This is a genomic window from Ruegeria sp. O11, from assembly GCF_056535285.1.
Map to the genome: position 1 here is coordinate 1 of NZ_JBQERS010000019.1, position 55336 is coordinate 55336.

Here is a 55336-nt window from a genome sequence, read left to right on the forward strand (position 1 = left end):
TCGGTGCACTCGCAAGCGAAACTCAGTGCCATCGCAAGACAGCTCAATGAGCGGCCTCGCAAAACCTTGCAATATCAAACACCAGCTGAGAAGTTCACAGAATGTGTTGCGTCCACCTGTTGAGGGCACCGCTCAAAGCAGCCCTTTCGCCCGCAGCAACTCAAGCATATTCGCCTCCGGCCTTGGCCCGATATGGCTAATCACCTCGCGGGCGCAGACATTGCCAATGCGTGCGCAGGTCTCGTAATCGCGGCCCGTTGCCATGCCGAACAGGAAGCCGGCGGCGAATTGATCACCTGCACCGGTCGCGTCCACCGGGACGACCTTTTCAACTGGCACATCGATGCGTGCATCGCCGTTCAGAACGGTGACCCCATCGCCCGACCGGGTGCAGACGACCAGAGGGCAAATCTCGGCCGTTTTGGCCAGCGCTTCTTCCAGATCGTCGGTTTCGAACAGCGATTTGATCTCGGCCTCGTTGCCGATCACAAAATCCAGTTCGTTTTCGATCAGCAGCAGGAAGTCGACCCGGTGTCGTTCAACACAGAACGGATCGGAAATGGCGATGCCTGCCTTACCGCCGCCTTTGTGGCAGTTGCGCGCAGCCTCCAAAAACGCCGCCTTGCCCTTTTCCTTGTCGAACAAATAGCCTTCGAGGAACATGATTTGGCTATTGCCCGCGACGCCTTCAGAGACATCCTCGGAAGACAGTTCAGACGAGATACCCAGATAAGTATTCATCGACCTTTCGCCATCGGGGGAGACAAAGATCATCGACCGCGAGGTTGGCAGCTCTCCACCCGGCACCGGCGGGTTCACGAAATCAACCCCATCCTCGTTCATCGCATCCGCATAGAACCTGCCCAGTGCGTCATCATGTACGCGTCCGATGAAAGCGGAATCCAGGCCCAATGCACCCGCTCCGGCGATGGTATTTGCAACCGAACCGCCCGGTGTCTGCACCCGACCTTCCATCGAGGCATACAGCACTTCGCCGCGTTCCTGCTCGATCAGCTGCATGATGCCCTTTTCGATACCCATCAGCTCAAGGAAACTGTCATCGGCCTGGGAAATCACGTCCACAACGGCGTTTCCGATGCCCGTCAGTTGGTAGGTCTTCATAGAGTCTTGTCCTCAAATTCGCAGAGATCGCGGATGATACAGGTCGGGCACTGCGGTTTGCGTGCCTTGCAGTGATAGCGGCCATGCAGGATCAGCCAGTGATGCGCATGCAACTGGAAATCGGTCGGGATGTTATCTTCGATAGCGCGCTCAACCGCGTCCACATTCTTGCCCGGACAGATGCCGGTGCGGTTGCCAACGCGGAAGATGTGCGTGTCTACTGCCTGCGCCGGATACCGCCACCACATGTTCAGTACGACATTAGCGGTCTTGCGCCCCACACCCGGCAGCGATTGCAGCGCGGCGCGGGAGTTCGGCACCTCGCCTCCATAGTCCTCGACCAGAATGCGGCTCAGCTTGATCACATTCTTGGCTTTCTGACGGAACAGGCCGATGGTCTTGATATGTTCGATCAGACCCTCCTCGCCCAGATCCAGCATCTTTTGCGGGGTATCGGCGATCTTGAACAAGTCACGGGTGGCCTTGTTGACGCCCGCATCGGTCGCCTGCGCCGACAGCGCAACGGCCACGACCAGCGTATAGACGTTCACATGCTCCAACTCGCCCTTGGGTTCAGGGTCGGCGTCGTGAAAACGCGTAAAGATCTCGCGGATCTTGTGGTATCCAAGTTGCTTGGCCATCCGAGCCTTAATGCCCTGCCAGACAAGCGGTCGCAATTGAAAAGGTGCGTTTTGGTTTTGCTCAAGGGCGGGTCTTGGTCGATTTGTCCCTGTGCCTTACGTCTGCGGTCGGAAATCTACGCCCGCCGTTGCAAGTTGATTCCTGATCCCGTGCCATCGGCTCGGGTCAGCCACCAGAACGGCTGCCGGATCGATCTGAACCCGGTATCCTCGATTGAGCGCGCCCTGCGCGGTCTTGTTCACGCAATGACATCCGTCCAACCCTGTCAGAACCAGCGTTCCGATCTGTTTTTCTTCCAGGAACTGCTCAAAAACCGACGAAGAAAAGGCGTCACCCACAGACTTTACAAACTCGGCATCCGGATTCAGCGCGAGACGCGGATCCAATCCGATCCCGTCTGATTCCGCATTGCCACGCCCCTGATTGAACCAACCATTCAGCATGTTCGCCAGCCTCCCTTCGAATTCATGCCGAATGACGATCACGGGCCTACGAGACTGATGGGCGCTATCCGTCATCGACCGGATCGCCGATAAGGCGCCCTCGATCTGCACGTCATCCCATGCGGACATCGAGGTAAAATCTGTTTGCATATCGATCACCAGCAGCGCCGTTTCAGGCCGCGATGCAAGGTTTATTTTGGGCCCGGTGGTCGGAGTTCCAATCTTACGGATTTCCAGGAGTATATATAAAACGGCGATCGCTATCCCGGTTGCTATGATCCAAAGGACGGACATGTCAGGTATCCTTGGCGAGGTCTGCAAAGTACCGGGTCAGGGCAAGTTGAACCTTGTGGTAAGCGGCAAGCTCTGACGCAGAAAAATCCTGTGCAAAGCGTGACAGCTTTGTCATCTCATCCGCTCTGATTGCCGTGATCGTCGCATCGCCCGAAGGGCTCAGTCGGTAGCAATGGGTGCCTGCACGTCTGGAATTGGGTTGGCTTTCGATCAGCTGTTCGCTCATCAGCTCTTTTAAGATGCGCGAGACATATTGCCGTTTCAGCTGCAGCTTGGCGCACAGCACCGGGGCGGTCGCGCCTGGAAATAGCGATAGACCTTCCAGAAGGGCACGTTGTCCGACGGTCACGCCTTTGCGCTGGCTGCCCTGCTCAACGGCTGCCGTGATGTTCCGAAGCAATGGCCGGGCGGCCTGCACTGCCTGATAAAGCTGATCCAACCTGTGTTCCATACCTGAATAGTAGGGGCACACAGATTGATTCGTCAACTCAGTTGACAAGATAAAGCGCAGGTTCCGGGTCGCAAGATCGCCGGGGGCAAGTTACTGTTCCTGTAACTGATGAGGTGACCGATGAACATCCAGACAGCAGAAAGCGGATATCATTACAACGTCATGCGGCGCGCGATCGAATTGATCGATCAGGGTGGAGAGAATCTCAGCCTTGATGAGCTGGCCCGCCAAATGGATATGAGCCCAGCCCATTTCCAGCGCCTGTTCTCGCGCTGGACTGGGGTGTCACCCAAGCGATACCAGCAGTACCTGACTTTGGGCCATGCCAAGGCACTGCTGCGCGAACGTTTTACCACGCTGGAGACCGCGCATAACGTCGGATTATCCGGTAGCGGGCGGTTACACGATCTGTTCCTGAAATGGGAATCCATGAGCCCCGGCGAATACGCGCGTAAAGGCGCGGGTCTGACGATCTATTGGGGTTGGTTTGAAAGCCCATTTGGCCCGGCTCTGGTCATGGGGACCGACAAGGGGATCTGCGGCATCGCCTTTGGCGCTGAAACAGGTGAAGAAGAGGCGATGGAAGACATGCTGTCGCGCTGGCCTCAGGCCGAGTTCGTCGAAGACCCGATGCGCCTGCGCCCATGGGTTCTTAGTGCCTTTGGCGCCGAAAGTGACCGCTTACAGCCGACCCCGCTCTATCTGATTGGCTCGCCGTTGCAGATCAAAGTGTGGGAGGCGTTGATGCATATCCCATCTGGACAGGTCACTACCTATTCAGAAATCGCGCAGCGGGTTGGCTCGCCACAAGCGGTGCGTGCGGTGGGCACGGCGGTGGGCCGGAACCCGGTCAGCTGGCTGATCCCGTGTCACCGTGCTTTGCGCAAATCGGGCGGTCTGGGTGGTTACCACTGGGGACTGCCGGTCAAACGCGCCATGCTGGCCTTTGAGGCGGCGCGGGCAGACGCCTGATTGACAGGTCGATCCGAGGCTGCCAAAAGGCGCGGCAGGTTCGGGTCCCCTGCCGTTCGCAGCCTTTGGCTTTGGTGAAACCCGGTTGAATAGCATCTGTTGCCCTTTCCTGGCGCGCGGATGGCAATGCGAGCCCCGTCCAGATTTCGCGCCCGTTCAAGGAAACGAGGCAGATCATGACACATACTCAATACATCGCTCCGATTGCGGAGCTGAAAGAGCAGGCTAAGCGCCTGCGCAAACGTTTGCAGGATAGCGGGGTAAAACTATCGCATAGCGAGGCCTTGGAACTGCTGGCGAATCAGCATGGTGCCCGCGACTGGAATACATTGCATTCGATGGCCGGTAATCGAATGCAACTACGCGTTGGTGACCGGGTTGAAGGCCGATATTTGGGTCAGCCCTTTACTGCGGAAATCCGTGGCCTGACAATCTTGGGTGATGGATCACATCGGCGGGTGACCCTGCAGTTCGACGCGCCTGTAGATGTGGTACAGTTCGATAGTTTTTCGGCTTATCGGCAGCGTGTCACCGGCGAGATTGGCTGGGATGGTCGATCCACCCGGCACACGTCGAATGGAGAGCCTCAACTGACTATTCGACCGGTTTGATAGCGAGCTCCTGCCCGGCGATTGCAGGGCAGGAGCATTTCTATTCTATCCGCAGCACCCGCTCCCGGTTGATTTTGCGGGCGCGCTGGGTGCTTCATTCAGGTTTGCGCCTCGCCCAAGCCATGTGCGTTCGGCCAAATAAAAATGCGAGAACTTCTGATCGAAATCCGCGGGTACGGATTTCGCCGGAATTCCCGTCTGCAGCACAGCCTGCTGCCATGCCTTCACCTTGGGATAACCCGCAAGCATATCATAACCGCTGTGTTTTTCGGCAATAGCGGCGCGATGCAGCAGCGGCAGCCACGCGATATCAACATTGCCGAGTTCTTCGCCGGCAAAAAATGAGCCCTCGCCCAGTTGTTTCTCAATCCTGGCGAATGACGCATCCAGTTTGAGGATGCGATCATCCAGCGTCGCCTTGTCGGCGCTCTGCATCGTACTGCATTGGACCAGATAGTGTTTCGTCGCCTGATAGCTCCAAGCGCGATTAACTGCGCGTTGCTCGGGCGAAATGTTTGCCTGCAATGGCGCGGTGACATCGTCGATATATTCTACGATCGCGTCGGATTCGAACAGCGCGGTACCGTTCTCGGTTACCAGGACAGGCACTTGGCCCGTCGGTGAAATTTCCAAAAACCAGTCCGGTTTGTCGCTTAGGCTGATGTATTCCACGTCATAGGCTACGTTTTTTGCTTCCAGCATCGCGGTGACACGCTGCACGAACGGGCAGATTTTGAAGCTGATAATTTTGATCATCGTTTTATCCTTTTGATACGTTCACCTGTAAGACGGCGCCCGCATCAAAAAGACGAAGATCGGCTCAACATTTTTTGCAGTTATCAGATTTTAAATGATATTCCGCGATATTTCCGCGTGTATCGATGGTCCAGTTACAGCAATCGTCAAATGCTTTACGCAGGTCGTCGCGACCCTTCTGAACTCTGGATTTCAATGTCGAATAAGAAAGTCCGTGAGCCTTGGCATATTCTTTTTGGGACATGCCATAGATGTCGATATCTATAAGTAGCTTTGCCGTCTCGGCGGGCAAGCCGCGGATAAATGGCTCGACGCAATTTTCCAGCTCCTGACGGATGCCCGGATCGTCACTGGAATACCAAAGATCTTCAGGATCAACGGTTTTTGCCCGCGCGTTTTTTCTGTAGAAATCGATGATTGTGCGGTCAGCAGTCTGGAACAGCCAGGATTGCAACTTGGAAGGGTCGCCGAGCGTCGGCAGCCCTGTGAAAACCTTGATCGAGATTTCCTGCAAAAGGTCGTCTACATCCGCTGGGTTTGCCACCTTGGAATGCAGGAACGCCTTGATACGTGCGCGGTAGTTTGGCCAGATTTCTTCTATTTGCATAACTGGCAGGTATGGTCACTAAGAAAGATTTTTTCAAGTTTGGCCAGTTCCGAGACGCAGGGATGCGTATCCAAATGTAAGCGGAGCGCGCCTGAGAAGCGCACTCCCCCAAAGTCAAATGTTATGGACGCTTACTCCGCAGCCCAGCCGCCTACGGCCTTCACTTCCAGGAAGTCTTCCAACCCCCACACGCCGCCTTCACGTCCGTTCCCGGATTGCTTCATACCCCCAAACGGTGACCCTGCACTGCGAGACTGGCCATTCATCTCAACCATGCCGGATCGCAACACGCGGGCCATTCGATTGGCGCGGTCGCCATCTTGGGTCTGCACATAATTGGTTAGCCCATAAGGCGTGTCATTGGCGATCTCGATGGCCTCATCCTCGGTATCAAACGGGATCATGGTCAGGACGGGGCCAAAGATTTCTTCGCGGGCGATAGTCATCTGATTGTTTGCATCAGCAAATACTGTGGGGCGCACATAATAGCCCTTGTTCAATCCCTCGGGCCGACCGGTGCCACCAGCAACCAGGCGCGCCCCTTCGTCGATACCCTTCTGGATCAGGTCCTGAATCTTGGTCCACTGAACCTCATTCACCACCGGCCCGATATGGCGACCTTCTTCAGCGGCGCTGCCCACGGTAATCTTGTTGGCCACCTCGGCGGCGGTCTCAACCGCCTGGTCATAGACCGGACGCTGCACCAGCATCCGGCTGGGCGCGTTGCAGCTTTGGCCGGTGTTGTTCATCATGTGCAGCACGCCGCGTTTGACTGCTTTCTCATCGGCATCCGCAAAGACCACATTTGCGCCTTTGCCACCCAGTTCCAGATGCACCTTTTTCAGGGTATCGGCAGCGTTTTTGGAAATCGCAGTACCTGCGCGGGTCGAGCCGGTGAAGCTGACCATATCCACATCCGGATGCCCCGATAGCTGCGAGCCGACGCCGACACCATCGCCGTTCACCAGATTGAAGACGCCTGCTGGGAAACCAGCTTCATCCATCATCTCGGCAAAAATCATCGCGTTCAGCGGGCTCTGTTCCGAGGGTTTTATCACCATCGTGCAGCCCGCAATCGCGGCGGCGCCCACCTTGAGCGTGACCTGATTCATCGGCCAATTCCAGGGCGTGATCAGGGCGGCGACACCTACCGCCTCATAGATGATCCGGTCATTCGGCGCGTGATCACCCAGCGGACGTTCGAACTGGAACGCCTTGGCGGCGCGGATAAAGTTTTTCAGGTGATAGATGCCCGCACCGGATTGCTGGGTACGCGCCATGTCAATTGGCGCACCCATTTCCATGGACATCGCCTGCGCCAGATCCTCCGAACGCGTAGCATAGATGTCGATCAGCTTTTCCACCAAGCCGATGCGCTCTTCGACGGGTGTGGCCATCCAGCCGGGCAGGGCGGCTTTGGCCGCAGCGACCGCCGCATTCGTGTCGGCCTCAGATCCCAGCGAGATCACCGCGCAGGGCTCTTCGGTCGAGGGGTCGATGACTTTGAAATCATTCGGTTCTGATGGGGCAACCCATTTGCCGTCGATATAGAACTCGCGCTTTTCGATCATGGCTCATCCTCCGGAGCAAAAATAAATCGACCGTCCGGTCGGTTTTCATGTGCACTCTGTCACCTGACTTGGTGCAAGGCAAGTAAGAATCATAATTTGATCAAATTATGTATCTACCGAATTTCCTGACAGGGCAACATGAATGGTTTAACCTTTGCGGTAAGTGATTAGATTGGCAGCAACCGACTCACGATTTTCTACAGTAGAGGAGTTTTCCAATGGGTTTGCGTATCAACGACACCGTCCCGAATTTCACAGCAGAAACGGATCAAGGTACCGTCCAATTCCATGACTGGATCGGCGACAGCTGGGCAATCCTGTTCTCGCATCCCAAGGATTTCACCCCCGTCTGCACGACCGAGTTTTCGGCCGTTGCGCAGCTGAACGATGAATGGGCGGCGCGGAACACCAAGGTGATGGGTGTGTCGGTCGATGGTGTCGAAGACCACAAGAAGTGGAAGAAAGACATTGAAGCATATGGCAACGCCAACCCCGGCTTCCCGATCATTGCTGATGATGGGCTGGCCGTGTCCAAAGCCTTCGACATGCTGCCGGCAGAAGCGTATCTGCCCGACGGTCGTACGCCTGCCGACAGTGCCACCGTACGTTCGGTCTTTATCATCGGCCCGGACAAGCAACTGAAACTGTCGATGACCTACCCAATGACCGTGGGTCGGAACTTTGCCGAGATCCTGCGCGCACTGGACGGGCTGCAAATGAGCGCCAAGGGCGTGGCAACTCCCGCCAACTGGGTGCCGGGTGAGGATGTGATCATACCGCCTGCGGTATCGAATGATGAGGCGAAAGAAAAGTTCGGCGAGTTCGAGACGATCTTCCCTTACCTGCGCAAGACCAAAGCACCGTCCTAAACGGATAGACGGGCAGGGGGCAAAAGCCCCCTGCTTCTTTCAATGCAAAAATGCTGGTGTGGTCCCGGAAGGGGCGCACAAACCCGAGCGCAAAATCTGCACTTCGAATGATCTCAGCACCGGCAACACGGTATCACCATAGCCGCGTGCACCCGACTGCAGTTTGGGAAACAGATCGAACAGTTCTTCCTTCACCGCCACACTCATCACGTCGAGTGTATGGTCGCCGGGATAAAATGATTCCGACCACAACCCTTCAACATTCACCAACTCATGCTGGTCGAACAGGATGTGAATATACTCGACACCTCCTTCCGGCGGCAGCTGATTGATGGTCTTACCGTTGACCAGAGATTTAGCAGTCGCCAGCATCATCGAGTGACTATGATGAAGTTCCATTGCCGGTGACGAAACGACCACCCGATGCTGCGGCGACAGCAGCAGATCTCGTGACGGCGTTTGCGGTCCAAGACTGCCTGCGCTGATCCGGATCGGACAATGCTTTGGGGTCTGATGCAGATCCGCCTCGCTCAGCCACCGCCTGCCCACCCAGCGCACGGCCCGGCTGGTGCCATCCGCGACGATCACCTGATCCCCGACTTTGATCTCTTCAATAAAACGGCGACCGGTCGGAGTTAGGATGTAGGACCCCGATGTGAAGCAGACAAAGCTAGGCAGGCTGTCATAGGCCACAGGCGGCGCTGGGTTCTGCGCCAGCGTGTTGCCTGTCAGAACATCCCCGACTTCAACATCGCCAGAGGTCACGACGATGTATTGCGTCCCTGAAAAATTAATCAGCGTATAGGTAACTGGCGCCCCGCTTACAGTGGCCGTGTAACCTTCGAAAATCTGGAGGTTGCCCGAGTTGTCCAGGTTAGGAAGCGTACTGGTGTTAAACTGCTGGCCGCCGTTTCCATCCGGATCCTCAAGAAGGCCGTCATCATCGGTGATTTCGACCTGATACCCTTCGGTGATGGTCACGCTTGGATTGCCAAACGGGTCGCCGCTGATTTCATAGATGGTGATCGAGGCCAAAGCGGAGCGATTTCCCGGATATCGTTATATTCCTTAACTTTGAGCTAACTCAACTTATAAGTGTTAAGAATTGGTTTACCGAACCAGCACCTGAGTGCGGCTAAGGACGGTGTGAGCGGAACCCGAGGCCCCGTGGGTGTCCCCTTTCTAATGAAGCGCGCATAGGGTCTCACAGCTTTATTGACCGGCCAAATCAGGATCAGAATCCAAGGCAGATTGACTAAGTATCATGTGCACCCCACACTTGCGGCTTTTGAACACTTGGGGGTTTTGACATGGGCAATTTTGAAGAATCTCTGGATCCGGAAGACTGGACCCTATCGCGCAATCTTGCACATCAGATGGATGACGATGCGATCGGGCATTTGTCAGAGGTCCGTGATCGGCATGTCTGGCAGGAAATGCCGGATACGGTTCGAAACTTCTTCAAATCCGCTGCACCCATGACGCCGCAGCCGCTTGATGCCGTCTATGCCGACCTGCGCGAAAACCTGTTCCCGTATTCCATGGGCAACATCCATCCACGGTTCTGGGGATGGTATATGGGTTCGTCCAATTTCACCGGTGCACTGGGCGATTTTATTGCCGCGGTTGACGGTTCGAACCTTGGTGGCGGCAACACGGCTGCGGCGATGATCGACAATCAGGTGGTTGACTGGTTCAAGGAATTGATGGGCTTTCCCGAGGACGCTAGTGGAACTCTGACCAGCGGTGGCTCGATGGCCAATATGGTGGCTCTGAATGTGGCGCGAAACGCACTTGCGGGCGTTGACGTTCGCGCCGAAGGCATATTGGGCATGCCGCAACCCCTAAGGTTTTACTCTTCAGACCAAGTACATAGCTGCCATCAGAAAGCACTCGAGACGATGGGCCATGGCGCAAAGTCGCTGACAGAGGTTGCAAGCGATGACCACAATCGAATGCGCATCCCTGCGTTGGAAAACGCCATCGCAGCAGACCGGGCCAATGGCATCAAACCGGCCTGCGTGATCGCGACGGCAGGGACGACGAATACCGGTGCAATGGATGATCTCACTGCAGTTGCGGAAATCTGTCGTCGCGAAGGGATGTGGTTCCATGTTGACGGCTGTATTGGAGCGTTCCTGCGCCTGGCGCCCGCCAACAAACATTTGGTTGATGGAATAGAGTTGGCCGACTCCATCGCCTTGGACCCGCATAAATGGCTGCACACCCCTTTCGAAGCTGGCTGCGTACTGGTCCGGGACGCAAAGCGCCATTTCGATACGTTTGAGATGCACGGCGACTATCTGCAAATTCAGGAACGCGGGCTGATCGCTGGCAAGTTTTTGGCCGACTATAGTTTTGAGCTTAGCCGTGGGTTCAAAGCACGAAGATCTGGATGTCACTGAAAGAGAACGGGATCGAAAAGTTTGACCGTCTGATCGATCAGAACATCGAACAGGCGCGATATCTGCAGCAATTGGTGAGTGCCGACCAGCGGCTTGAACTCGTCGCGCCCGTGGATCTGAACATCGTGTGCTTTCGCTATACCAATGGGATCGCGGATGAAAATCGGCTTAGGGAAATCAACACAGAAATCATGTTACGGGTTCAGGAATCCGGCATCGCGGTTCCCTCTGATACCACTCTGGACGGGAAGCATTGCTTGCGCGTGGCGATCAACAATCACCGCACGCAGCGTCAAGATCTGGAGCTATTTATCGACACTGTTCTGCAATTCGGAGCGGATTTGGAAAGAGAGCTCCGCGCCAACACATAGGTCCGAAGCGGGCAGCACTTGCTTCGGTTTATGCGGACCATAAAGACAAAAAAGACCCCGGCCTGAACCGGGGTCTCTCGCATCCAGACAGTAAAGGCAGATTACTCTGCGCTTTCCTCTTTCTTTTCTTTCTTCTCGGGCACGATCTCTTCGCCGGTTTCCTGATCGACCACTTTCATCGACAGGCGCACTTTGCCGCGATCATCAAAGCCAAGCAGCTTAACCTTCACTTCCTGACCTTCCTTCAGAACGTCCGAAGGATGGTTCAGGCGGCGGTTTTCGATCTGGGACACGTGTACCAGACCGTCGCGCTTGCCAAAGAAGTTCACGAAGGCACCGAAGTCGACGATCTTGACCACTTTACCGGTGTAGATCTGACCTTCTTCCGGCTCAGCAACGATCGAATGGATCATCTCATAGGCCTTCTTGATCGATTCACCATCGGGCGACGCGATCTTGATGACGCCGTCGTCGTTGATGTCGACCTTGGCACCCGAAACCTCGACGATCTCGCGGATGACCTTACCACCCGAACCGATCACTTCGCGGATCTTGTCGGTCGGGATGTTCATGGTCTCGATGCGCGGGGCGTGGACCGAGAATTCGTTGGTCTCAGATAGGGCTTTGCCCATCTCACCCAGAATGTGCATCCGGCCGTCCTTGGCTTGCGCCAGGGCTTTCTCCATGATCTCGGGCGTGATGCCCGCAACCTTGATGTCCATCTGCAGCGAGGTGATGCCGTTTTCGGTACCCGCAACCTTGAAGTCCATGTCGCCCAGGTGGTCTTCGTCACCCAGAATGTCCGACAGGATGGCGTATTCGCCGTCATCTTCCAGGATCAGACCCATGGCCACACCGGCAACCGGTGCTTTCAGCGGAACACCCGCATCCATCATCGACAGCGAACCGCCGCAGACCGACGCCATCGAGGACGAGCCATTGGATTCAGTGATCTCCGACACGATGCGGATCGTGTAGGGGAAGTCGGTCGCCGCAGGCAGAACCGCCTGCAGGGCGCGCCATGCCAGCTTGCCGTGGCCAATCTCACGACGGCCCGGGCCACCCACGCGGCCAACTTCACCAACCGAGTAGGGCGGGAAGTTATAGTGCAACAGGAAGTTCGATTTGAAGTTGCCATGCAGCGCGTCGATGAACTGCTCATCGTCACCGGTGCCCAGCGTGGTCACGGCCAGTGCCTGTGTCTCGCCACGGGTGAACAGGGCGGAACCGTGGGTCCGCGGCAGCATCGAGGTTTCTGCAACGATCGAACGGATATCGGTGGTCGAACGACCATCGATCCGCTTGCCGCCCTTGACGACGTCGCCGCGCAGAATGCCGGCTTCCAGCTTTTTCATCGCGGAACCGAGGTTGCCGTCTTCCAACTGTTCCTCTGTCAGCGCTTCCTTGATCGCCTCACGGGCAGCAGCAACAGCGGCGGTGCGCTCTTGCTTGTCGGTGATCGCGAAGGCGGCGCGCATCTGCTCTTCACCGGCGGCTGCAACAGCAGCGTACAGGTCCGAGTAATCAGGTGCTTCGAACTCGAACGGCTCTTTCGCGGCTTCTTCAGCCAGCGAAATGATCAGGTCGATCACCGGCTGGATTTGCGCGTGCGCAAAGTTCACCGCGCCCAGCATCTCTGCCTCGGACAGTTCGTACGCTTCTGATTCCACCATCATCACGGCGTCTTTGGTCCCGGCAACAACCAGATCCAGACGCTGTTCTGGGTTCAGGCGCAGGTCCTGCATGTCATCGACGGTCGGGTTCAGAACGTATTCGCCATCCTCGAAGCCAACGCGGGCACCGGCGATCGGGCCCATGAACGGCGCACCGGAAATTGTCAGGGCTGCGGATGCCGCGATCATCGCAACGATGTCGGGATCGTTGACCAGATCGTGGGACAGCACGGTGCACATCACCAGAACTTCGTTTTTGAAGCCGTCGACGAACAGCGGACGGATCGGGCGGTCGATCAGACGCGCAGTCAGCGTCTCTTTCTCGGTCGGGCGCGCCTCGCGCTTGAAGAAGCCACCCGGAACCTTACCGGCGGCATAGTATTTTTCCTGATAGTGCACGGTCAGCGGGAAAAAATCCTGACCGGGCTTTTGAGCACGGGCAAAGGTCACGTTTGCCATGACGCTGGTTTCACCCAGCGTGGCAATCACGCTGCCGTCCGCCTGACGGGCAACCTTGCCGGTTTCCAGTGTCAGCGTTTCCTCGCCCCACTGAATCGATTTCTTTGTTACATCAAACATATGCGTATCCTAGAACGGAGCACTCCCGCCCCTGCGGGTCTCCGGTTTGCATGGCGGCCCCATTGCCGCCGACCCCACTTTATCTTCCATTCGAGTGCCGGGGTCAGGGCACAACGTCTCAGATGACTGGCCCATACATCAGTTTGCAAGCTTTGGAAAGTCGGGAGTTTTTGAGGGGCAGGGGTTTGCCTAACCCCCGCCCGGTCCGGGCAGGGGTTGATATTTCAAAGGATCGCGTGCGCCAGGATCATCACCACGCCGCATCCTAACGCATAGCCGGTATCGACCGCGATGGCGAAGCCGCTTTTCTGGGCCCACGCTCCGACCGAAGCTGCCTGCGCCGCGACTGCTAGTATGGCCAGTACCGCAACCCCAAGGCTGTTGGTCGTCTCTGTTACGGCGATCACTGAGGCCAGCAGGATCAAAAACACGATCTGGGCTGCCATTTGCGGCAGAGGTGGAGACGCGGGTGGGGTGGGATCGATCCGCGTGCCTTCGGCCCAGCGCTTCTGGAAACCGACGGGGCCGTAGACCAGCCACCCCAACAGAAAGGCGGCGATTACGCCCGCGCCAAGGGCGAGCCAGTTGATCACAGCGCACCCTCCAGCGCCTCGAGGATCCGGGTCCAGCCGCCTTCGTGATTGTCGCGGCTTTCCTGCGATGGAAAGCGGATGTGGTGCAGGCGCAGTTCGGTGCCTTTTTCAGTGGGCGTGAAATCCAGCGTCACCGTGGAATCGTCCTGGCTGTAGGGAGAGTTCCAGGTGAATTGCAGCCGGTTGGGCCGGTCGATGACCTTGTATTCGCCCTCATGCGGCAGGTCCCCGGCCTCGGGCGCGCGCATGATGATCTTGAACCGGCCACCGACCTGGGCGTCGGATTGCGCCTCGGGCACGGTCATGTTGGGGCCGGGCAGCATGAATTTAGCCAGCATTTCCGGGTTCAACCACGCGTCGAATACCTTTTCAGGCGGGTGCGGGATGGCGCGCGTTATTTCAAGGGACAGTTCCGTCATCTTCTGGGTCCTCCAAAGCAGTTTCCAAGGCGTCCAGCCGAAGCGCCCAAATTGAACGCAGCCCGGCAAACCATTCATCCACGGCTGACAAGGGATCCATCTGAACCTCGATCAGATGTTCGCGCCATTCTGTCCGACGCTGCACCAACCCGGCATTTTCCAGCACCTTGATGTGCTTTGATACCGAGTTGAGGCTCATCTCGAAGCGTCGCGCGATATCCGTCACCCGCAAGGGACCCTGTTGCGCAAGCATAGTCAGGATCGCTCGGCGTGTCGGGTCGGACGCGGCCTTCAATATTGCGCCCAGGTCATAGCGACTCTCTCGTTCAACCATTTGGATGAATTACACCCCTTTCATGCTTCAGTCAACCATTTGGGTGAATAAGGCGTTACCCATGGTTTTGACAAGCCAGTTCCTCCAGCTGTTTCCACAGGGCTTCGGTAGCCGGCTGACCCGGCCCTGCTTTTCGTGCAGCGCATATGTTCCAGGTAATCGGTGGCGTGGTCTCGATCAGCTTGACCGATCCGTCCGCGACCAGTTCGGCGAAGGTTTCAGGCATCCCGCCGACAACAAACTCTGGGCCCGTCAGCAGCGACGTTAGAAAGGCATAATCATCACTTTCCACCTGAGGCAACGCTCTGACCTTTTCGGCCGCTTCGTCGGTGCCGCCCAATGCCCGCGTGATCGCCGCACGCCAATGCTTGTGCAGATGCGGCGAGGCGAAAGGATATGAGAAAAGCGCGTTCAAGGTTACAGGCGAGGTGCCGTGCAGTGGATGTGAAACATGTGCAGCAAACGCCACCGCACGTTTTTCGAACATCATCAGCTTGATATTCTCGGTCTCGGGCGTATACGTCAGATCTCCCAGATAGATGTCGATTTCATCGCTCTCAAGCATCTCGATAGGTGCCTGTCGCGCGCTGACATCCACGCTGAAACGGAATGCCGGGGATTGCTGCAAGGCGGCCTGAATCGCGGGCCGCACCAGCGTTCGCGGCGTTAGAGGGCCACAACCGATCCGCACGGTTTGACCGGTATCCAGACGGATACGCTCCACCTGATCAGCGCAGCGATTCAAATCCGCCTGCAGAGTTTTGGCCACGGGCAGGAACGTTTGCCCCTCACGCGTCAGCCCGCTGTTGCCGCGTTTGCGGTGAAACAGCGGAAAGCCGACTTGTTCCTCGGCCATCGAAACATAACGCGACAGCGACGCGTTCGAGACACCAAGGCGTTTGGCCGCTTCCTGAAAGTTGCCCGTCTCGGCAAGGTGCAGAAAGGCGGAAAGAGTCTTTTCGGTTAACACGATAGCCCTCAAGTTACAGATTCTGATCCCTAAGTTTCAGATCCTGCAAAAAAGTAAAGCTGTGTTTGCGGTGAGAATGATCCTCCCGCTAGGACATGCCGCATATCGGCCCACGTGGCCAATCCGATTGAATGCAGGAGACGAGCGGAATGTTTGGAATAAAATCAATAACAGCCAGCCTCGCGGCGGGGTTGTGGGCGGTTGCCACGGTGGCCGTCGCACAGACCGAAAAGCCCAATATTCTGGTGATAATGGCTGATGATGTCGGCTGGGCCAGCCTTGGCAGCTATCATCAAGGTGTCAAAAGCATCCAGACCCCGAATCTGGATCAACTCGCTGCCGAAGGTGCTCGGTTGACGGACTATTATGCGCAACCCAGCTGCACCGCAGGGCGTTCAGCCTTTATCACCGGTCAGTTCCCGGTGCGTACAGGCATGCACACCGTCGGCCTTCCAGGCGATCCGGTGGGGTTGAGCGACGAAGACCCGACGCTCGCAAACATCCTCAAATCCATGGGCTATACAACCGGGCAGTTCGGCAAGAACCATCTGGGCGATCTGAACAAATTCCTGCCCACGGCCAAGGGTTTTGACGAATATTGGGGCTGGCTCTACCACCTCAATGCGATGGAATACGCCAATGACCCGGATTGGCCCGATGATCCGGAATTTGCCGCTCAGTTCGGCCCACGCAACATTATCCATTCGTTTGCCACCGATACTGTTGACGAAACCGTCGACCCGCGCTGGGGGCCGGTGGGCAAACAGCGCATCATTGATGATGGCCCCGCGCCGCCCGAACGTCAGAAAACACTGGATGATGAGGTCACGGCCCACACGATCGATTTCATCAACCGCGCAGTTGACAGCGAAATCCCGTTCTTTGTCTGGATGGCCCCGGCCCGGGCGCATGTCTGGACCCATCTCAGCCCCGAATACGACGCCATGTTGGGGGATGGGCTCGGCTTGCAGGATGTGGTCATGAAAGAGCTTGACGACAATGTCGGCAAGGTGACCGCGCATCTGGAAGAGCTCGGTATCGCCGACAACACCATCGTTATCTTCACCTCGGACAATGGCCCGGAAACGATGACATGGCCCGATGGCGGCACCACGCCATTCCACGGCGAAAAAGGCACCACGTGGGAGGGAGGATTCCGCGTTCCCGCGATCATCCGTTGGCCTGGCAGAATCGCTGAAGGTCAGGTGCTGAACGGTATCTTCGATGGTATGGATTGGATGCCCACTCTGGTCGCGGCAGCAGGCGGATCGCAGAACTTTCCTGCCGATCTGCTTGAAGGGTTCGAAGGCTATCAGGTGCATCTGGACGGGTACAATCAGCTTTCATATCTGACCGGCGACACACCCAGTAACCGCAAAGAGATTGTCTATTACGAAGGCACTGACCTGCAGGCGATCCGCTACAACGACTGGAAGGCGCATTTCACCATTCAGGAAAAGGGCTGGGCCGGTCCTAAAGAGGAACTAAACGCGCCATTGCTGTTCAACCTGCGCCGCGATCCCTACGAGAAAGCGGCCGAGGAATCCGGCATGTATACGCGCTGGATGGGCAACAAGATGTGGGCCTTTGGCCCCGCCGCTCGTCTTGTTCAGGCGCATCTGGCGACCTTTGCGGATTTCCCGCCACGTGGTGCGACCGTGGGCAATGAGACCCACGTTCAGGAACAGGTCAGCAGCGAAGGTGGCATGTCGCAATAGCAGCCCGAGTTCCCCTGACCCCCATTAAACGCCCGCCGAGTTGCGGGCGTTTTCAATAGTGCGCAGTGCTTCGATATTTGGCACTGGAAACCTGATCGCCGGGGCTGGATGCAACGACATTGGATCACTATTGTATCGGGTCTTCGTGCGCGCGCGGGTTCGCCGGATTCAGCTGTTCCTCTCTGAGAATTCCTCGGAGAACAGCGGCAGTTTCGACCCTCGATATTGGTTTTCGCGTTCCGCCTGGGCTGGAAGGCACCACCGATGATTTAACAACATCAGCCGTTCGAATTGTTTTAATCGAAAACATTCTGTCCAGAACAGCTTTCAATGGCATCGTTCACCTCCCAACAACTTAATTCACCCAGATGCTTGTCGCTGCGGGTCAGATCTGAGCCTAGAGGGAGAAGCTCAAAGATCATATGCCGTGAGTGGTAACCCGCAGCGACACGGCGCATGTATGAAAAATTTGACTTTGAGAAAGGGGGAAGGATTCCACGTTTCGCATCATTTTTGATCAAGTGGTAAAAATATAGCTGTATTACTTACGCTTACGTCAACCTTCGGAGCTATCGCCATACGGTCACGACGCCACGTCACAATTAGACCCTTGATTGATTAAGGGTCTTCTCGTCTTCCGGAGCACGAACTTCTTCCTGGATTTTATGCAAATCGGCTGAGAATCGCTCGCATTCCGGGTGATCAAGGTAACAAAAGGGCGCGCCTGTCAAAGGCGCGCCCAGTAAATATAGGGAGGACTATGAAAACCTGACGCCCGAAACAAAAGAAGCGCCTACTCACTAACAATGTCAGCATGGCGCATTCTTTTGGTCTGGTCAGTGAAGTGGTTCACATGGAGCAAAAAAATTTGTTCAAAGTGTAGCTGCACAATTTAATGCCACTCCTGAACGTGGGTTGGCCTGTAGTTCTCGGCCATGCTTCATGCACGATGCCATAGCTGATTCAGTGTTACACAATACAAATACGCCCGCCTATTGGCGGGCGTACTAGATGTACAAAAAAGGGGCGTTCAGTGCCCGCAACGCACGAACAAAGCGTGATTAGCGGCGGATGCCCAGCTTTTTGATCAGGTCCTGATAGCGCGCTTCTTCTTTGCCCTTCAGGTAGTCCAGCAGCTTACGGCGCTGGGCGACCATTTTCAGCAGACCGCGACGACCGTGGTTGTCTTTCTTGTGGGTCTTGAAGTGCTCGGTCAGGGTGGTGATGCGCGAGGTCAGGATGGCAACCTGGACTTCTGGCGAACCGGTGTCGCCGTCCTTAGTTGCGAATTCTTTCATAACGCGTGCTTTTTCAGCGGCAGTAATCGACATCGGGGTCTCCTTCAAAGGTTAGAGTTGATGGCGCAGGCCGGGATGTCGTCCAGCACAGGCCCATGGAGAAAACCGCACCGATTCCGATGCGGATGGGCGCGTATAGGCGCTTTTGCTGCGAATGGCAAAGGGATTCTGCGGGTTCAACCAGTGAAAGCGTATTGTGCCAATTGGGCTTCGGTCACAAACAGAATATCCTCTGCGGCTAGACCTTCTGCACCAAATATCTGCGCAACGTTCTCGCCGTTGACCCTGACATGGGTCAGGTCATTGTTTTCGCTGTCTGGCTCGATGGTTAGCTCAGGGTCTTCTGGGCCGTCCCAGGTGACTAGCAGCTTATCGTGACCAATCTGGAAATCCATGATTGTTGCGGCCTCCTGATCCGGTTCTGGCTGCACGATTATTTCGTCGTCGCCGTCTCCACCTGTGACGATATCTCCGTCTTTGGCCAGTATGACATCATCGCCAGCGCCCCCGTTCAGAAAGTCAGGGGAAGTCTCCTCTGGACCATCGTTGCCGTTCAGAATGTCATCCCCGTCTCCACCGAACAGGGCATCTTGTCCTGCACCGCCTGTAAGATAGTCATCGCCGTCGCCACCTTGCAATTGATCGTCGCCGTCATCGCCCCTCAAGATATCATCGTCCTGACCGCCGAAAATCCGGTCATCGCCGTCGCCACCTTCCAACTCATCCATTCCGAAATGACCATACAGGTCGTCATTGCCTGACATTCCGGCCAAATTGTCGTCGCCATACCCGCCATGGAGCACATCGTTCCCGACGTTTCCGATCAGCGTGTCCTCTCCAGAACCACCGTAGATGATGTCATTTCCGTCCCCCCCGTCGATGAGGTCGCCGCCTTCGTACCCATTAATCTGATCATTACCCTCTTGTCCGGTCATAACATTTGCATCCTCATCGCCCGCGATGACCAGATTTCCCTCATGCTCAGAGATGATTTCACTTGTGTTGGTATCTTCGGATGAATCGGGTTCTTCAACATCTTCATCCAGTTCGAGGAGGCTGCCTTCGGTCAATTCATCCTCAACCGAGTCATCAATTCGCTCACCATCCTCCTCGGTTGTTTCGTCGGGTACGAGAACGTCGCTTATCGCATAGGCGGCCCCTCCTAATGCAGTCATCCCGAATAAACCGATCAGAAACATGATTACCCTCCGCAAGCACACTTGCCCCGAGTGTAAAACATCTCATGCAATCAATAGGTTGGTCAAAGCCAAGTTGCAGGCGTGGTTAACCCTTCGTCACCACAACTGAGGCTGTTGCGCGTAAGCGATGTAGAGCGGGTGCTTTGGATGGCCGTCTTTGGTGAGCCCCAGATGATACATCGGTTGACCAGTGGCGCGCAGCAGTGCTTCGACAGATCGACCGCGATCAAGATGCGCGCCATGTGTGCCCCAGCCAGCAATAACCTGATCGGCCCAGTCAACACCTTCCAGAATGGCTTGGTCGTTCTGCGGTCCAACAGGATCCTCGGCTGCGCGCATTTTGCGCGGGTCGGTATCGCGCCATGCAAAAATGTTGGTAACCTGAAATGCGCCGAAGCCCAGTGTTCGCGCCCGCCGTTCACAGCGTTCCACCGTGGGATCGTTCTGTACCTCGGTTGCGGTCGATGGGTTAAGCATCACAAACAGCGCCTTGCGCCCCGCCGGATCCCAGATGCGGGTCAGGCTATAGCGATACTTTTCGCAGTTGGAGTAGATGGCGGTCGAGGGCGCGTCGCCCTTGGTATGAGAACGGGTGATCATGCCCTTCGCCTAACACGTGGTTCAAACGACGAACACCCGGCTGGGATGCAATTCACCGGATTTGTATATCCCGACGGCCACAGCCTTGCCATCCAGCGAAGCCCAGGCCTCGTCGCCGTATTCGACGTCGGATGCCAGCACCATTCCCGGATTGCCATTGCGCAGTCGGGTTGCCCCTTCCGGGGTGCATTTCAACTCAGGCAGATCAGACAGGCCGGTTTCCAACGGGTGCAGGTATTCATCCAATGCTGTGGATTTGGCCATCTCGTCGATCTGTTCGATGGACAGGCCGTCTTCGGCCTCGAACGGACCCGACCAGATGCGACGGAGTTCTTTGACGTGGCCGTAGCAGCCCAGCGCTTCGCCCAGATCGCGCGCGATCGAACGGACATACCCGCCTTTGCCGCATGTCATTTCCAACACCACATGATCGGTGTCGGGTCGGTCGACAAGGATCAATTCTTCAACCCACAGGGGGCGTGCGGACAGTTCCACATCTTCGCCATCGCGGGCCAGTTTGTACGCGCGCTGACCGTCGATCTTCACAGCGGAAAACTTGGGCGGCACCTGCATGATGTCCCCGAGGAACGGTGAGAGCGCCTGTTTGATGTCTTCATCCGTCGGGCGCGCAGAGCTTTCCGAGATAACTTCGCCTTCCGCATCGTCGGTATTGGTCGCCTGTCCTAATCGCACAGTGAATGTGTAGGCTTTCAGCGCATCGGTGATGTAGGGAACAGTCTTGGTCGCCTCGCCCAAAGCTACCGCCAGAACGCCAGTTGCTTCGGGGTCCAGCGTGCCCGCATGGCCTGCTTTCTTGGCGTCCATCGCCCAACGTACCTTGTTGACGACCGCGGTCGAAGTCATACCCGCAGGCTTGTCCACCACCAGCCAACCGGAAATGTCACGACCCTTGCGTTTGCGTCCCATCTTGCACCTTGAAACTTACTGAGGCGCGCGAGTTAGCGGATCGCTTCGACGCTGTCAATTTGCCGGTACGTTCTCGACGACGCCTACTATTGGTCCCAGTGAAAACCCGATGTCCGATCGGTTGTTGGCGCGGTCATACATCCGCGAAATATTGCCATCCAGAAACAATGCGTTCGGAGTATCCAGCGCGTCGCGGAACAACCTGCCGAATTCATGGAAGGTGACGTAATCCTCAGAGATTGCAAATACCGCACGGGTCCCTTCAGCGTTGGTTCCGACCCCATTGCGTATATAGAGAGAGGTCGAATCCGGCAGGAATCGGGGGTGCAACTCTCCATCGATGACAAGCATCGGGCCGGATTGGGTGGCGAACCGGCATTCCGGCGCGCGTTCGATGTAATCCAATGTCTCAAACACATCGGCGCGTCCGTCGCGAATGCAGAACACACCGTTGGGCAACAGACCGAAGTTTCCCGGGCCAGCATTCGGGATCACACGCATCTGTTCTTCGCCATCCTCGATAAAGTGACCCACGGGAGAGCGATCGTCATGATACATGCCCGCATTCATCGCAAAGGCCAGACGCTTACCGTCAGGGGCCAGAGCTTCGTTCACTGACGAGAAATGGCCCAACAGGTCGCCATTCTTATCGTTCAGGAACAGGCGCAAATCTTCGGATGCCGCGTCCACCTCGCAAATGGTGTAGCGCTTGTCCTCGTGGGTCAGCTTTTCACAAGTCACTGCCCCAGCCTGTGCGCCCCAAACAACTGCGCCTATTGTGACAGATAGGCGGATCACTCGTCCAGATCGCGGCGCACCGCGTCCTGTTCGAACATGCGACGGGTGTCATCCAGACGGTCGAATGTGTCATCCAACCGGAATCGTAGATCAGGAGAGAATTTCAGTCCGACCTTCTTGCCGACCATGCGCCGCAGCTCACCCTTGTTGCGAGCGAGTAGTTCGATCACATCCTCCTGCCCCTTGCCGCCCAGAGGCAGCACATAGGCGGTGGCGATCTTTAGATCGGGCGAGGTGCGCACCTCGCCCACAGTGATCGACATGCGGTTCAAGTCGGGGTCGTGGACATCTCCGCGCGCCAAAACTTCGGACAGGGTACGGCGGATCAGTTCGCCGACACGCAGCTGTCGTTGGGACGGGCCGGGGCCATCGTGGAATTTGTTCTTAGCCATAAACCCCGATCTAAGCGCAAAGCCGGGCTTTGCCAAGCGGGTGCGAACGGGGTAGGAGGCTTTGAGCCGACTTTAGAAAAGGACCAACGCAATGACCCATATTCCGGGGATCGTCATTACAGGGGCTTCGGGCCGTATGGGGCAGATGCTGATCAAGACCGTGACCGACAGTGATCAGGCACGCCTGGTTGGTGTGGTCGAGCGCAAGGGTCACGATTGGATCGGTCAGGATGTTGGTGAAGCAATGGGTGGCCCTGCGCTGGGAGTTTTGGTCACCGATGATCCGCTGGAGGCCTTCGCGCAGGCGCAGGCGGTGATCGACTTCACCGCACCTGAGGCGACGCTGGAATTCGCCGCTTTGGCTGCACAGGCGCGCTGCGTGCATGTGATCGGCACCACCGGCATGAGTGACGAACAGATTGCGGCGCTGGAACCGGCCTCGCGCCATGCGGTGATCGTGCGGGCAGGAAACATGAGCCTTGGCGTGAACTTGCTGGTGCAACTGACCAAAAAGGTCGCCGCCGCGTTGGATGAAGACTTCGATATCGAAGTAATTGAAGGTCACCACCATCATAAAGTCGACGCACCCTCTGGTACGGCTTTGATGCTGGGTGAAGCCGCCGCCGAAGGGCGCGGCGTCAAATTGGCGGATGTGTCCGACCGTGGTCGTGACGGCATTACCGGCGCGCGCAAGCGCGGCGATATCGGCTTTCACGCCATTCGCGGCGGGGACATCGTGGGCGAACATGACGTCCTGTTCGCCGCGCCGGGAGAACGCATCGTGTTGCGCCATCTCGCCACGGATCGCGCCATCTTTGCGCGTGGCGCGCTGAAGGCAGCGCTATGGGGGCAGGGTAAGGCACCGGGCCAATACGACATGGTGGATGTGCTCGGGCTGTAAGCCATAGACGGGCCGCGCAACGGCGTTAAACTCGGGCCTATGCGGAACCTTACATCTCGAGTGGCGACCGGATTGGTGCTGATCGTGTTCTATCTGACGCTGCTGCCCTTTTTGATGCACGGGCTGGGTATGATCGGTGTTGGCCTGTCCGAGGACGCGGCTAGGCAGAGCTATCTCTTTTCCGACCGTCAAGATGTCGGCAACGCGGCCATGACGCTGCATATCTTTGCCGGAACTTTGCTGGTGGCGCTGGTGCCGCTGCAGCTGCTGCGGGGTCTTCGGCTGCGGTTTATCGGATTTCATCGCATGTTGGGCGGGCTGCTGGTCACGCTGGCGCTGATAACCGGCCTGGCGGGCATGACCTATATCCCGTTGCGCGGAACCATCGGCGGACCGCTCATGTCTGCAGCGTTCTTTCTGTATGGGCTCTGCCTGTTCACCGCTGGATTAATGGTGGCGAGGATGGCGCTGATCAGGGATCGTGCAGGGCATTGGGCCTGGGGGTTGCGGCTGTTCTGGCTGGCTCTTGGGTCATGGCTATACCGTGTTCATTACACGCTTTGGTACCTGCTGACCGGTGGAGTGGGGTCAGAGCCCGATTTCTCGGGCCCTTTCGATCTGGTGCAGAACTTCGCGTTCTTCGTGCCTTACCTGTTGGCGGTTCAGATGTGGATCATTCGCAAGCGTTCTGCGCATCAAGGGGTACTGGCTACAATTCTCTGATCTTGTCCGCGCGCAGCGGACAGGACAGATAGACGCCGAACTCCTTGCCGATATCCGCGCTGACCCGGGCATGAACAGCGCCCTGACGGTCAAGGAAACGCTGGTTGTCTTCGACCGGGAATATCCCCTCGTGCCAGACGCCGGGATGGATATAGAGGCCGCGCGAGCCATCGCACCAGAACGCCACCACTTTTTCTGGCGTCAGATTGTCACCGGGTAGGGCGGCAGGCACGATGAATGGCTTTTTGTCCAGCGGCCAGAACATCTGCCCCCCGTCCGGGTGGTAGTTCATATGCCACAGCAAGACCTGATCGCGGGGTGCGGTTTGACAGCCCGTCTGTGCCTTTTGCGGATCGGCGGACCAACCCAGAACGTAGTGGCCTTTGACGGCCTCGTTCTCACCATAAAGAACATCGCCCTGCCAGTCGCATTTGAACGTGCCTTCGACCCAACCCGCTTCGTCGCCGGTTCCTTCGTCAATTGGTCGCCAACCTTGCTGCGGCCAGCGCACAATTTCGATCTCGAACGTATCCGGGGTGTCGACCAGACAGCCATACCCCTTGACCGAAGTATCCGTTGCGCGGATCACCGGCACCTCGTGCCAGGGCAGGGATGGTTTTGAACTGGCCTCGAAGATGTACTCTGGCGCGGTCATGACGAACCTAGATGTTTATCGACCATGCGCTGCACCATCGGTGCGAAATGGGCGAAATCCGGTGTTTCCATTTCCGCGCGCTTGCCCGCCTCGTCGAGATAGCGCACCTGGATGATCTCTTTCAGGTTCGGGTTAGCCTCAAACTCCGCGACCTCCGCGGCGCTCATCGGGCCGCCTTGTAGTTCTAGCGTATGAACCGAGGCGGCGGACAGGCGGTTGAAATAATCAGGCTTCGTCGCGCAGAGGTAGCGCTTGGCCGCCACATGATATCGGCAGCAATCGGTGATGACCGAGGGGAAGAACTGCTCGAGCACCTCTGCTCCCGCGTCCTCGTGGTGGCGATCTTCGGTGTCGTCGGGGTGATAGGTGCCAAATTCAGATGTGAAGTGACCAATGTCATGCAACAGCGCGCCGACAATGATTTCTTCGGGCTGCCCATTTTGTTCGGCAATCGTGGCACCCTGCAGCATGTGCTCGGTCATGGTCACGGGTTCGCCCAGATATTCCTCACCGCCACGGCGTTCGAAGATGTCGCCGATAAATGCCACGATGTTGTCCCGGTTCAGGGTCAAAAAGTCGGGTTTCATTCTGCTGCCTCCGGCTGTGCCATCCGCATGGCAGCCAAGGTCGAAAGCAACCCATCCTTGTCAGCATAGCAGCCCTGCAGCCAGCGTGACCCCGCGCCGGAGTAACCCAGACGCGCATGCAGGACGCGGGTGTTGTCGACAATAAAGCTTTCGCCCGGTTCCAGCTTGAAAGACACGCCCATGGCAGGATCGTCGATGATCTCACCCAACAGACGATAGGCAGCGTAATAGGCCTCCATCTGATCGAAAGGCACATCAACGAACGGAGCGGAGGAACGGTTGTTGAAGCGGATGCCGATCAATTCGCCATCCGGAGACAGTTCGATCATCGGGCGACGCGACTGCAGACAGACGCCGTCAGAGCCTTTGTATTCAAACCGCGCCGGATAGCCCGCCAGCAGGGCGAAACCTTCGGGGTTCTGATCGCGTAGACGCTCGGCCGCGCGGAAGCCATCGACAACAATGGAATCCCCACCTTCGGCCGAATTCTCAAGACAGTAGAGGATTTGCAGCGTTGGTACCGGGTCGCGATAGGGATTATCGGTATGGGCCTGCAGACCTAATCCGGTATAGGCGAGGTTGGTTGGATTCACCTCGGTCCGAACCTCAAAATAAGCACCATAGTTGGTCTCACGCACATAGCCGAACAAATCGGCCACTTTCAGCAGCGATTCTGGCTCGGTGGGACCATCTGTTAGCTTAGCGAACCCGTATTCCGCCACTGCGGCCAGCCAGTCGCGCTTGGCTGTGGGGTTGGCATGTACCGCATCCCAGTCACCGCACGGCGCGTCGATGCCGCGTTCCCAAGTTGTGATGTCTGGGGCCAGGCGGCCGATCTCGCTGTCCCGATCGCGATCATAGACGTGTTCGGCCAACCAACTGGCAGGAAAAGTCACAGTTTTGTTTTCGGGCTGGAAGGTGACGATCAGATCTCCGTTAACGACCTCTGCCGCGCTGATCGAAGTCTCAGCCGGAATATCGCCGATTGTGATCAGGCGCTGACCATTGCCCGACGCTCGTGTTTCAGGATCCAGCGCGTTGTCGCGCAACCAGATGGCGTGAAATCGGGATTGAGTGCCGTTCGCAAAATCGATGGTGACCATCGAGGGGTCATGGGTGGCAGAGCGCAGCATGGGGAATCTCCTGTTCAGCGCGGGCTTTGCTTGAGGAGATACGCGCTTCGTGGCATTACCACAATTAAACCTTATTGCCGCTGAGGCCTGGAAAATCTTATGGCTAAGAAAAAGATCGGATTACCCCCTCTGGACTGGCTGCGCGTGTTCGAAGCTGCCGGGCGACTGGGCGGTTTTTCTGCCGCTGCGCGCGAATTTGGTCTGACACAGGCGGCGGTCAGTCAACGGATCGGCAATCTTGAGGCTTGGTTAGGTCGGTCGCTGTTTGTGCGCGAGGCACGGGGCGTGTCGCTGACAATCGAGGGTGAAAGCTATCTGCCATTGGTGCAGGACAGCCTGCAGGCACTGGAACGCAATACCGAGGATCTTTTCGGAAAAACCCCGCGCGAGCTTCGCGTCGCAGGACTTTCGTCGCATATCCACGCGCTGGTTCTCCCTGCCTTGCCTACGTTCCTGGAGGCGCAGCCCAAAGTGCGTGTGATGACAGATTCGATGGCGCGTCGCGCTTCGTTGGAGGAAGAGCGTACCTGGCTGCAGATCCGCTATGGCAGAGGCGTCTGGCCTGGGCGAAAGGCAAAGCTTATCGCGCCTGAAGTGCTGGCACCGATGGCAGCATCTGGCATCAAGTGGGGCGCGCCGCTGATTGATCTACGCGGAGAACGCCCCGGCTGGAAGGACTGGGCGCAGGTTGCCGGGGTTGATGAATTGCCGGCTGGCCGGATCAGTTTCGACTCGGTGGGTCATGCCATCACGGCAGCGCGTCAGGGCATGGGGATCGCGTTGGGATCACTCCCATTGGCGTCGAGCAGTTTGGAGACCGGTCAACTTCGCAGACTGGATATGCCCGAGCTTGCGACCAAAGATGGCTATTGGCTGACATGGCCCGAGGATAGGGTGCGCTCGAATCGACAGCGCGCTTTGATCGATGACTTCTTGCAGGCATTGCGCGATGGCTGATCAGAAATCGATTGCGATGCCCTTTTTCTCCCAATCGCCGTAACGGGCCGGATCCGGTCCGTCGCGCCCGCCCAGCTCTTTGGGCCGTGCCTTCGCTTCGGCCTCTGCGTTTTTGCGGCGTTCTTCTGCCTCGGCAAGGGCGCGCTGGGCGGCAGGGGGCAGGTCTTTGCGCTCGTCACTCATGACATTGGGTTCCTTTCCGTACAGGGCCTTGATATACGCCCTCGTCCGCCCAAGGCAATGCGGGCAAAGGTCACGAGAGGCACTCAGCATCATGTTAAATTCCGCCACAGCAGCGCGCCGAAGTGCGATCTATCTGCTGGATCAGATACTCGGCGAGGGGCGGCTGTTGCCCGAATGTCTTGCGGCAGGTGCGCTGGATCGATTGGCCCCTGAGGATCGCGCGCGGGCGCAACGATTGACGATCGAAACCCTGCGCGGGCTCGAGCGTGCCGACCGGCTGCTGGCCGATCACCTGCGGCAAACACCTGCGCTGACGGTTCACAACGCTTTGCGGCTTGGCACGGTCGAGCTGTGTCAGGGCGAAGCCGCGCACGGGGTGGTGAATTCCATGGTCGAGATCGTGGGCCGTTCGCGCAAGCATGGACGGCTGAAGGGGTTGGTGAACGCGGTTCTGCGCAAGATTGCCGCCGACGGGCCCGACGCTTGGCCCAAGATGCGCGTCCCTCGCCTGCCAGAGTGGTTGCGCGAACCGCTGATCATGGCGTGGGGTGAAGACGCCGTGAAAGGTATGGAGCACGCGCATTTCAACGGGGCACCATTGGATTTGACGCCAAAACCAAGCGTCGAGATCGCGGGTGCAGAGATCTTGCCCACCGGTTCGGCGCGGCTGCAGGATGCTGGGCAGGTCTCGATCCTGCCGGGATATGAAGCCGGGGATTGGTGGGTTCAGGATGCGGCGGCGGCGTTACCCGTTCGGGTTCTGGCCCCGAAAGCCGGAGAGAAAATTCTGGATCTCTGCGCCGCGCCGGGTGGAAAAACCTTGCAGCTATCCGCTGCAGGTGCAGATGTCACCGCTCTGGATATCTCGGAAGCGCGGCTTGTGCGCGTTCGCGAGAACCTGAAACGGACCGGCCTGAAAGCCAAGGTCATCGCCAGAGATGCGCTGGAGCATAAGGGCCAGTATGACGCTATCTTGCTGGACGCACCCTGTTCGGCAACGGGTACGATTCGCCGCCATCCGGATTTACCTTTCGCCAAGGACGGTTCGGAATTTGGCGGGTTGATCGAGTTACAGGCGCGCATGCTGGCTCATGCCTGGACTTTGCTGAAGCCTGGCGGGCGGTTGGTCTATTGCACATGCTCGCTGCTGCCGGACGAGGGTGAAGTACAGATTGAAGAGGCACTGGATAGCTATTCTGATATGCAGGTTGACCGCGCCGCTCTTGAGATTGCGGGCGTTGAAGCAGATTGGATCACTGAAGAAGGTGGCCTGCGCTTGCGTCCCGATTACTGGCCGGACAAGGGCGGGATGGACGGGTTTTATATCGCCTGTCTGAACAAATCCGCCTGACGCGACGCTTTTCGATGACTTGACGAGCGGACCGGTCTATCGTGTGCTCAAGCGCCCGCAGAGCGCAAGGGGCAGAGTCGCAAGCGTCATGTCAAACACGGATACAATGGCCAATCGCTGGACGCGGTTTCAGAACCGTCTTTACGCGCGCCTGAGCCAAAGGCGGAAGGCGGTCTCGGGATTCGTCGGCCAGCCCGAGCCGCGTACGGTTGGGTCTTTTGCCCGTGGTCGGCAACTGGTGGCCGGGAATTTGCTGTTTGCGGGATATCTGGTCGAGGCTGATGACACCGACCTCTGGGATGTGGTCGCGCCAAGCCTTGATTTCGATGACGAACGCCACGGTTTTGTGTGGCTGGACGATTTGGCGGCCGTGGGCGACATGCGCGCCCGGGAAAAAGCGCAGCGCTGGGTCTGGGGTTGGATAGATGCGCATGGGCGCGGCAAAGGCCCTGGTTGGGCGCCGGACCTGACAGGGCGGCGGGTCATGCGTTGGATCAATCACGCGGTTTTTCTGCTGCGCGGTGTTGATGAGGCGCAAAGCAAGGCTTTCTTTCGATCGCTGTCGCAGCAGACGTGGTTTCTGTCCAAACGCTGGACAGCGGCAACACCGGGATTGCCAAGGTTCGAGGCTCTGGCCGGTCTTGTGCAGGCCGGATTGGCGTTGGAAGGTCAGGAGCAGATGGCAGACCCGGCCTTGCGTGCTCTGGCCCGTGAGTGTGAACGTCAGATTGATGCCGAAGGCGGTATCCCAACCCGCAATCCCGAAGAATTGCTTGAGGTGTTTACCTTGTTGTCCTGGACTTCGGCGGCTCTCAGCGAAGTGGGCCGGGGCACACCTGCTTCGCAGACCGAAGCGATCAAACGCATCGCGCCGACGTTGCGAAATCTGCGCCATGCGGATGGGGCGCTGGCCAGATTTCACGGCGGTGGGCGCGGGTTGGAAGGACGGTTGGATCAGGCGTTGGCGCAAAGCGGTGTAAAGCCGCAGCAGCACTCGGACCTGTCGATGGGTTATGCGCGTCTGGCGGCCTCGCGCACGACGATTCTGGTGGATGCCAGCGCGCCACCCAAAGGCGCAGCCTCGTATAACGCGCACGCGTCCACCCTTGCGTTTGAACTGACCTCGGGCCGGCGCCCGCTGATCGTGAACTGTGGATCGGGTGGCAGTTTTGGTCAGGACTGGCGACGTGCGGGGCGCGCAACCCCGTCCCATTCGACCCTGTGTGTCGACGGCTACTCCAGCGCGCGGCTTGCCGAAGTCGCAAAAGGATCGTCGCAGGAGGCGCTGGTCGATGGCCCTCGGGACGTCCCGGTGGATTTCGAAGATGCCTTTGAAGGCACCCGGTTCATGGTCGGCCATGATGGTTACAACAAAGTGTTCGGTCTGACCCACGCCCGTACGCTCGAGCTGCGATTTGATGGGCGCGAGCTTGAAGGGGAAGATATACTGCTGACCGCAACCGACAAAGCCAAACGGCAATTTGACCGGGCCATGGATGGGGCGGGCCTGAAGGGGATCGCCTTTGATATCCGTTTTCACCTGCACCCTGACGTTGATGCGGCGTTGGATTTGGGCGGTGCGGCCGTGTCGATGGCCCTCAAAAGCGGCGAGATCTGGGTTTTCCGCCACGATCGCGTTGGAAAGTTGTCAGTTGAACCAAGCGTTTACTTGGAAAAAGGTCGATTAAAGCCGCGCGCGACAAAACAGATCGTTCTATCTGGGCGCGCAATGGAGTATGCGACGCGCATCCGGTGGACGCTCAGCAAGGCTCAGGATACAGCCTACGCCGTGCGCGATACGCACCGGGACGAGCCCGTTTTCGACTGACGCCAAAAGGACCATTGGACCCATGACCGATCTTCACCCCGTGCGCCGCGCGTTGCTTTCCGTTTCCGACAAGACCGGATTGATCGAACTGGGCAAGGCACTGTCCGAACGCGGGGTCGAGTTGCTTTCGACTGGCGGCACGGCCAAAGCGTTGCGTGATGCTGGCCTAGAGGTCAAAGATGTGAGCGAGGTGACCGGTTTTCCTGAGATGATGGATGGCCGGGTCAAAACGCTTCACCCGATGGTGCATGGCGGCCTTCTGGCGCTGCGCGACAATGATACCCACGTTGCCGCGATGAACGAACACGGGATTGCTGCGATCGACCTGCTGATCGTGAACCTCTATCCGTTTGAAGCGACCGTGGCGAAGGGTGCAGGTTACGATGAGTGCATCGAAAATATCGACATTGGTGGACCTGCGATGATCCGGGCGGCGTCCAAGAACCATGCCTTCGTTAACGTCGTTGTGGATGTCGAGGATTATTCTTCGCTGCTGGATCAACTTGAAGAAAACTACGGTAAGACGTCGCTGGGTTTCCGACAGTGGCTGGCGCAAAAGGCCTATGCCCGGACTGCCGCTTATGACACCGCCGTGTCCAACTGGATGGCCGACGCATTGCAGCTTGAGGCGCCGAAACGTCGCGCCTTTGCGGGTGAGTTGAAACAGACCCTGCGCTATGGCGAGAATAGCCATCAGCAGGCTGCATTCTACACAGATGGTACGGATCGCCCTGGCGTGGCGACCGCTGTGCAGCATCAGGGCAAGGAACTGAGCTACAACAACATCAACGACACGGACGCGGCGTTTGAACTGGTCGCCGAGTTTGATCCGGCGGACGGCGCAGCCTGTGCCATCATTAAGCACGCGAACCCGTGCGGTGTGGCCAAGGGGGCCACGTTGCTTGAGGCCTATGAAGCCGCGTTCGATTGTGATCGGACCTCGGCCTTTGGTGGGATCGTTGCTCTGAACCAGCCGCTGGATGCGGAAACCGCGCAAGAGATCACTGGAATCTTTACCGAGGTCGTGATCGCTCCGGGTGCGTCGGACGAGGCCAAAGCGATATTTGCCGCGAAGAAGAACCTGCGCTTGCTTACCACAGAGGCTCTGCCTGACGTGACAGCAGGAGGGAAAACCGTGCGTCAGGTCGCCGGTGGCCTGCTGGTGCAGGACAAGGATAACGGCTTTGTCGGCATGGATGACCTGAAGGTCGTCACCAAGAAGGCCCCGTCTGACGAACAAATGCGCGATCTGCTGTTTGCCTGGAAGGTCGCCAAACACGTAAAATCCAACGCTATCGTCTACGTTAAAAACGGCGCAACCGTAGGCGTTGGTGCAGGCCAGATGAGCCGCGTCGATTCAGCGTTGATCGCCGCCAAAAAGGCCGAGCGCATGGCCGACGTACTGGAACTGCCCCAACCACTGACCATCGGCTCGGCCGTGGCATCTGATGCGTTCTTTCCCTTTCCCGACGGATTGATGGAGGCCGCCGAGGCAGGCGCCACTTGCGTCATTCAGCCCGGCGGTTCGATGCGCGACGATGAGGTGATCGCGGCGGCAGATGAGGCAGGTCTGGCCATGGTCTTCACCGGTATGCGGCATTTCCGTCACTGATGCGCAGCCCGCTCCTCCTCTGGGCCGGACTGGCGGCGCTTTTGATCGACCAGATCAGCAAGTATCTGGTCGTTCACGTGCTGCGCGTGGCGCAGGGCGATATCGGCGTCCTGCCGCCGTTTCTGGTGTTCAAATACGGTGAGAATCGCGGCATCAACTTCGGGCTGTTTCAGGGCGACAGCGATGCAGCGCGCTGGGTCCTGATCGGCATTTCTCTGGCGATTTGTCTGGGTGTCCTGATTTGGTTGGGCCGAATAGCTCCGACGAGGTTTCAACAATTCTGCGGTGGCCTGCTGATCGGCGGCGCGCTGGGAAATGTCGTGGACCGGGTGCTTTATGGCTATGTTCTGGATTTTCTGAACATGTCCTGCTGTGGGATCAATAACCCGTTTGTGTTCAATCTGGCGGATGTGTTCATATTTGCGGGAGCATTGGGTCTGGTCCTGTTCGATGGCAAAAAGCCCTCGTGACCTGCCCGATGATATGCGATAAAAGCGCCTGAAACTGGCTGGAGACACTGATGCGTATGCCACGCACCATTCTTGTTCTGACACTCGCCGCGACAGTTGCGGGCTGTTCTGATATTGGTTTGCGCAATCTTCGGGCGCCCGGGCCCGGGCCGGATGAGTTCTCGGTCTTGCCGGTTAAGCCGCTGACCCAACCAAAGGATTATGCGTTTCTACCTGCACCTACCCCCGGTGGTGCGAATCTGACGGATCCCAATCCAAAGGCAGATGCTGTTGTGGCTCTCGGCGGCAGCGAAGCGGCCCTGAACCCCAATACCGCGATCCCTGCGAGTGATGCAGCGCTGGTCACAGCTTCAAGCCGATATGGTGTTCCCGCCAATACGCGGCAGGTTGTTGCTCAGGAAGATGCGGATTTCCGTAAGAAGAAGCAGCGCTTCACGCGTTTGCGGCTTTTCCCGGTGGATCGTTATTCGCAGGCATATAGGCGCGAGTCGATCGATGCGAACAATGCGAACGAAGCGGCGCGGCAGCGTGGTATCGAAACACCTTCTGCGCCTCCGTTGGAATGAACTTTTCTTAACATTCCGTCATTGGCCTTGAACACTGGCAGCACCACCGTAGTTTGAATACCAGAAACGAAACGGAGGATGCCCCATGGTTCGGGCCCTGGCATTGTCGGCTGCCCTGATCGCAGCATCCCCTCTTTTGGCCAAAGAGGGGCATGAGGCGGTTACCACTTTCACGCTTGATAACGGCATGGACGTCGTAGTGGTCGAAGACCACCGCGCGCCGGTGGTGCAGCATATGGTCTGGTATCGGGCAGGCTCGGCAGACGAACCGATCGGGTCCTCTGGTGTCGCGCATTTTCTGGAACACCTGCTGTTCAAGGCCACCGATACAATGGAAGCGGGCGAGTTGTCGGCCACCGTCGCGGCCAACGGGGGAAATGACAACGCATTTACCTCTTATGACTACACTGCTTATTTCCAGCGCGTTGCCGCCGACCGGTTGGAACTGATGATGCGGATGGAGGCGGACCGGATGCGCAACATCCGCCTGACCGAAAATGACATCGTGACCGAGCGCGACGTCATCCTTGAGGAACGCAACCAGAGGACCGAGAACAATCCACGCGCGCTGTTTGGCGAACAGATGAACGCAGCGCAGTATCTGAACCACCGCTATGGCGTTCCCATTATCGGCTGGAAGCACGAGATGGAAGAGCTCGACATGGACGATGCCCTGTCCTTCTATCAGACCCATTATGCGCCCAATAACGCCATTCTGGTCGTGACTGGTGATGTTGACCCGGACGAGGTCAAATCGCTGGCAGATCAGTATTATGGTGTGATTCCCGCCAATCCGGACCTGCCCGAAAGGATCCGTTCGCAGGAGCCCCCGCAAACCGCTGAGCGCCGCCTGACCTACAAAGACGCCCGAGTCTCGCAGCCTTATGTGCAACGCAGTTATCTGGCACCCGAACGCGATGCAGGCGCACAGGAGAAAGCCGCAGCGCTGTTTCTTCTGGCCGAGTTGCTGGGCGGTAGCACCACATCCTATCTGAATGAAAAGCTGCAGTTTGAGCAGCAACTGGTCGTCTATACCGGTGCGTTCTACCGCGGCGTTTCACTGGATGACACAACCTTTGATCTGATTGTTGTTCCGGCTGAAGGTGTCTCGTTGCAAGAGGCCGAGGATGCGATGGATCAGGTCGTTTCAGACTTTATTGCCGAAGGCGTGAACGAAGAGGATCTGGATCGCATCAAGATGCAGCTTCGCGCCGCTCAAACCTATGCGCGCGACAATGTGGACGGAATCGGAAACCGCTATGGACGCGCGCTGACCAGCGGGTTGACGGTTGAGGATGTACAGGCTTGGCCGAATATCCTGCAGGCGGTGACAAGCGATGACATCATCGCGGCGGCACGAGAAGTGATACAGCCCGAAACATCTGTAACCGGTTGGCTGATGCGTGACGATGAGGTGACACAATGAAACGGATTTTCGCGACTCTGATCGCTGTTGCTATCGCGCTGCCCGCATGGGCTGAAATCAAAATCCAGGAGGTAACCTCACCAGGAGGAATCACCGCATGGCTGGTCGAAGATCACTCAATACCCTTTACCGCGCTTGAGATGCGATTTCGCGGCGGCACCTCCTTGGATGATCCCGACAAACGCGGCGCGGTTTACCTGATGAGCGGTTTGATCGAGGAAGGCGCGGGCAACATGGATGTCCGGACCTATGCGCGCGAGCTTGAGGCATTGGCGGCCTCATTCAGCTACCGGGCGACGGATGATACAGTCTCGATTTCAACCCGCTTCCTGACCGAGAACCGCGATGATGTGGTCAATCTGTTGCGGACTACAATTCACGAACCCCGCTTTGACCAAGATGCCATTGAACGGGTGCGGGGGCAGGTGCTCTCGGGTCTGAAATCGGACCAAACTGATCCGAACGATATTGCCGGACGCAGTTTTGCAGCAATGGCGTACGGAGATCACCCCTACGCGACGGACGGAAAAGGGACGATCGAAAGTGTTTCGGGGCTGACCCGTGACGATATCATTGCGGCCTACCAGAACGTCTTTGCCAAGGATCGGCTATATGTCGGGGCCGTCGGTGACATCACCGCAGAAGAACTGGGCACATTGTTGGATACGCTGCTGGTGGATTTGCCAGCAACAGGGAAAGCCATCCCGGATAAGGCCGATGTTAAGATCGATGGCGGCATAAGTGTTGTGGAATTCAATACGCCTCAATCGGTTGCTCTTTTTGGCCAAAAAGGCATTGACCGCGACGATCCTGATTTCTTTGCAGCCTTTATCCTGAATCACATATTAGGCGGTGGTGGATTTGAAAGCCGCCTGATGCACGAAGTGCGGGAAAAGCGCGGTCTGACCTACGGTGTCTCGACCTTTCTGGTGCCCAAGGATCTGGCCTCGGTTTACCTTGGTTCGGTCTCATCCGCCAATGACCGGATTGCCGACGCGGTTAACGTGATCCGCGATGAGTGGGCCCGCGCTGCGTCCGAGGGATTTACCCAAGAGGAACTGGATGATGCCAAGACCTATCTTACGGGTGCATATCCGCTACGGTTCGACGGGAATGGTCAGATCGCGGGGATCATGGTGGGGATGCAGATGGAAGACTTACCCATCGACTATATCGCAACCCGCAATGACAAGGTGAACGCGGTGACACTGGAGGATATAAACCGGGTAGCGGCCGAGTTTTTGGACCCCGAAGGCCTGCATTTCACCGTGGTTGGGAAACCGACCGGTCTGGACGGATAGCGGCCAGACGACCTTGCTGCGCGTCATGACGGTGTGATTGTGTTGAGCCAGTCGCAATCTATAAATCTGCCAAGGGTACCAGAAATCCCTTGGCGTGCAATTTTGTGACTAAAGAGTTCATTAATTAGTCGCGGTCATAATTTGGCCAGAAACATCAAGGATGCTTTCATTGTCGAGGCGATTGAGCGGTTAGATCAAACCGGTGTCTCGTTCGACAATAGGTAGGACAGAAAGACGCCATGATAGTTGCGGCATTAGGAATTGGGATACTTGCGGGGCTGCTGACATTTGCGGCCTCTCTGGCTCTCGGCCAATCCCTGCTCAGCGCATTCATTCTCTATGTTGTGGCCGGTTCGCTGACTACGCTTTTGGTTGCAGCTGGACTGTATGTCAAACGCTCCTAGCCTTATTTGAAACGGTAATCCCGCGAGTCTTAAAATGTTGGCGATGCCAATGTCCTGACAGGTGCTCAGTTCTGTTTTGCCTGTGCACGCAGCATTTGCCCCATCATTTGCCCGAACTTGCCTGACCCGCGCTGATAAAGTGCCCCGTCGACCGCCAGAACCGTGCCACTGATATAGCTCGCCATATCTGAGCTGAGGAACAGGCAGGCGTTTGCCACGTCCTGCGGCTGGCCCCAACGGCCCAACGGTACGTCTTTGCGTAACGCTTCCCCAGCATCCGGGGTGGGGGCAAGGCGTTTGGCTCCCTCGGTGCCTTCGATGAAACCGGGCACGACCGAGTTCACTCGAATGCCTTCCACACCCCATTCCATCGAAAGGGTCCGGGTGATTTGATCCACGCCCGCCTTTGCCGCGCAGACATGGGCCTGACCTTCATAAGGTAAGTATGCCTGTGGGGCTGAGATGTTGATGATGCTGGCGCCGGGGCGTTTGAGGAACGGGTAGGCCCCCTTCATCACATGGATCGTGCCCATCAGGTCGATATCGATCACAGTTTTGAACGCATTGACTGACATCTCAGCCGCCAGCGCAGGGAAGTTGCCTGCTGCACCCGAGACCAAAACGTCAAAATTGCCTAATGTATCATGGAACTTTTTCAGTCCAGCCGCTACGGCCTCAGGGTTCCTCACGTCAAACGCTGCACCGATGGCATCCTGTGCGCCAGCGGCTTTCAGAGCCGCGACCGTATCATCAACCTTTTCCTGCGAACGACTGGCTACAGCCAGTTTGGAGCCCGAGGCAGCAAAGGCCTCGGCAATGCCGCGATTGATGCCGCTGGTTCCGCCGATAACGATGACGGTTTTTCCTGAAAAATCCATGTAGACCTCCCTTGGCAGGGAGCCCTACTCGCCGTAGGGCACCCAGATGTTTTTCACTTCGGACGCAGCCTGAAGGAAGCGGCGGGAATGGTCCATGCTCCAGTCAAATGCCGTCGCGTTATTGACCCAAGTTCGCTTCAGGTTTCCGGCCGAGACGGCTTCGATCTCTTTCGAAAGGTCGGTGGACGAGAACGACCAAACCGCATCGACGTTCAGATGTGAGGCCAGCGGTTTCGCCAATTCCTCATGACTGCCGGTCAGGATGTTGACCACGCCAGCGGGGACGTCCGAAGTTTCGAGGATCTGGTAAAAATCTGTGGCCGCCAGTGGATAGGGCTCGGAAGCCACCAGAACTGTCCGGTTGCCCATAGCAATCGCCGGCGCCATCGCAGAAACCAGACCCAGAAGCGGTGCCTCGTCGGCACACAGAGCACCGATCACGCCAACGGACTCTTTCATCGCAATAGCGACACCCCGAATCGGAACGCCATGCACCTGACCGTCATACTTGTCGGCCCAGGCAGCGGCGGTAAACAGACGCTGGATTGAGGCCTCAACCTCTTTCGCACCATCCTTTTTGCCGGTCATAGCGTCGATACGCGCGGCGAATTCATCGGCACGGGCCGAGAGATTCTCGCCGATGTAGTATAGGATCTGAGCCCGCAGATGGCCGGTTGTCTTGGACCAACCCTTGGCACCAGCTGCGGCCTCAACCGCGTTCCGGATGTCCTTGCGATTACCAAGCCCCACATGGCCCAGCAGACCGGATTTACCCCAGACGGGCTTTGAATAGCCACCGTCGGGCCGCGCCTGTTTACCACCGATATACAATTTGGCGGTGCGGTCGATTGGATCGACCGGAGCACCTTCGCCCATGGTCGGCTCGATCTTCGCCAGCGGTTTACCCTTGCCCTTGGGCTTTGTATATGCCGCCAAACCTTCCCAGCCGCCTTCGCGACCAAAGCCGCTTTCGCGCACGCCGCCAAACCCGGCGGCGGCGTCAAACAGGTTGGTCGCGTTCACCCAGACCACGCCAGCAACCAGCTTGGGCGCGATGTCCAGCGCGAGGTTTACGTTTTCGGTCCAGACCGTTGCTGCCAACCCGTAGCGGGTGTTGTTTGCCAGTTCGACCGCTTCTTCGGGGGTGCGGAAGGTGGACGAAACTAGCACCGGTCCAAAGATCTCTTCCTGCATCAGCGGGTCAGAGGTCTCCAACCCCGAGATCAGCGTTGGCGGGTAGTAGCAGCCGTTCGCGGGCAAGTCGCAAGCGGCCTGATGAACGCGACCAGCGGTGTTACTTTCAACCATGCCCTTGATGGTTTGCAGCTGAATAGGGTCCACTACAGCGCCCACGTCGATGCACTTGTCCAGTGGGTCACCGATGCGCAGGGTGTCCATCCGGGCACGTAACTTAGCGTGGAAACGATCGGCGATGCCCTCTTGAACCAGAAGGCGCGAGCCTGCGCAGCAGACTTGACCCTGATTGAACCAGATGGCGTCGACCAGACCTTCGATGGCACTGTCGATATCGGCGTCATCAAAGACGACGTAGGCGGACTTACCGCCCAATTCTAATGTCAGCTCCTTGCCCGACCCTGCAGTCGCCTCGCGGATGCGCCGCCCCACAACTGTCGAACCGGTAAAGGCGATCTTATCGACGTCCGCGTTTACGATCATCTCGCCCACCGCACCGTCTCCGGTCACGATATTGACCACGCCTTTCGGCAACCCGGCCTGCGAGCAGATATCGGCGAACAGCAGTGCGGTCAGCGAGGTGTACTCGGCCGGCTTCAGAACCACGGTGTTGCCCATTGCCAGTGCAGGCGCGATTTTCCACGCCAGCATCAACAGCGGGAAGTTCCACGGAATGATCTGGCCGCAAACCCCAAGCGCCTGAGCGTCGGGCAGTTCGCTTTCCATCAACTGCGCCATGCCCGCATGGTAATAGAAATGCCGCTGCGCCAGCGGGATGTCGATATCGCGCGATTCACGGATCGGCTTACCATTGTCGAGGCTTTCCAGCACAGCAAACAGGCGCGAATGCTTCTGCAGCAGGCGTGCTATCGCGTAGAGATAACGTGCGCGTCCCGCACCGCCCAGCTTCTCCCACTTGGGTTGCGCTTTTCGTGCGGCAGTAACCGCGGCGTCCACGTCACCCTGTTTCGCTTGCGTCAGCTTGGCCAGAACCTCTCCGGTCGCCGGGTTGCGGCTGTCAAACCCTTTGCCGGGTTTGGTGAATGCGCCGTCGATATAGTGGCCGAACTTGTCGCCCTGATCGACCAGCCAGGCCAGTGCCTCGGCTGCGCTTTCGGGGGCAGGGCCGTAGTCCATGGTCTCGAAAATCTCTTTGACTGTCATTGTTCTTGTCCTTTTCCCGGGGCTTCGCCCGTTCAGCGCTGAAATCGCTCCACCGGAGCGATTTCCGGGCGCGCCTCACCCCATAGAATGACGGTAACCGGCGGAATATGCGCCTGTCACATAGTGTTCCAACTGCCGCTCAATGTCGCCCAGCAGTGATGAGGCACCAAAGCGGAACAGGTCTGGTTCCAGCCAGCGGTCGCCCAACTCGTCCTTGATCAGCGACAGGTAAACCAATGCGTCTTTGGCTTTTGAGATCCCACCCGCAGGCTTATAGCCAACGCGATATCCCGTGCGGTCATAGTAATCCCGGATCGCGCGGATCATCACAAGCGACACAGGCAAGGTGGCGTTGACGCTTTCCTTGCCAGTCGAGGTCTTGATGAAATCGGCACCCGCCATCGTGCAGACCAGCGAGGCGCGGGCGACATTGCGCAGGCTGCCCAGTTCGCCGGTGGCAAGGATGGCTTTGACATGGGCATCACCACAAGCGACGCGGAACGCTTTCATCTCATCATAAAGGGCCTGCCAATCGCCGGACAGCACATGACGGCGCGATATCACAATATCGATCTCTTCGGCGCCCGCTTTCACACTTTCTTCGATCTCGGCCACGCGCAGATGGAATGGAGATAGACCAGCCGGGAAGCCAGTGGATACCGCCGCAACCGGAATACCAGTGCCTTCCAATGCGTCCACAGCCGTTTCGATCATGTCATGGTAGACGCAGACCGCTCCGGTTGTGATTGGCGGCATGTCCAGCGCCTGCAGGACCGACGATGCCACTGGTTGCCGTGCCTTGGCGCACAGGCGACGAACCCGCCCCACTGTGTCATCGCCTGAAAGCGTTGTCAGGTCGATCATTGTGATCGCTTTCAGCAGCCATGCGGCCTGATATTCCTTCTTCACCGACCGCCGACCGGGCAGCGTCGCGGCGCGGCGTTCGATGGCCGAAGTGTTGGCCTGTACGGCCCGCACCCAATCCAGATCCAAGTCCATTCCCGGGTTCCGGGGCTCGGTCACTTGCGGCAGATGCGGGGTGCGCACGGGGCTTTCTGAGCTCTGCGTTTCCATTTTTCCGTCCTTTTGGAGGTTTGCGCCAAATTCGCATGGGCTGCGAAGAAAAGAAAGGTGTGCCGACCCCTGCAAAGGGTAAAATTTTGACCAAATGGACAAAAAAGATGTTTTCTTGCGAGTAATTCGCATTTGCATTGACTTAGTTGCGAATGGTTCGCATATTCAGAGGTAACAAGGCACCTAAGTGGAGTCGCAAATGATTCGCCGTACCTTTCTTGCAGCATTGGCTTTCGTTGCTGCATTACCAGCCGCCGCATTTGCCGAGGCGCCGTTGAAGGTTGTCGCAACGACCGGCATGATCGCTGATACGGCCCGACAAATCGGCGGTGATCAGGTTGAAGTTAAAGGTTTGATGGGCCCAGGCGTTGACCCACATGCTTATCGTCAGACACGCACAGATATCGTTGCGATGACCCGCGCGGATCTGGTGCTGTGGCACGGCCTCTATCTCGAAGCGCAGATGGAAGATTTCTTTGATGATCTGGGGCGCAAGCAAACCGTTGTGGCTGTTGCGGACGGTGTCGATAAAGGCAAATTGCGCGCTCATGACGACTACGCCGACAAATATGACCCGCATGTCTGGATGAGCCCGGTGCTATGGCGTGATGTTGTGCTTGAGGTGCAAGATGCTCTGACTCTGGCTCGCCCTGAGGCTGCAGAATTCTTTTCTGCAAATACTCAAGCGTTTCTGGCCGAGATCGACGCGTTGAGCGCTTATGGCGAACAGATGCTTACTACAGTTCCTGAAGACAACCGTATGTTGGTAACTGCCCATGACGCCTTTGGCTATTTCGGTGCTGAATATGGCTATGAAGTGCTGGGTGTTCAGGGCATCTCGACCCAATCAGAGGCCGGTTTGAACCGCATCGGTGAGTTGGTCGACACACTCGTGAACCGTCAGTTGAAAGCGGTCTTCGTGGAAAGCTCGGTCTCTGACCGGTCCATGCGTGCTCTGATCGAGGGTGCCGCGGCTGAAGGCCACGAGGTCGGTGTCGGTGGAGAGCTTTACTCGGACGCGATGGGAGAGCCCGGCACATATGAGGGCACTTATATCGGAATGCTTGATCACAACATCACCGTGATTGCCGGGGCGCTGGGCGCGGATGTGCCGCAGCGTGGCATGAACGGCAAACTGTCGGCGGGGTTCTGAGCCATGCTGGAACTCGCAACAGTTCAAGGTGTTTCAATTGAAGGGCAGGATATTGATCGCTGCCCGCTCGCCATTCGCGGTCTGACTGTCTCGTACGGTCAGAAGCCCGCAGTGTTCTCGGTGGATATGACGGTGCAACCCGGCGCGATGACGGCGATCATCGGACCGAATGGGGCTGGCAAGTCCACTCTGCTCAAGGCCGCGTTGGGGATCGTATCGCCTCTGTCCGGTCAGGTGACGGTGTTTGGCCAGCCGCTCGAAGATCAGCGTGCGCGCATCGCCTATGTCCCGCAGCGCGCCAGTGTGGATTGGGATTTTCCGACACGCGTGATTGACGTGGTTCTGATGGGACTATCGCGTCAGTTGGGTCTGCTGGGTCGTGTTCGCGCACGTCATATGGCCTGCGCCATGGACTGTTTGAACCGTGTCGGAATGCGAGAGTTTGCTGACCGTCAGATTGGTCAGCTCTCCGGTGGTCAGCAGCAGAGGGTCTTTCTTGCGCGTGCATTGGCACAAGATGCTGATCTGTACCTGCTGGACGAGCCCTTTGCAGGCGTGGACGCCGCGACCGAAAAGGCCATCATTGCTGTGCTCAAATCACTAAAACAAGCCGGCAAGACCGTTGTCGTGGTGCATCACGACTTGGCAACGGTTGCGGACTATTTTGATCATGTGTTCCTGATCAACACCCGCAAGGTGGCCGAAGGTTCGGTTGAGCAGGCCTTTACTGCGGAAACGTTACAAGCCGCTTATGGCGGACGCCTCGCAACGGCACAGATCGATCAGATTTCACGCGCACTGGGATAATCATGCTTTGGGATGCTCTGACCCTGCAGCTTGGTTACAACGCCACGCTGGTCGCGATTGGTGCGACGTTGCTGGGCATTTCAGCGGGAGTGACCGGCACGTTTCTGTTCCTGCGTAAGCGTGCCCTCGTAAGCGATGCCATTAGCCATGCGACTCTGCCGGGGGTTTGCCTTGCCTTCATGGCATTGGTGGCGTTTGGAGGGGATGGGCGCAATCTAATTGGTCTGTTGGTCGGTTCGGCCATATCGGCTTGGGTCGGTCTGCTTTGCATGAACTGGCTAACGCGCCATACGCGGCTTGCAGAGGATGCTGCAATCGGTGCGGTTCTTTCGGTCTTCTTTGGGTTTGGTGTTGTCCTGCTGACGGTGATTCAGACCATGGGTGTTGGACGTCAAGCCGGGTTGGAGGGGTTCTTGCTTGGGTCCACCGCCGGAATGCTCTGGGCAGACGCGCTCGTGATTGCAATCGGTGGTGCGGCGACTCTGTTGCTGGTGATGATTATCCGCCGTCCGATGACGATGGTAGCCTTTGATCCTGAATACGCCGCCGCGCGTGGATTGCCTGTGCACCGGATTGATCTGGCGATGATGGGGCTTGTTATGGCGGTCACTGTGGTCGGGTTGAAGATCGTTGGCCTGATCCTGATTGTCGCGCTGCTCATCATTCCTCCGGTGACCGCGCGGTTTTGGACAGAACGATCCGATCGTGTTGTGCTGCTGGCAGGGATATCCGGGGGGCTTGCTGGCTTTTTGGGAGCAGGAATTTCGGCCTCGGCACCGAACCTGCCAACCGGTCCGATCATTGTCCTGGTCAGTTTTGGATCTTTCGCGCTGTCACTTTTGTTCGCACCGGTTCGCGGCGTTTTGGCGGCGGTACTGCGGCACCTTAGATTCCAGCGACGCGTGCATATCCGGCAGGGTCTTCTGGCGCTGGCGCAAGGTCAGAAGATCTATGAGCCACTGACCATTCGCCTGCTGCGTCGTGCGGGTATCGTGCGTGCGGATGGTGTTGCGACAGACGAAGGGAAAGCGCGCGCCGCCAAAGCGCTGCGGGACGAAAAGCGGTGGGAATTCGTACGTGCCGATCAGGCGCACGAGGCCACCGCGGCGCTGTACGATGGTTTGCGTGATATCGAGACTGTTCTAACGCGTGATCAGATCGCCGAAATAGACCGTCGCATCGGTGGCCCGCAGGAGGTCATGCCATGAGTGGTGAAGAATTTGTCCCTCTGTCGCTGACCCCTCTGTTGATTGGAACATTTGCAGCCATCGCTTGCGCGCTTCCCGGAAACTTTCTGGTTCTTCGTAAACAGGCCCTTATTGGCGATGCGATCAGCCATGTGGTGCTGCCCGGCATTGTCGTGGCGTTTCTGCTGACAGGTGTGATCTCTACTTGGCCCATGATGCTTGGCGCGGCCGGGGCCGCTGTTGTTGCCGTTGTGATGATCGAGGCGATCCGACGATTAGGTCAGATTGAACCCGGCGCCGCAATGGGAGTGGTGTTCACAACCATGTTTGCGGGCGGGGTATTACTGTTGGAACAGACTGATACTTCGACGGTTCATCTGGACGTGGAACACGCGCTTTATGGCAATCTGGAAAGCTTGATCTGGTTGGATGCCACAGGATGGTCGTCTCTGCTGGACGTACAGGCATTGGCTGGTCTGCCCCCCGAATTGCCCCGAATTGCACTGACGATGGTGGGTGTCATCTTGTTTACCTGGTTGTTCTGGCGGCCGCTCAAGATCTCGACATTCGACGAAGGATTTGCTCGTACCATTGGCATCCGAACCGGAGCGTTGGGTATGGCGCTGGTCATCACAGCGGCGATCGCTGCCGTAGCTGCATTTGATGCCGTGGGATCAATCATCGTGATCGCCATGTTCATCTGTCCACCCGCTGCGGCTCGGATGATGACGAACCGACTGGAAACCCAGATTGTCTGGAGCGTTCTGTTCGCGACCATTTCAGCCATCTCGGGATATGTTCTGGCTGGGTACGGCCCATTGTGGCTGGGGGGTGCAGATGCTGTTAGTGCTGCGGGAATGATCGCGACGATATCTGGCTTGATACTGGCGCTGACCGCCGTCCTTGGCCCCTGTCGAACCCGCAGCGGAGCCCCCAGCCAGGCTTAACTTGGCGTATTCACGCCAATGGTTTTCGCAAGGTTTCGGCTGAACTTCGCCAAATGGAAACAATTTCCAAATATTAACGGGATTTATTCCATGTGCGATGGTACGCAAGCCTGGATCAAATACCACAAGACCACCACTCACTCTGGTATATCCGGCCAGTATTGACCTAAGTCGCTACCCCCTTTACGACAGGGTCAAACTGGCCGGATACATCATTTGCTCGCCCGCTGAACCATCCAAACCTGTGGTCGAATCGCGCATATCTATGCTAGGTCTAGTGGTATGGTGTATGCAGACCCCAATATCAGCAACGATCGCCCGGTAATTCGGCAGCTTGATGATGCAGCGATCAATCGGATTGCTGCTGGTGAAGTCGTGGAACGGCCGGCCTCTGCAGTTAAAGAATTGGTCGAAAATGCCATAGATGCCGGGGCCAAACGCATTGCCGTCGAAGTCGCGGATGGCGGCAAGACCCTGATTCGTGTCACCGATGATGGCTGCGGCATCGCCGCTGAAGATTTACCGCTGGCGTTGTCGCGTCATGCGACATCAAAGATCGACGGGTCCGATCTGCTAAATATCCACACATTTGGGTTTCGCGGGGAAGCGCTGCCCTCGCTGGGAGCGGTTGGTCGTTTAACCATCACAAGTCGCGTACCGGGCTCTGAAGCCGCTACAATCCACGTGGCGGGTGGCAAAATGGAGGCGGTGAAACCTGCCGCTTTGCGCACGGGGACAGTGGTCGAGCTGCGAGACCTATTCTACGCCACCCCGGCACGGCTGAAGTTCATGCGCACGGACCGGGCTGAGGCGCAGGCAATTTCCGACATCGTGAAACGTCTTGCAATGGCCGAGCCTGCAATAGCGTTCACCCTACGTGATGTTTCGGGTGGTGGAGAAGGTCGCGTGACCTTCCGCGCCGACCGCGAGAATGGCGATCTGTTTGATGCGTTGCACGCCCGATTGGCGCGCATACTAGGACGTGAATTCGCTGAGAACGCGTTGCAGATTGATGCCACCCGCGAAGGGCTCAGGCTGTATGGCTATGCCGCGCTTCCGACCTATTCGCGTGGGGCTGCCGTCGCGCAGTATCTGTTTGTCAACGGACGACCCGTGCGGGACAAGATGCTAACCGGGGCTCTGCGCGCGGCCTATTTCGATTTTCTCAGTCGCGATCGACATCCGGCCGCTGCGCTGTTTATCGACTGTGATCCAACGCTGGTGGACGTGAATGTGCATCCGGCTAAATCCGAGGTTAGGTTCCGCGATCCGGGCCTAGCACGTGGGTTGATCGTATCCAGCCTGCGCCACGCGCTGGCCGAGGCCGGACATCGTGCGTCTTCGACTGTAGCAAATGCAACCTTGGGTGCGATGCGGCCCGCGCCCGCTGCGCCAGCGCGGGTGTATCAGATGGATAGTCCGTCGCCGATGGCGCGTCAGGCGGCCTATCGTGTGCAATCACCTGGCTTTGCTGAGCTGTCACAGAATTATAGCGGGCGTATCGTGGATCCGGCGCCAGAAACTGCTCCATTGGAAGAACCGCAGGACCTGCCATTGGGGGCCGCGCGAGGTCAGGTGCACGAGAATTACATCATTGCCCAGACAGCAGATGGCATGGTGATCGTGGATCAGCACGCCGCGCATGAACGGTTGGTTTACGAAAAGCTCAAACGCCAGGTGGCCGAAAACGGCGTTGCCGCCCAAGCCTTGCTGATCCCTGAAATTGTCGATCTGACAGATGGGGACTGCGCGCGGTTGATGGCAGTCGCTGATGATCTTGCGCGCTTTGGGCTGACCATCGAACCCTTTGGCGGTGGAGCGGTCGCTGTGCGCGAAACTCCGGCCATTCTGGGTGAAGTCGATGCTCGAGCCATGATCCTCGATATCCTCGATGAGCTTGCCGATCAGGGCGAAAGCCAGACGGTGCAAGCTCGAATTGAGGCGATCCTCAGTCGGGTGGCCTGTCATGGTTCAGTCCGATCAGGCCGTCGGATGCGGGCAGAAGAAATGAACGCCCTGCTGCGCGAGATGGAGGCGACGCCCCATTCCGGCCAATGCAACCATGGGCGGCCGACCTATGTGGAATTGAAGCTCAGCGATATCGAACGCCTGTTTGGTCGCAGTTGATCCATCGGCCCTGTCGGGCTATGACGAATAAAACAAGAACATCCGAGGCGACATGATCGAGATAGCTGGTACTCAATATGCGTTGAATGACCCCATCATCCTGATCGCTGGCGGAGTTGTGGCGTTGATTCTGCTCTTGCTGTTTCTGTCGCTACGGGCGTCACAACGCTCGGCCCGGATGGCCGAACCCTTGGCCCGGCAGATGGCCCATTTGGGACAGCATGTGCAGCAACTAGGCCAAGGGCAGGAGCAACTACGCGGCGGATTGCAGCATGTCTCGGACACGCAGGCCAATGCGCAGGTGCAGGTGATCCAAACTGTCGAATCCCGCCTGTCTTCCGTGCAGCAGCAGATGAATGACCGGCTGGCAGATAACGCGATGAAATCGGCGCGCGCCTTGGCTGAGATGCAGGAGCGGATGAAGGAATCGCTGCATGGTTCGTCGAAACAGACGGCGACCTCGCTGACGCAATTGCAAGAACGTCTGGCGGCCATAGACAAGGCGCAGGACAATATCACCAAGCTTTCCGGCGACGTGCTGTCTTTGCAGGATATCCTGTCGAACAAGCAGACGCGCGGGGCGTTCGGGGAAATCCAGCTCAACGATATCGTCTCGAAGGCGTTGCCATCGGATAGTTTTCAGCTGCAGGCAACTTTGTCGAATGGACGACGGGCGGATTGCCTGATCAACTTGCCAAACCCTCCCGGACCTATCGTGATCGACAGTAAGTTTCCGTTGGAGGCCTATGAGGCGCTGATCGGATCGACTAACGATATGGAGCTGAAAGCTGCGGTGCAGATGTTCCGCAGTACCGTGCGCAAGCACATCAACGATATCGCCGAGAAGTACATTCTGGACGGTGAAACAGCTGATGGGGCGCTGATGTTCCTGCCGTCTGAGGCGGTCTATGCCGAGCTGCACGCCAAGTTCCCGGAACTTGTGCAGGAGAGTTTTTCGAAACGCGTCTGGATCGTGTCCCCGACCACCTGCATGGCGACGCTGAACACCATGCGCGCGATCCTCAAAGACGCGCGCATGCGCGAGCAGGCCGGTGCCATCCGCAAGGAGCTGGGAATGCTGCACAAGGATGTGGACCGTTTGGGTGAACGTGTCTCGAACCTTGATCGCCATTTTGGTCAGGCGGCCAAGGACATCTCGGAAATCAAGATAAGCGCCGAAAAGGCGGGTCGCCGGGCGCAACGTTTGGACAATTTCGATTTCGAAGAGCTTGCGCCGGATGACCACACAAACGTCGTGCCGCTGGGAAAAACCGAAGGCTGAGCGTTACTGGATGGATAGGTCCAGATTATAACCAACCGTCTTGCCGGTGTCGCGATCGTTCCCCATCAGATAAACACGTATGGTGTAGTCGCCATTATCTGGAAGCTCGATCCGGGCGGTATTGCCATCAATTGAACCATTGTAAATTGCAACTCCGTCACTGTTCGGGGGCAGGATATTGAAATAGATCACGCCATAGCCGTTGGTGTGACTGACCTTGAGGTCGGCGAACATCTCCTGCCCAGCCTTGGCGCCGAGTTTATAGTCGAAATACTCGTTTCCGGTTACAGTACCATTCACCATCGTACCGAAATTGCCCGGTTGGAATTTCACGTCTGCTGTCATCTGAGCGGAAACGCTGGCTCCGAAGGCCATCAACAGCGCCATAGTTGCCATCCTTAACATTGCTGAAATCCCCCAGTTGGTTAGCGTCGATAAACAACCCTACCATAACGGATCAGATTCGAAGGAATGGCTGGAACAGGCGCGGCATCAGCTTGCTGAACTTCAGTGGAGCATCGGTGACCGCCAGACAAATGCAGTCTTCAGAGATGTCTGCCGTAGGCGTGTGATGGATAGATTGGTCTGCAATTTCGACATCGCCGCGGTCGAAGCGGTCGATCTCGTCAGAGAATGCACCCTGCAGGACCATCGTCAGTTCTATGCCATTATGGCTGTGATCCGGCACCGCTGCCCCGGCGGGGATAAACAACAACCGGGCGGTGGCTTCGCTGGTCGTGGGCAGGATTGCCTGTTTGACACCCATGCCGACGGGCTTCCATTTGATCGCGTTCACGTCGCCGCCAACATAGTCCTGCAGCGGTGCCGGAAGCACTGCACAAGATGGGCGCGCGGGTTTAGCCTTTGGTGCACCCTGAGCAATCAATGCCATTGTTGCCGCCAATGAACCGTCGCTCATGCTTGCAGACGCATCTTGTTCCTGTAAAACGCATCCGCCAACTGCGTCAAAGCTTTCAGCGCGGGCGCGGCAGTGGTCGCAAAGAGATAGGTGCGTGGCGACCATCAGGTCGAACGCTTCGGGCAGATTGCCTGCGGCATAGGCCATCAGCAGGTCGTCTGTCAGGTGATGTTTAATCTCGTTTCTCATGCTCGTCATCTCAGTTCATCGCGTAGCGCAAGCGGTCCAGCGCCAGCCGTATCCGTGATTTGATCGTCCCCAAAGGTAACCCGGTCTGAGATGCGATTTCTCGATGGCTCAGATCTCCGAAGTAGGCCTTCTCGATCAGCTGTCTTTGCGCCTCGGGTAATGCCGCCATGGCATCACGCAGCTGCGCGGTTTCCTGTTGCAGCGCCAGAACGTCTTCCTGTTCCGGCTCCGCCTCTGGCCCCCACCAGAGGTCTTCGGGTTCAGGGCGGCGTTGCTTTCGCAATACGTCAATGCGCTTGTTTCTTGCGATAGTGAACACCCAGGTCGCAACCGTTGCCCTTGTCGGGTCAAACAGATGCGCCTTGTGCCACAAGGTCGCCATGACCTCCTGCGCGCATTCCTCCGCCAGTGCAGCGTCTGACCCGGACTTGATTAGAAACGCCTTTATTCGAGGTGCAAAATGCTGGAACAGTTCAGCAAATGCGATCTGATCCTTCGCATCTCGGATGCGACGGATGTGATCCACCCATTCCTTTCTCGTGTCACAACCTTTGTTTTGTCCGTTCACCGATTTACCTTTGAATCGTTTGGCTCCGTGCACGGCACTTTTGACAGCAGGTTGTGCTGCCGCATCGTCCAAGGTCACGGTATCTATCTCGGTAAACATAACCTCATTACGTTGTCTGACCCAAGTTGGATCAGTCTGGTGCAAAAAATTTCATCCAAAACGAGCAGTATTTCGTAATGTATGATGCAGGGGTATTCGGAAATGGATGTCTTTTGAACAGTTTGCAGTCAGTACGGAACATCTGCGTTATGAACACTGTTGATCACATCGCGGGTCATACCTTTCACGGGCGCAAGGGTGCGATCGATAATTCGTTTCGCTATTCAATCGATTATGTTCTGTTTGACCCTGAAGCATGTGCCAAGACGCCCTTTTTGTTTTCGTTCAACAAGGTGAATCTGACCGGATGGCGAGATAGCGATCACGGTGGCGAGCCTGGTCGGGGTCGCGGCGCGATTTGGCTGCGTGAGTGTTTTGAGGCGCAGGGTATTCCTCAGCCGGATCAGATCACTCTGTTGACCCAACCGCGCATGCTTGGGCATGTGTTCAATCCCGTGAGTTTCTGGTTCTGCTTTGATGATGGGAATCAGCTCTATGCTGTGGTTGCTGAAGTGACCAATACTTATGGTACGCGTCACAGCTATCTGTGCCACAAACCCGATCATTCGCCCATTGCGTCAACAGATCGGATACTGGCTGACAAGTTGATGCATGTCTCGCCGTTTCAAGAAATTGAAGGAACCTATACATTTCGGTTTGATTATCGCGACGAGCGCGTGGGTGTCTGGATCGATTATGGTCGCGACAGCGGGGGGCTGATCGCCACCCTGACGGGTTCACGCCGGCCGCTTAGCAACCGCATTATTCTTAAATCGCTCTGGCGCCGACCGTTCGGAGCGCGAAGGGCGGTGTTTCTGATCCACTGGCAAGCGCTCAAGCTATGGGTCAAGCGCGCCCGTTTCAGCCCCTTTCGCACCGCTCCCGTCCCTGATCAGCCTGTATCGCGTTCACATCAGTAAAGCCCTCTGCTTTGCGCAAGATCAAAGACGGTCGCCTGTGGCATCGTTCAGATAACAGTGAACCGCGAACACGAGGAGTTGGGACATGTTGGAAATCTCGGCAAGAAAAATCGCTCAGGTTGCCATGATGGGGCGAGAGCTGAACCGGGCCGAGGGCGAATTACGCGCATTCATCGAACGCATGAGCGAGGATGAACAAGCAGAACTGGTCGCCGTCATGTGGGTCGGTCGTGAGAGCTTCTTCGCTGAAGATCTGGCCGAGGCCATTGCAACCGCAAAGTCCGAGGCCTCAACCCCTTGCGCGGATTATCTGATCGGAACGCCGCATTTATCCGATCACCTGGAAAATGGGTTGGATGCGCTGGGAATCTCTGCTGAAGATGTCGAAAACGATCTGATGTAATCCCTGATCTCGCGTTATGGCGTATGGATTGGTCCGGATGCTGGCGCGTCGGATTGGTTGATCCGCTTTCATTAAACAATATTAATGCGGCGTTCCTACGAGGTTAATGTCGAGTTCTTTTATCAGGTTCATCAACGGCAACGATGAATACTGGAGGAATTCGACATGGCACACGTTAATACAACCGCAGCTGATCATCGGTCTCTGTTCTTCGGCCAGTTTGCGAACCAGCCTGAGGCGCCATCTGCATGGCAGCGTCGCAGAGTTTACAACAAGACGATCCGAGCGCTTGAAAAGCTCAATGATCATCAGCTTAGCGATATCGGCATCTCACGCGCTGAAATACGGCAGCGCGTATATCGAAACGTTTATCACAACACGCCCTATCAGGCCTGCTCTTAGGCACTGTCCGGTGCGATCCGAAAAGCAATCTATGTAAGTAAGCGCGAGGTAACGAATATGCTGGATAGTAACCCAAACCCGAAACAGACCGTGTCTAACAGTGCGCTGTTGTTGTTCGATCAGGCGATGAGAATGCGCGCAATCCAAGCCGATATCGTTCGCGCCGGTCAAGAGCTGAACCGTCTTTCAGATTTCGAATTATCAGAGCTTGGAATCAATCGCTGCGATGTTGAAGCGGTGATAGCGCAATATATTTGACGGCCGTCAGCGACGCCACAATGTGATCAGCCGCTTCGCGTGTTCGAAGCGGCTGATTGCGTTTTAGGCGGTGTGGTCCACGATCTGTAGGTGTTGCGCCAGTGTGTCGATCTCACCCATCCAACCCTGTACCAGTTTCGGATCACTTGGCGCGGCGTGGACACCGGCAGGGATAGCACGGTTCAGGACGGCTTCGACTGCAAGGGACACCGGGATCGATACCAGACGGGCCATGGCCGTGCCGCGTTCGTCACCCCAAGCGTCCATGACATAGGTCTTATGCCAGACCTCAACGCCGTCTTTCTCGGCTTTCAGGCCCACACACAGAACCACGCGGTCGGGTTCGCCCTCGTCATAGGCGTTTTCTTCCCAGAACTGATCCGACATCTCTTTCAGGCGGGCGTCGCCTTCCGGCCCTGCGAGGGTCTCGATTTCAGTAAACACATCCGACCACGCGTCAGCCCAACCGTTCAGGCGCAGGGTGCCGCGGACAAATTCCTTGACCGGCCAGTGATCCTCGAACTGGTACTCGGCCTTAAAAGGGATTGAATCGCGGTTCGGGTAGACCTCGAAGCTTTCGGGCGTGGGCAGCGGGGCGATATAGCTGCTGATCGCGTCCCATGGGCGCGCGACGTCCAATGGGGCATAGTCGCGGATTGATTTCGACGGTGAGCGCAGCGCCTTTAGAACACCCAACGGTGACCAGCTGAACTTGTAGCGGAACGGGTTCGGGTTCTTCGGGATCCCGCCGCAATACGAGATAAAGCTTAGGTGGTTCTGGGGATCGAACGCGTCCGATGCGCGGTAGTCGGCGACCAGAGCATGCGCCATCACGTGGTCGATCCCAGGGTCCAACCCGATCTCGTTGACAAGCGCCACACCGGCCTCGCGCGCCTTGTCGTCCAAAGCGCGCATCTCGGGCGCGATGTAGGAAGACGACACAAAATTGGCCTCTTTTGAAATTGCCAGCTCTGCCAGTGGCACATGCCAGTCACCCGGCAGCATCGAGACGATCACGTCGCCCTTCTCAAGCACCGCGCCTAAGGCGTCGATGTCGAAGGCGCGGATGTCATCAGTCAGGTCTCCGACCTCGGCCTTGGCCTTCTCGACAGTCCGGTTCCAGACAGTGACCTTGTGCCCGCCTTCGATTAGGCGGCGCAGGCCGGGGATGGCCGACAGGCCGGTGCCACACCAGTGAATCGTCATCTCTCAGATCCCTTCGATATGTGTTTTGTAGGTTGCCTCAGCCCGCCCCCAGACACCGCTGTCCAGATCGGTCAGCGTCAGCAGGGACGGTAGCAGTTGCGCCGCGTAGTCTTGCGAGCTTTCGACGGGCAGCATCGACGGCAAATTGTCGATGGCCATTACATCCATGACCGGGTTGGTCGCCACGCGCAAAGCAGGGGCGTTCCATGTGGTGGCACGGTCATAGACCGGCACTGGGTTGTAATCGCTGTCCGGGTCGCAGGCCACGTCGCCGATGGCCGTCAGACTGCGTTGTGCGCTCAGAGCATCGCGCGGGACAAAAACCGGGGTGCCCGGTCGGGCGAAGATGCAGTTCAGGAAGAGATCGTGATCAAGGATTTCGGGAAATGGCCCGCCGCTGGACGTCTCGGCAATGTCCCATTTGGTGACGGCGACCCCCATGGCCTCGCACATATCGGCGGCGCCGGTCCCGACACGGCCTAACGCGCCGATGACGATGGCGCGGGGACGGTCGGCTCCTGTAGCGTCCAGTTCGGCCATCAGTTCATCATTCAACGCGTCTTTGTTGGCATAAACACCAACGGGTGGGCATTCCTGCCCGCGTTGCTGCGCTGCCCATGTCTTCAGTGTAACCGCAGCCCCGGCGTAACCGGCCCAATAGCCAAAGGCAGCAACCCTGCGGCCATCTGCGTCCACCAGATATTCCAAGTCATAAAGCGTGCCGCCACCGGCCTTAAACCGCCGCAACAATTCGCGTCCAGAATGCTGACCCTTATAAGCATGGCCAAACATGATGTGGCGGTGAGGCAAGGGCGTGCCATCCTCGGGCAGCTCTTTTAAGCCAAAGACGATTGCGTCAAGCGGGGCTTCTGGCCACGAATTCTCGGATGCGATTTCGCAACCTGCCTGCCTGTAACCATCCAAAGGAATAGCCCGTACAGAGCTTTCTTCGACCGTCACCCGAATGCCTGCAGCGATCAGTGCGGCGGCACCTTCAGGGGTAAGCCCGACCCGTTCCTCGTTCGGGCGCTGTTCCGCCCGGACCCAGAGATGTGTCATCATACTTCCTTTTGTCAGAGCATTCCGGCGGCGCGCACCGCCTGAACCGATGGCCGAGCCTCCATCGCCTCGCGGAAGGCGATGATCTTGGGAAAGGCCGAAACGTCGACGCCGTCACCTTCCAGCCAGCTACAGACCACATAGAGGTAAGCGTCGGCTAGCGAGAGTGTCTCACCCAACACGAACGGACCACGCAGCCCGTTTGAAACGATATAGTCGCATGACGCGGTCATCGTCTGGGGTACCTTGTCCTTCATGTCCTTCCAACTGGCCTTCTTGTCCGCCCAACGAGGCCCGCGCAGTTTGTGCGCGTGGTTCACATGCATGGTCGAGGCCAGATAATACATTACCTCCCGCATTCGCGCTGCCATCACGGGATCTGCCGGAACCAGCCCGGCCTCGGGTGCTTTGGCGGCAACAAACTCCAGTAGGGCGCCGGTTTCAGTCAGAATGCCACCATCAACCGCAAGCGCAGGTACACGGCCTTTGGGATTAATTTGCCTGTACGCGGGCTTTGTCTGCTCGCCACCGGCGAAATCAAGCTGCACGGCTTCATATTCCAAGCCGGCCTCTTCCAGCGCAATCGCCACAGCGACTGAGATTGTGCGGGGGGCAAAATAGAGCTGCATCCGTGCCTCCTTACAGGTGGGTTTGTGCAAAATGCCGATCTGGTGCTTCCAGATGGGGCACTGCATTGAACAGGACCGGGCTCAGCTGTGAACCGATTGGGTGCAGACGATGCATCGACGTATTCATGATGGCAAGCGCCACCCGTGCCATCGAAGTGAT

Annotated in this window: 58 protein-coding genes and 2 pseudogenes (1 of these 60 cut by a window edge); 27 read left to right on the top strand and 33 right to left on the bottom strand. The window is 57.4% G+C overall.

Annotated elements, in window-relative coordinates:
- Window positions 1-123: pseudogene (locus ACRZ91_RS20530) on the top strand (IS30 family transposase); the annotation flags it as partial.
- Between the two features lie 9 nt (window positions 124-132).
- Here the strand turns inward: ACRZ91_RS20530 and ACRZ91_RS20535 are convergent.
- The 4 genes from ACRZ91_RS20535 to ACRZ91_RS20550 all read right to left on the bottom strand — a co-directional run bounded on the left by ACRZ91_RS20535 (window position 133) and on the right by ACRZ91_RS20550 (window position 2940).
- Window positions 133-1122: an adenosine kinase gene (locus ACRZ91_RS20535; protein ID WP_480908240.1), complete on the bottom strand. Its 990-nt coding sequence runs from the start codon at window positions 1120-1122 to the stop codon at window positions 133-135.
- Window positions 1119-1763: an endonuclease III gene (gene nth, locus ACRZ91_RS20540; protein ID WP_010438589.1), complete on the bottom strand. Its 645-nt coding sequence runs from the start codon at window positions 1761-1763 to the stop codon at window positions 1119-1121. The genes ACRZ91_RS20535 and nth overlap by 4 nt, the downstream gene beginning before the upstream one ends.
- Before the next feature lie 96 nt (window positions 1764-1859).
- On the bottom strand, window positions 1860-2501 hold the full coding sequence (locus tag ACRZ91_RS20545) for a cysteine hydrolase family protein (RefSeq protein ID WP_480908242.1): 642 nt from the start codon (window positions 2499-2501) through the stop codon (window positions 1860-1862).
- Between the two features lies 1 nt (window position 2502).
- Window positions 2503-2940, bottom strand: coding sequence for a MarR family transcriptional regulator (locus ACRZ91_RS20550; RefSeq protein WP_170542663.1), 438 nt, complete (start codon window positions 2938-2940; stop codon window positions 2503-2505).
- A 132-nt stretch (window positions 2941-3072) separates the two neighbouring features.
- Here ACRZ91_RS20550 and ACRZ91_RS20555 point away from each other — a divergent pair, with 132 nt between their 5' ends.
- Window positions 3073-3924, top strand: a complete 852-nt coding sequence (locus ACRZ91_RS20555; protein WP_480908244.1) for a methylated-DNA--[protein]-cysteine S-methyltransferase — start codon at window positions 3073-3075, stop codon at window positions 3922-3924.
- A gap of 176 nt (window positions 3925-4100) precedes the next feature.
- Window positions 4101-4535: a glyoxalase superfamily protein gene (locus ACRZ91_RS20560; protein ID WP_170541835.1), complete on the top strand. Its 435-nt coding sequence runs from the start codon at window positions 4101-4103 to the stop codon at window positions 4533-4535.
- A gap of 45 nt (window positions 4536-4580) precedes the next feature.
- Here ACRZ91_RS20560 and ACRZ91_RS20565 read toward each other — a convergent pair whose 3' ends face one another.
- From ACRZ91_RS20565 to ACRZ91_RS20575, 3 genes are all read right to left on the bottom strand, one after another.
- On the bottom strand, window positions 4581-5291 hold the full coding sequence (locus ACRZ91_RS20565) for a glutathione S-transferase family protein (RefSeq protein WP_480908246.1): 711 nt from the start codon (window positions 5289-5291) through the stop codon (window positions 4581-4583).
- Between the two features lie 64 nt (window positions 5292-5355).
- Window positions 5356-5898: an RNA polymerase sigma factor SigZ gene (sigZ, locus tag ACRZ91_RS20570; protein ID WP_480908248.1), complete on the bottom strand. Its 543-nt coding sequence runs from the start codon at window positions 5896-5898 to the stop codon at window positions 5356-5358.
- 131 nt (window positions 5899-6029) lie between these two features.
- Window positions 6030-7469, bottom strand: coding sequence for an aldehyde dehydrogenase family protein (locus ACRZ91_RS20575; protein ID WP_480908250.1), 1440 nt, complete (start codon window positions 7467-7469; stop codon window positions 6030-6032).
- 218 nt (window positions 7470-7687) lie between these two features.
- Here ACRZ91_RS20575 and ACRZ91_RS20580 point away from each other — a divergent pair, with 218 nt between their 5' ends.
- On the top strand, window positions 7688-8338 hold the full coding sequence (locus ACRZ91_RS20580; RefSeq protein ID WP_058274981.1) for a peroxiredoxin: 651 nt from the start codon (window positions 7688-7690) through the stop codon (window positions 8336-8338).
- A gap of 39 nt (window positions 8339-8377) precedes the next feature.
- Here the strand turns inward: ACRZ91_RS20580 and ACRZ91_RS20585 are convergent, their stop codons facing one another.
- Window positions 8378-9373 carry a Hint domain-containing protein gene (locus tag ACRZ91_RS20585; protein ID WP_480908252.1) on the bottom strand — a complete coding sequence of 332 codons (996 nt, stop codon included), beginning with the start codon at window positions 9371-9373 and terminating at the stop codon, window positions 8378-8380.
- A 443-nt stretch (window positions 9374-9816) separates the two neighbouring features.
- Between ACRZ91_RS20585 and ACRZ91_RS20590 the strand changes: the two are divergent.
- Window positions 9817-11114: pseudogene (locus tag ACRZ91_RS20590) on the top strand (pyridoxal phosphate-dependent decarboxylase family protein).
- Window positions 11115-11215: 101 nt separating this feature from the next.
- On the opposite strand, the gene pnp reads toward ACRZ91_RS20590, so the two are convergent.
- The 5 genes from pnp to ACRZ91_RS20615 all read right to left on the bottom strand — a co-directional run bounded on the left by pnp (window position 11216) and on the right by ACRZ91_RS20615 (window position 15682).
- Window positions 11216-13366, bottom strand: a complete 2151-nt coding sequence (gene pnp, locus ACRZ91_RS20595; protein WP_480908254.1) for a polyribonucleotide nucleotidyltransferase — start codon at window positions 13364-13366, stop codon at window positions 11216-11218.
- 224 nt (window positions 13367-13590) lie between these two features.
- The gene (locus ACRZ91_RS20600; protein ID WP_480908256.1) at window positions 13591-13959 is read right to left on the bottom strand and encodes a DUF1761 family protein; all 369 of its coding nucleotides are present in this window, start codon (window positions 13957-13959) and stop codon (window positions 13591-13593) included.
- A complete protein-coding gene (locus ACRZ91_RS20605; protein ID WP_480908258.1) occupies window positions 13956-14378 on the bottom strand; it encodes an SRPBCC family protein in 423 nt (140 codons plus the stop codon). Before ACRZ91_RS20605 ends, ACRZ91_RS20600 begins: the two co-directional genes overlap by 4 nt.
- Window positions 14359-14712 carry an ArsR/SmtB family transcription factor gene (locus ACRZ91_RS20610; protein ID WP_010438614.1) on the bottom strand — a complete coding sequence of 118 codons (354 nt, stop codon included), beginning with the start codon at window positions 14710-14712 and terminating at the stop codon, window positions 14359-14361. Before ACRZ91_RS20610 ends, ACRZ91_RS20605 begins: the two co-directional genes overlap by 20 nt.
- A gap of 55 nt (window positions 14713-14767) precedes the next feature.
- Window positions 14768-15682 (bottom strand): LysR family transcriptional regulator, encoded by a 915-nt coding sequence (locus tag ACRZ91_RS20615; RefSeq protein WP_480908261.1) that lies wholly within the window; start codon window positions 15680-15682, stop codon window positions 14768-14770.
- Window positions 15683-15831: 149 nt separating this feature from the next.
- On the opposite strand from ACRZ91_RS20615, the gene ACRZ91_RS20620 reads away from it, so the two are divergent.
- Entirely contained in the window at window positions 15832-17400 is a 1569-nt protein-coding gene (locus tag ACRZ91_RS20620; protein WP_480908263.1) for an arylsulfatase, read from the top strand.
- Between the two features lie 1061 nt (window positions 17401-18461).
- Here ACRZ91_RS20620 and rpsO read toward each other — a convergent pair.
- From rpsO to rbfA, 6 genes are all read right to left on the bottom strand, one after another.
- A complete protein-coding gene (gene rpsO / locus ACRZ91_RS20625) occupies window positions 18462-18731 on the bottom strand; it encodes a 30S ribosomal protein S15 (RefSeq protein ID WP_008757925.1) in 270 nt (89 codons plus the stop codon).
- A 143-nt stretch (window positions 18732-18874) separates the two neighbouring features.
- Complete coding sequence (locus ACRZ91_RS20630; protein WP_480908265.1) at window positions 18875-19897, bottom strand: calcium-binding protein; 1023 nt, start codon at window positions 19895-19897, stop codon at window positions 18875-18877.
- Window positions 19898-19993: 96 nt separating this feature from the next.
- Window positions 19994-20497 carry a DUF1643 domain-containing protein gene (locus tag ACRZ91_RS20635; RefSeq protein WP_170541799.1) on the bottom strand — a complete coding sequence of 168 codons (504 nt, stop codon included), beginning with the start codon at window positions 20495-20497 and terminating at the stop codon, window positions 19994-19996.
- 21 nt (window positions 20498-20518) lie between these two features.
- Window positions 20519-21424, bottom strand: coding sequence for a tRNA pseudouridine(55) synthase TruB (gene truB, locus ACRZ91_RS20640; protein WP_170776029.1), 906 nt, complete (start codon window positions 21422-21424; stop codon window positions 20519-20521).
- Window positions 21425-21478: 54 nt separating this feature from the next.
- Complete coding sequence (locus ACRZ91_RS20645; RefSeq protein WP_480908267.1) at window positions 21479-22222, bottom strand: phosphodiester glycosidase family protein; 744 nt, start codon at window positions 22220-22222, stop codon at window positions 21479-21481.
- Window positions 22219-22614 (bottom strand): 30S ribosome-binding factor RbfA, encoded by a 396-nt coding sequence (gene rbfA / locus ACRZ91_RS20650; protein WP_010438628.1) that lies wholly within the window; start codon window positions 22612-22614, stop codon window positions 22219-22221. The genes ACRZ91_RS20645 and rbfA overlap by 4 nt, the downstream gene beginning before the upstream one ends.
- A 91-nt stretch (window positions 22615-22705) precedes the next feature.
- Here rbfA and dapB point away from each other — a divergent pair, with 91 nt between their 5' ends.
- Window positions 22706-23515, top strand: coding sequence for a 4-hydroxy-tetrahydrodipicolinate reductase (gene dapB, locus ACRZ91_RS20655; protein WP_170541790.1), 810 nt, complete (start codon window positions 22706-22708; stop codon window positions 23513-23515).
- Between the two features lie 39 nt (window positions 23516-23554).
- Window positions 23555-24238: a DUF2306 domain-containing protein gene (locus ACRZ91_RS20660; protein WP_480908270.1), complete on the top strand. Its 684-nt coding sequence runs from the start codon at window positions 23555-23557 to the stop codon at window positions 24236-24238.
- Here ACRZ91_RS20660 and ACRZ91_RS20665 read toward each other — a convergent pair.
- Genes ACRZ91_RS20665 through tmpA form a run of 3 tightly spaced genes read right to left on the bottom strand, consistent with a single transcriptional unit; the run spans window position 24225 to window position 26613 of the window.
- Window positions 24225-24893 (bottom strand): ureidoglycolate lyase, encoded by a 669-nt coding sequence (locus tag ACRZ91_RS20665; RefSeq protein ID WP_480908272.1) that lies wholly within the window; start codon window positions 24891-24893, stop codon window positions 24225-24227. The genes ACRZ91_RS20660 and ACRZ91_RS20665 overlap by 14 nt on opposite strands.
- Window positions 24890-25480, bottom strand: coding sequence for a (R)-1-hydroxy-2-trimethylaminoethylphosphonate oxygenase (gene tmpB / locus ACRZ91_RS20670; protein WP_480908274.1), 591 nt, complete (start codon window positions 25478-25480; stop codon window positions 24890-24892). The genes ACRZ91_RS20665 and tmpB overlap by 4 nt, the downstream gene beginning before the upstream one ends.
- The gene (gene tmpA, locus ACRZ91_RS20675; protein ID WP_480908275.1) at window positions 25477-26613 is read right to left on the bottom strand and encodes a 2-trimethylaminoethylphosphonate dioxygenase; all 1137 of its coding nucleotides are present in this window, start codon (window positions 26611-26613) and stop codon (window positions 25477-25479) included. The genes tmpB and tmpA overlap by 4 nt, the downstream gene beginning before the upstream one ends.
- Before the next feature lie 99 nt (window positions 26614-26712).
- Between tmpA and ACRZ91_RS20680 the strand changes: the two genes are divergently transcribed.
- Window positions 26713-27570, top strand: a complete 858-nt coding sequence (locus tag ACRZ91_RS20680) for a LysR family transcriptional regulator (protein WP_480908277.1) — start codon at window positions 26713-26715, stop codon at window positions 27568-27570.
- Here ACRZ91_RS20680 and ACRZ91_RS20685 read toward each other — a convergent pair whose 3' ends face one another.
- Window positions 27571-27753: a DUF1674 domain-containing protein gene (locus ACRZ91_RS20685; RefSeq protein ID WP_010438637.1), complete on the bottom strand. Its 183-nt coding sequence runs from the start codon at window positions 27751-27753 to the stop codon at window positions 27571-27573.
- 91 nt (window positions 27754-27844) lie between these two features.
- On the opposite strand from ACRZ91_RS20685, the gene ACRZ91_RS20690 reads away from it, so the two are divergent.
- From ACRZ91_RS20690 to ACRZ91_RS20725, 8 genes are all read left to right on the top strand, one after another.
- The gene (locus tag ACRZ91_RS20690; protein ID WP_480908279.1) at window positions 27845-29104 is read left to right on the top strand and encodes an RsmB/NOP family class I SAM-dependent RNA methyltransferase; all 1260 of its coding nucleotides are present in this window, start codon (window positions 27845-27847) and stop codon (window positions 29102-29104) included.
- A gap of 88 nt (window positions 29105-29192) precedes the next feature.
- Window positions 29193-30932 (top strand): heparinase II/III family protein, encoded by a 1740-nt coding sequence (locus ACRZ91_RS20695; protein ID WP_480908281.1) that lies wholly within the window; start codon window positions 29193-29195, stop codon window positions 30930-30932.
- A 22-nt stretch (window positions 30933-30954) separates the two neighbouring features.
- Entirely contained in the window at window positions 30955-32544 is a 1590-nt protein-coding gene (purH, locus tag ACRZ91_RS20700; RefSeq protein ID WP_480908283.1) for a bifunctional phosphoribosylaminoimidazolecarboxamide formyltransferase/IMP cyclohydrolase, read from the top strand.
- Window positions 32544-33014: a signal peptidase II gene (gene lspA, locus ACRZ91_RS20705; protein ID WP_480656364.1), complete on the top strand. Its 471-nt coding sequence runs from the start codon at window positions 32544-32546 to the stop codon at window positions 33012-33014. The genes purH and lspA overlap by 1 nt, the downstream gene beginning before the upstream one ends.
- Window positions 33015-33064: 50 nt before the next feature.
- The gene (locus tag ACRZ91_RS20710) at window positions 33065-33580 is read left to right on the top strand and encodes a DUF3035 domain-containing protein (RefSeq protein ID WP_010438645.1); all 516 of its coding nucleotides are present in this window, start codon (window positions 33065-33067) and stop codon (window positions 33578-33580) included.
- An 85-nt stretch (window positions 33581-33665) separates the two neighbouring features.
- Window positions 33666-35006 carry a M16 family metallopeptidase gene (locus ACRZ91_RS20715; RefSeq protein WP_480908285.1) on the top strand — a complete coding sequence of 447 codons (1341 nt, stop codon included), beginning with the start codon at window positions 33666-33668 and terminating at the stop codon, window positions 35004-35006.
- Window positions 35003-36307: a M16 family metallopeptidase gene (locus ACRZ91_RS20720; RefSeq protein WP_480908286.1), complete on the top strand. Its 1305-nt coding sequence runs from the start codon at window positions 35003-35005 to the stop codon at window positions 36305-36307. Before ACRZ91_RS20715 ends, ACRZ91_RS20720 begins: the two co-directional genes overlap by 4 nt.
- Before the next feature lie 239 nt (window positions 36308-36546).
- Window positions 36547-36711: a hypothetical protein gene (locus ACRZ91_RS20725; protein WP_170776043.1), complete on the top strand. Its 165-nt coding sequence runs from the start codon at window positions 36547-36549 to the stop codon at window positions 36709-36711.
- 65 nt (window positions 36712-36776) lie between these two features.
- On the opposite strand, the gene ACRZ91_RS20730 is transcribed toward ACRZ91_RS20725, so the two are convergent.
- From ACRZ91_RS20730 to deoC, 3 genes are all read right to left on the bottom strand, one after another.
- A complete protein-coding gene (locus ACRZ91_RS20730; protein WP_480908288.1) occupies window positions 36777-37589 on the bottom strand; it encodes an SDR family oxidoreductase in 813 nt (270 codons plus the stop codon).
- Between the two features lie 24 nt (window positions 37590-37613).
- A complete protein-coding gene (locus tag ACRZ91_RS20735) occupies window positions 37614-39947 on the bottom strand; it encodes an aldehyde dehydrogenase family protein (RefSeq protein ID WP_480908290.1) in 2334 nt (777 codons plus the stop codon).
- A gap of 75 nt (window positions 39948-40022) precedes the next feature.
- Window positions 40023-41021 carry a deoxyribose-phosphate aldolase gene (gene deoC / locus ACRZ91_RS20740; RefSeq protein ID WP_480908292.1) on the bottom strand — a complete coding sequence of 333 codons (999 nt, stop codon included), beginning with the start codon at window positions 41019-41021 and terminating at the stop codon, window positions 40023-40025.
- Window positions 41022-41220: 199 nt separating this feature from the next.
- Between deoC and ACRZ91_RS20745 the strand changes: the two genes are divergently transcribed.
- The 6 genes from ACRZ91_RS20745 (at window position 41221) to ACRZ91_RS20770 (ending at window position 48524) form a co-directional block, all read left to right on the top strand.
- Window positions 41221-42174 (top strand): metal ABC transporter solute-binding protein, Zn/Mn family, encoded by a 954-nt coding sequence (locus ACRZ91_RS20745; protein ID WP_170471828.1) that lies wholly within the window; start codon window positions 41221-41223, stop codon window positions 42172-42174.
- Between the two features lie 3 nt (window positions 42175-42177).
- Window positions 42178-42981 (top strand): metal ABC transporter ATP-binding protein, encoded by an 804-nt coding sequence (locus ACRZ91_RS20750; RefSeq protein ID WP_480908294.1) that lies wholly within the window; start codon window positions 42178-42180, stop codon window positions 42979-42981.
- Window positions 42982-42983: 2 nt separating this feature from the next.
- A complete protein-coding gene (locus ACRZ91_RS20755; RefSeq protein ID WP_170471832.1) occupies window positions 42984-44189 on the top strand; it encodes a metal ABC transporter permease in 1206 nt (401 codons plus the stop codon).
- Entirely contained in the window at window positions 44186-45115 is a 930-nt protein-coding gene (locus tag ACRZ91_RS20760; protein ID WP_480908296.1) for a metal ABC transporter permease, read from the top strand. Before ACRZ91_RS20755 ends, ACRZ91_RS20760 begins: the two co-directional genes overlap by 4 nt.
- Before the next feature lie 282 nt (window positions 45116-45397).
- Window positions 45398-47242: a DNA mismatch repair endonuclease MutL gene (gene mutL / locus ACRZ91_RS20765; protein WP_480908298.1), complete on the top strand. Its 1845-nt coding sequence runs from the start codon at window positions 45398-45400 to the stop codon at window positions 47240-47242.
- A 52-nt stretch (window positions 47243-47294) separates the two neighbouring features.
- A complete protein-coding gene (locus ACRZ91_RS20770) occupies window positions 47295-48524 on the top strand; it encodes a DNA recombination protein RmuC (RefSeq protein ID WP_480908300.1) in 1230 nt (409 codons plus the stop codon).
- A 3-nt stretch (window positions 48525-48527) separates the two neighbouring features.
- Here the strand turns inward: ACRZ91_RS20770 and ACRZ91_RS20775 are convergent, their stop codons facing one another.
- The 3 genes from ACRZ91_RS20775 to ACRZ91_RS20785 form a co-directional block, all read right to left on the bottom strand.
- Entirely contained in the window at window positions 48528-48911 is a 384-nt protein-coding gene (locus tag ACRZ91_RS20775) for a hypothetical protein (protein ID WP_480908302.1), read from the bottom strand.
- A 70-nt stretch (window positions 48912-48981) separates the two neighbouring features.
- The gene (locus ACRZ91_RS20780) at window positions 48982-49632 is read right to left on the bottom strand and encodes a ChrR family anti-sigma-E factor (protein WP_170776053.1); all 651 of its coding nucleotides are present in this window, start codon (window positions 49630-49632) and stop codon (window positions 48982-48984) included.
- Window positions 49633-49642: 10 nt separating this feature from the next.
- The gene (locus tag ACRZ91_RS20785; RefSeq protein ID WP_480908304.1) at window positions 49643-50299 is read right to left on the bottom strand and encodes a sigma-70 family RNA polymerase sigma factor; all 657 of its coding nucleotides are present in this window, start codon (window positions 50297-50299) and stop codon (window positions 49643-49645) included.
- A gap of 149 nt (window positions 50300-50448) precedes the next feature.
- On the opposite strand from ACRZ91_RS20785, the gene ACRZ91_RS20790 reads away from it, so the two are divergent.
- The 4 genes from ACRZ91_RS20790 (at window position 50449) to ACRZ91_RS20805 (ending at window position 52282) form a co-directional block, all read left to right on the top strand.
- A complete protein-coding gene (locus ACRZ91_RS20790; RefSeq protein WP_170703578.1) occupies window positions 50449-51219 on the top strand; it encodes a DUF1365 domain-containing protein in 771 nt (256 codons plus the stop codon).
- An 85-nt stretch (window positions 51220-51304) separates the two neighbouring features.
- Window positions 51305-51622, top strand: a complete 318-nt coding sequence (locus tag ACRZ91_RS20795) for a DUF3775 domain-containing protein (RefSeq protein ID WP_010438669.1) — start codon at window positions 51305-51307, stop codon at window positions 51620-51622.
- 165 nt (window positions 51623-51787) lie between these two features.
- Entirely contained in the window at window positions 51788-52024 is a 237-nt protein-coding gene (locus ACRZ91_RS20800) for a DUF1127 domain-containing protein (RefSeq protein WP_480606739.1), read from the top strand.
- Between the two features lie 57 nt (window positions 52025-52081).
- Entirely contained in the window at window positions 52082-52282 is a 201-nt protein-coding gene (locus tag ACRZ91_RS20805) for a DUF1127 domain-containing protein (RefSeq protein ID WP_170541719.1), read from the top strand.
- 63 nt (window positions 52283-52345) lie between these two features.
- On the opposite strand, the gene ACRZ91_RS20810 is transcribed toward ACRZ91_RS20805, so the two are convergent.
- The 4 genes in view from ACRZ91_RS20810 to ACRZ91_RS20825 are tightly spaced (at most 14 nt apart) and all read right to left on the bottom strand, a layout consistent with a single transcriptional unit that may run on beyond the window.
- Window positions 52346-53488 (bottom strand): saccharopine dehydrogenase family protein, encoded by a 1143-nt coding sequence (locus tag ACRZ91_RS20810; protein ID WP_480908307.1) that lies wholly within the window; start codon window positions 53486-53488, stop codon window positions 52346-52348.
- A gap of 3 nt (window positions 53489-53491) precedes the next feature.
- Entirely contained in the window at window positions 53492-54547 is a 1056-nt protein-coding gene (locus ACRZ91_RS20815; protein WP_480908309.1) for a saccharopine dehydrogenase, read from the bottom strand.
- 14 nt (window positions 54548-54561) lie between these two features.
- Window positions 54562-55176 (bottom strand): glutathione S-transferase family protein, encoded by a 615-nt coding sequence (locus ACRZ91_RS20820; protein ID WP_170471854.1) that lies wholly within the window; start codon window positions 55174-55176, stop codon window positions 54562-54564.
- 10 nt (window positions 55177-55186) lie between these two features.
- Window positions 55187-55336, bottom strand: partial view of a histidine phosphatase family protein gene (locus ACRZ91_RS20825; RefSeq protein WP_010438686.1) — the 3' portion only. It continues 501 nt past the right edge of the window; the window shows 150 of its 651 coding nt (coding positions 502-651); its start codon lies off the right edge, out of view; its stop codon occupies window positions 55187-55189.

Excerpts from the sequence above, each read along its gene's own strand:
- ACRZ91_RS20535 (WP_480908240.1), bottom strand. The coding sequence starts at position 1,122 with ATGAAGACCTACCAACTGACGGGCATCGGAAACGCCGTTGTGGACGTG.
- nth (WP_010438589.1), bottom strand. The coding sequence starts at position 1,763 with ATGGCCAAGCAACTTGGATACCACAAGATCCGCGAGATCTTTACGCGT.
- ACRZ91_RS20545 (WP_480908242.1), bottom strand. The coding sequence starts at position 2,501 with ATGTCCGTCCTTTGGATCATAGCAACCGGGATAGCGATCGCCGTTTTA.
- ACRZ91_RS20555 (WP_480908244.1), top strand. The coding sequence starts at position 3,073 with ATGAACATCCAGACAGCAGAAAGCGGATATCATTACAACGTCATGCGG.
- ACRZ91_RS20560 (WP_170541835.1), top strand. The coding sequence starts at position 4,101 with ATGACACATACTCAATACATCGCTCCGATTGCGGAGCTGAAAGAGCAG.
- ACRZ91_RS20565 (WP_480908246.1), bottom strand. The coding sequence starts at position 5,291 with ATGATCAAAATTATCAGCTTCAAAATCTGCCCGTTCGTGCAGCGTGTC.
- sigZ (WP_480908248.1), bottom strand. The coding sequence starts at position 5,898 with ATGCAAATAGAAGAAATCTGGCCAAACTACCGCGCACGTATCAAGGCG.
- ACRZ91_RS20575 (WP_480908250.1), bottom strand. The coding sequence starts at position 7,469 with ATGATCGAAAAGCGCGAGTTCTATATCGACGGCAAATGGGTTGCCCCA.
- ACRZ91_RS20580 (WP_058274981.1), top strand. The coding sequence starts at position 7,688 with ATGGGTTTGCGTATCAACGACACCGTCCCGAATTTCACAGCAGAAACG.
- pnp (WP_480908254.1), bottom strand. The coding sequence starts at position 13,366 with ATGTTTGATGTAACAAAGAAATCGATTCAGTGGGGCGAGGAAACGCTG.
- ACRZ91_RS20605 (WP_480908258.1), bottom strand. The coding sequence starts at position 14,378 with ATGACGGAACTGTCCCTTGAAATAACGCGCGCCATCCCGCACCCGCCT.
- ACRZ91_RS20610 (WP_010438614.1), bottom strand. The coding sequence starts at position 14,712 with ATGGTTGAACGAGAGAGTCGCTATGACCTGGGCGCAATATTGAAGGCC.
- ACRZ91_RS20620 (WP_480908263.1), top strand. The coding sequence starts at position 15,832 with ATGTTTGGAATAAAATCAATAACAGCCAGCCTCGCGGCGGGGTTGTGG.
- rpsO (WP_008757925.1), bottom strand. The coding sequence starts at position 18,731 with ATGTCGATTACTGCCGCTGAAAAAGCACGCGTTATGAAAGAATTCGCA.
- ACRZ91_RS20630 (WP_480908265.1), bottom strand. The coding sequence starts at position 19,897 with ATGTTTCTGATCGGTTTATTCGGGATGACTGCATTAGGAGGGGCCGCC.
- ACRZ91_RS20635 (WP_170541799.1), bottom strand. The coding sequence starts at position 20,497 with ATGATCACCCGTTCTCATACCAAGGGCGACGCGCCCTCGACCGCCATC.
- truB (WP_170776029.1), bottom strand. The coding sequence starts at position 21,424 with ATGGGACGCAAACGCAAGGGTCGTGACATTTCCGGTTGGCTGGTGGTG.
- rbfA (WP_010438628.1), bottom strand. The coding sequence starts at position 22,614 with ATGGCTAAGAACAAATTCCACGATGGCCCCGGCCCGTCCCAACGACAG.
- dapB (WP_170541790.1), top strand. The coding sequence starts at position 22,706 with ATGACCCATATTCCGGGGATCGTCATTACAGGGGCTTCGGGCCGTATG.
- ACRZ91_RS20660 (WP_480908270.1), top strand. The coding sequence starts at position 23,555 with ATGCGGAACCTTACATCTCGAGTGGCGACCGGATTGGTGCTGATCGTG.
- ACRZ91_RS20665 (WP_480908272.1), bottom strand. The coding sequence starts at position 24,893 with ATGACCGCGCCAGAGTACATCTTCGAGGCCAGTTCAAAACCATCCCTG.
- tmpB (WP_480908274.1), bottom strand. The coding sequence starts at position 25,480 with ATGAAACCCGACTTTTTGACCCTGAACCGGGACAACATCGTGGCATTT.
- tmpA (WP_480908275.1), bottom strand. The coding sequence starts at position 26,613 with ATGCTGCGCTCTGCCACCCATGACCCCTCGATGGTCACCATCGATTTT.
- ACRZ91_RS20680 (WP_480908277.1), top strand. The coding sequence starts at position 26,713 with ATGGCTAAGAAAAAGATCGGATTACCCCCTCTGGACTGGCTGCGCGTG.
- ACRZ91_RS20685 (WP_010438637.1), bottom strand. The coding sequence starts at position 27,753 with ATGAGTGACGAGCGCAAAGACCTGCCCCCTGCCGCCCAGCGCGCCCTT.
- ACRZ91_RS20690 (WP_480908279.1), top strand. The coding sequence starts at position 27,845 with ATGTTAAATTCCGCCACAGCAGCGCGCCGAAGTGCGATCTATCTGCTG.
- ACRZ91_RS20695 (WP_480908281.1), top strand. The coding sequence starts at position 29,193 with ATGTCAAACACGGATACAATGGCCAATCGCTGGACGCGGTTTCAGAAC.
- purH (WP_480908283.1), top strand. The coding sequence starts at position 30,955 with ATGACCGATCTTCACCCCGTGCGCCGCGCGTTGCTTTCCGTTTCCGAC.
- lspA (WP_480656364.1), top strand. The coding sequence starts at position 32,544 with ATGCGCAGCCCGCTCCTCCTCTGGGCCGGACTGGCGGCGCTTTTGATC.
- ACRZ91_RS20710 (WP_010438645.1), top strand. The coding sequence starts at position 33,065 with ATGCGTATGCCACGCACCATTCTTGTTCTGACACTCGCCGCGACAGTT.
- ACRZ91_RS20715 (WP_480908285.1), top strand. The coding sequence starts at position 33,666 with ATGGTTCGGGCCCTGGCATTGTCGGCTGCCCTGATCGCAGCATCCCCT.
- ACRZ91_RS20720 (WP_480908286.1), top strand. The coding sequence starts at position 35,003 with ATGAAACGGATTTTCGCGACTCTGATCGCTGTTGCTATCGCGCTGCCC.
- ACRZ91_RS20725 (WP_170776043.1), top strand. The coding sequence starts at position 36,547 with ATGATAGTTGCGGCATTAGGAATTGGGATACTTGCGGGGCTGCTGACA.
- ACRZ91_RS20730 (WP_480908288.1), bottom strand. The coding sequence starts at position 37,589 with ATGGATTTTTCAGGAAAAACCGTCATCGTTATCGGCGGAACCAGCGGC.
- ACRZ91_RS20735 (WP_480908290.1), bottom strand. The coding sequence starts at position 39,947 with ATGACAGTCAAAGAGATTTTCGAGACCATGGACTACGGCCCTGCCCCC.
- deoC (WP_480908292.1), bottom strand. The coding sequence starts at position 41,021 with ATGGAAACGCAGAGCTCAGAAAGCCCCGTGCGCACCCCGCATCTGCCG.
- ACRZ91_RS20745 (WP_170471828.1), top strand. The coding sequence starts at position 41,221 with ATGATTCGCCGTACCTTTCTTGCAGCATTGGCTTTCGTTGCTGCATTA.
- ACRZ91_RS20750 (WP_480908294.1), top strand. The coding sequence starts at position 42,178 with ATGCTGGAACTCGCAACAGTTCAAGGTGTTTCAATTGAAGGGCAGGAT.
- ACRZ91_RS20755 (WP_170471832.1), top strand. The coding sequence starts at position 42,984 with ATGCTTTGGGATGCTCTGACCCTGCAGCTTGGTTACAACGCCACGCTG.
- ACRZ91_RS20760 (WP_480908296.1), top strand. The coding sequence starts at position 44,186 with ATGAGTGGTGAAGAATTTGTCCCTCTGTCGCTGACCCCTCTGTTGATT.
- mutL (WP_480908298.1), top strand. The coding sequence starts at position 45,398 with ATGGTGTATGCAGACCCCAATATCAGCAACGATCGCCCGGTAATTCGG.
- ACRZ91_RS20770 (WP_480908300.1), top strand. The coding sequence starts at position 47,295 with ATGATCGAGATAGCTGGTACTCAATATGCGTTGAATGACCCCATCATC.
- ACRZ91_RS20775 (WP_480908302.1), bottom strand. The coding sequence starts at position 48,911 with ATGGCGCTGTTGATGGCCTTCGGAGCCAGCGTTTCCGCTCAGATGACA.
- ACRZ91_RS20780 (WP_170776053.1), bottom strand. The coding sequence starts at position 49,632 with ATGAGAAACGAGATTAAACATCACCTGACAGACGACCTGCTGATGGCC.
- ACRZ91_RS20785 (WP_480908304.1), bottom strand. The coding sequence starts at position 50,299 with ATGTTTACCGAGATAGATACCGTGACCTTGGACGATGCGGCAGCACAA.
- ACRZ91_RS20790 (WP_170703578.1), top strand. The coding sequence starts at position 50,449 with ATGAACACTGTTGATCACATCGCGGGTCATACCTTTCACGGGCGCAAG.
- ACRZ91_RS20795 (WP_010438669.1), top strand. The coding sequence starts at position 51,305 with ATGTTGGAAATCTCGGCAAGAAAAATCGCTCAGGTTGCCATGATGGGG.
- ACRZ91_RS20800 (WP_480606739.1), top strand. The coding sequence starts at position 51,788 with ATGGCACACGTTAATACAACCGCAGCTGATCATCGGTCTCTGTTCTTC.
- ACRZ91_RS20805 (WP_170541719.1), top strand. The coding sequence starts at position 52,082 with ATGCTGGATAGTAACCCAAACCCGAAACAGACCGTGTCTAACAGTGCG.
- ACRZ91_RS20810 (WP_480908307.1), bottom strand. The coding sequence starts at position 53,488 with ATGACGATTCACTGGTGTGGCACCGGCCTGTCGGCCATCCCCGGCCTG.
- ACRZ91_RS20815 (WP_480908309.1), bottom strand. The coding sequence starts at position 54,547 with ATGACACATCTCTGGGTCCGGGCGGAACAGCGCCCGAACGAGGAACGG.
- ACRZ91_RS20820 (WP_170471854.1), bottom strand. The coding sequence starts at position 55,176 with ATGCAGCTCTATTTTGCCCCCCGCACAATCTCAGTCGCTGTGGCGATT.